The 57,671-nt window shown below is 63.5% G+C and carries 49 protein-coding genes and 1 tRNA gene (2 of these 50 only partly in view); 21 read left to right on the plus strand and 29 right to left on the minus strand.

The window, feature by feature from the left end:
* Window positions 1-267, minus strand: partial view of a response regulator transcription factor gene (locus H7C86_RS04110; RefSeq protein WP_097387524.1) — the 5' portion only. The gene continues 372 nt to the left of window position 1, outside the view; the window shows 267 of its 639 coding nt (coding positions 1-267); the start codon lies at window positions 265-267; its stop codon lies off the left edge, out of view.
* Window positions 264-1,370 (minus strand): sensor histidine kinase, encoded by a 1,107-nt coding sequence (locus H7C86_RS04115; protein ID WP_182261168.1) that lies wholly within the window; start codon window positions 1,368-1,370, stop codon window positions 264-266. The genes H7C86_RS04110 and H7C86_RS04115 overlap by 4 nt, the downstream gene beginning before the upstream one ends.
* Before the next feature lie 142 nt (window positions 1,371-1,512).
* On the opposite strand from H7C86_RS04115, the gene H7C86_RS04120 reads away from it, so the two are divergent.
* From H7C86_RS04120 to H7C86_RS04130, 3 genes are all read left to right on the plus strand, one after another.
* Window positions 1,513-2,961 carry an acyl-CoA dehydrogenase family protein gene (locus tag H7C86_RS04120; protein WP_029255064.1) on the plus strand — a complete coding sequence of 483 codons (1,449 nt, stop codon included), beginning with the start codon at window positions 1,513-1,515 and terminating at the stop codon, window positions 2,959-2,961.
* Window positions 2,962-2,988: 27 nt separating this feature from the next.
* Window positions 2,989-4,194, plus strand: coding sequence for an acyl-CoA dehydrogenase family protein (locus H7C86_RS04125; RefSeq protein WP_003942363.1), 1,206 nt, complete (start codon window positions 2,989-2,991; stop codon window positions 4,192-4,194).
* A gap of 173 nt (window positions 4,195-4,367) precedes the next feature.
* On the plus strand, window positions 4,368-6,002 hold the full coding sequence (locus H7C86_RS04130; RefSeq protein ID WP_003942348.1) for an acyl-CoA synthetase: 1,635 nt from the start codon (window positions 4,368-4,370) through the stop codon (window positions 6,000-6,002).
* Window positions 6,003-6,008: 6 nt separating this feature from the next.
* Here H7C86_RS04130 and H7C86_RS04135 read toward each other — a convergent pair whose 3' ends face one another.
* The 3 genes from H7C86_RS04135 to H7C86_RS04145 are packed head-to-tail and all read right to left on the minus strand — an operon-like array spanning window position 6,009 to window position 9,561.
* The gene (locus H7C86_RS04135; RefSeq protein WP_182261134.1) at window positions 6,009-7,337 is read right to left on the minus strand and encodes an amidohydrolase family protein; all 1,329 of its coding nucleotides are present in this window, start codon (window positions 7,335-7,337) and stop codon (window positions 6,009-6,011) included.
* Window positions 7,338-7,377: 40 nt separating this feature from the next.
* Complete coding sequence (locus tag H7C86_RS04140; RefSeq protein ID WP_020907141.1) at window positions 7,378-8,355, minus strand: isopenicillin N synthase family oxygenase; 978 nt, start codon at window positions 8,353-8,355, stop codon at window positions 7,378-7,380.
* 15 nt (window positions 8,356-8,370) lie between these two features.
* Window positions 8,371-9,561, minus strand: a complete 1,191-nt coding sequence (locus H7C86_RS04145) for a nitrate ABC transporter substrate-binding protein (protein ID WP_235867780.1) — start codon at window positions 9,559-9,561, stop codon at window positions 8,371-8,373.
* Window positions 9,562-9,812: 251 nt separating this feature from the next.
* Here H7C86_RS04145 and H7C86_RS04150 point away from each other — a divergent pair, with 251 nt between their 5' ends.
* Genes H7C86_RS04150 through H7C86_RS04165 form a run of 4 tightly spaced genes read left to right on the plus strand, consistent with a single transcriptional unit; the run spans window position 9,813 to window position 13,256 of the window.
* Window positions 9,813-10,595, plus strand: coding sequence for an ABC transporter ATP-binding protein (locus H7C86_RS04150; RefSeq protein WP_019747838.1), 783 nt, complete (start codon window positions 9,813-9,815; stop codon window positions 10,593-10,595).
* Window positions 10,592-11,497 carry an ABC transporter permease gene (locus tag H7C86_RS04155; RefSeq protein ID WP_020969249.1) on the plus strand — a complete coding sequence of 302 codons (906 nt, stop codon included), beginning with the start codon at window positions 10,592-10,594 and terminating at the stop codon, window positions 11,495-11,497. Before H7C86_RS04150 ends, H7C86_RS04155 begins: the two co-directional genes overlap by 4 nt.
* Window positions 11,494-12,564 (plus strand): isopenicillin N synthase family oxygenase, encoded by a 1,071-nt coding sequence (locus tag H7C86_RS04160; protein ID WP_182261135.1) that lies wholly within the window; start codon window positions 11,494-11,496, stop codon window positions 12,562-12,564. Before H7C86_RS04155 ends, H7C86_RS04160 begins: the two co-directional genes overlap by 4 nt.
* 47 nt (window positions 12,565-12,611) lie before the next feature.
* Complete coding sequence (locus tag H7C86_RS04165; protein WP_020907137.1) at window positions 12,612-13,256, plus strand: GntR family transcriptional regulator; 645 nt, start codon at window positions 12,612-12,614, stop codon at window positions 13,254-13,256.
* 4 nt (window positions 13,257-13,260) lie between these two features.
* Here the strand turns inward: H7C86_RS04165 and H7C86_RS04170 are convergent, their stop codons facing one another.
* Window positions 13,261-14,037 carry a triacylglycerol lipase gene (locus H7C86_RS04170; protein WP_182261136.1) on the minus strand — a complete coding sequence of 259 codons (777 nt, stop codon included), beginning with the start codon at window positions 14,035-14,037 and terminating at the stop codon, window positions 13,261-13,263.
* A 73-nt stretch (window positions 14,038-14,110) separates the two neighbouring features.
* Window positions 14,111-14,184: transfer RNA gene (locus tag H7C86_RS04175), tRNA-Met, on the minus strand.
* Between the two features lie 450 nt (window positions 14,185-14,634).
* On the opposite strand from H7C86_RS04175, the gene H7C86_RS04180 reads away from it, so the two are divergent.
* A complete protein-coding gene (locus tag H7C86_RS04180) occupies window positions 14,635-15,189 on the plus strand; it encodes a transglycosylase family protein (protein WP_019747833.1) in 555 nt (184 codons plus the stop codon).
* An 88-nt stretch (window positions 15,190-15,277) separates the two neighbouring features.
* Here H7C86_RS04180 and H7C86_RS04185 read toward each other — a convergent pair whose 3' ends face one another.
* A complete protein-coding gene (locus H7C86_RS04185) occupies window positions 15,278-18,193 on the minus strand; it encodes a UPF0182 family protein (RefSeq protein ID WP_259349037.1) in 2,916 nt (971 codons plus the stop codon).
* A gap of 174 nt (window positions 18,194-18,367) precedes the next feature.
* Between H7C86_RS04185 and H7C86_RS04190 the strand changes: the two genes are divergently transcribed.
* Window positions 18,368-18,970, plus strand: a complete 603-nt coding sequence (locus tag H7C86_RS04190) for a PPA1309 family protein (protein ID WP_019747831.1) — start codon at window positions 18,368-18,370, stop codon at window positions 18,968-18,970.
* Window positions 18,971-19,011: 41 nt separating this feature from the next.
* On the opposite strand, the gene H7C86_RS04195 is transcribed toward H7C86_RS04190, so the two are convergent.
* A complete protein-coding gene (locus H7C86_RS04195; RefSeq protein WP_182261138.1) occupies window positions 19,012-20,034 on the minus strand; it encodes a PDZ domain-containing protein in 1,023 nt (340 codons plus the stop codon).
* Window positions 20,035-20,157: 123 nt separating this feature from the next.
* Here H7C86_RS04195 and H7C86_RS04200 point away from each other — a divergent pair, with 123 nt between their 5' ends.
* From H7C86_RS04200 to H7C86_RS04210, 3 genes are all read left to right on the plus strand, one after another.
* On the plus strand, window positions 20,158-21,558 hold the full coding sequence (locus H7C86_RS04200; protein WP_024487215.1) for a zinc-dependent metalloprotease: 1,401 nt from the start codon (window positions 20,158-20,160) through the stop codon (window positions 21,556-21,558).
* A gap of 101 nt (window positions 21,559-21,659) precedes the next feature.
* Window positions 21,660-22,571 (plus strand): hypothetical protein, encoded by a 912-nt coding sequence (locus H7C86_RS04205; protein ID WP_182261139.1) that lies wholly within the window; start codon window positions 21,660-21,662, stop codon window positions 22,569-22,571.
* A 4-nt stretch (window positions 22,572-22,575) separates the two neighbouring features.
* On the plus strand, window positions 22,576-23,919 hold the full coding sequence (locus tag H7C86_RS04210; protein ID WP_020969242.1) for an AarF/ABC1/UbiB kinase family protein: 1,344 nt from the start codon (window positions 22,576-22,578) through the stop codon (window positions 23,917-23,919).
* 47 nt (window positions 23,920-23,966) lie between these two features.
* Here H7C86_RS04210 and H7C86_RS04215 read toward each other — a convergent pair whose 3' ends face one another.
* The gene (locus H7C86_RS04215) at window positions 23,967-24,290 is read right to left on the minus strand and encodes a WhiB family transcriptional regulator (protein ID WP_003942321.1); all 324 of its coding nucleotides are present in this window, start codon (window positions 24,288-24,290) and stop codon (window positions 23,967-23,969) included.
* A 512-nt stretch (window positions 24,291-24,802) separates the two neighbouring features.
* Entirely contained in the window at window positions 24,803-26,941 is a 2,139-nt protein-coding gene (locus tag H7C86_RS04220) for an ATP-dependent DNA helicase UvrD2 (protein ID WP_029537946.1), read from the minus strand.
* 103 nt (window positions 26,942-27,044) lie between these two features.
* Between H7C86_RS04220 and H7C86_RS04225 the strand changes: the two genes are divergently transcribed.
* A complete protein-coding gene (locus tag H7C86_RS04225) occupies window positions 27,045-27,302 on the plus strand; it encodes a mycoredoxin (protein ID WP_003942350.1) in 258 nt (85 codons plus the stop codon).
* A gap of 30 nt (window positions 27,303-27,332) precedes the next feature.
* On the opposite strand, the gene nudC is transcribed toward H7C86_RS04225, so the two are convergent.
* Together nudC and H7C86_RS04235 are read right to left on the minus strand one after the other, a co-directional pair.
* On the minus strand, window positions 27,333-28,232 hold the full coding sequence (gene nudC / locus H7C86_RS04230) for an NAD(+) diphosphatase (RefSeq protein WP_007731249.1): 900 nt from the start codon (window positions 28,230-28,232) through the stop codon (window positions 27,333-27,335).
* A gap of 38 nt (window positions 28,233-28,270) precedes the next feature.
* A complete protein-coding gene (locus tag H7C86_RS04235) occupies window positions 28,271-29,338 on the minus strand; it encodes a TrkA family potassium uptake protein (RefSeq protein ID WP_003942296.1) in 1,068 nt (355 codons plus the stop codon).
* A 156-nt stretch (window positions 29,339-29,494) separates the two neighbouring features.
* Between H7C86_RS04235 and H7C86_RS04240 the strand changes: the two genes are divergently transcribed.
* Window positions 29,495-29,896 carry a membrane protein gene (locus H7C86_RS04240; RefSeq protein ID WP_019747824.1) on the plus strand — a complete coding sequence of 134 codons (402 nt, stop codon included), beginning with the start codon at window positions 29,495-29,497 and terminating at the stop codon, window positions 29,894-29,896.
* Here the strand turns inward: H7C86_RS04240 and H7C86_RS04245 are convergent.
* Together H7C86_RS04245 and H7C86_RS04250 are read right to left on the minus strand one after the other, a co-directional pair.
* Window positions 29,893-33,285 carry an ATP-dependent DNA helicase gene (locus H7C86_RS04245; RefSeq protein WP_182261140.1) on the minus strand — a complete coding sequence of 1,131 codons (3,393 nt, stop codon included), beginning with the start codon at window positions 33,283-33,285 and terminating at the stop codon, window positions 29,893-29,895. The two genes, H7C86_RS04240 and H7C86_RS04245, sit on opposite strands and share 4 nt — an antisense overlap.
* Entirely contained in the window at window positions 33,286-36,648 is a 3,363-nt protein-coding gene (locus tag H7C86_RS04250; RefSeq protein ID WP_182261141.1) for an ATP-dependent DNA helicase, read from the minus strand.
* A 52-nt stretch (window positions 36,649-36,700) separates the two neighbouring features.
* Between H7C86_RS04250 and H7C86_RS04255 the strand changes: the two genes are divergently transcribed.
* Genes H7C86_RS04255 through H7C86_RS04265 form a run of 3 tightly spaced genes read left to right on the plus strand, consistent with a single transcriptional unit; the run spans window position 36,701 to window position 39,597 of the window.
* Entirely contained in the window at window positions 36,701-37,489 is a 789-nt protein-coding gene (locus H7C86_RS04255) for an alpha/beta hydrolase (protein ID WP_019747821.1), read from the plus strand.
* A gap of 10 nt (window positions 37,490-37,499) precedes the next feature.
* Window positions 37,500-37,796 carry an MGMT family protein gene (locus H7C86_RS04260; RefSeq protein WP_019747820.1) on the plus strand — a complete coding sequence of 99 codons (297 nt, stop codon included), beginning with the start codon at window positions 37,500-37,502 and terminating at the stop codon, window positions 37,794-37,796.
* 49 nt (window positions 37,797-37,845) lie between these two features.
* The gene (locus H7C86_RS04265; protein ID WP_024487218.1) at window positions 37,846-39,597 is read left to right on the plus strand and encodes an NTP transferase domain-containing protein; all 1,752 of its coding nucleotides are present in this window, start codon (window positions 37,846-37,848) and stop codon (window positions 39,595-39,597) included.
* A gap of 5 nt (window positions 39,598-39,602) precedes the next feature.
* Here H7C86_RS04265 and H7C86_RS04270 read toward each other — a convergent pair whose 3' ends face one another.
* Entirely contained in the window at window positions 39,603-39,956 is a 354-nt protein-coding gene (locus H7C86_RS04270; protein WP_020907125.1) for a hypothetical protein, read from the minus strand.
* Window positions 39,953-40,531 (minus strand): hypothetical protein, encoded by a 579-nt coding sequence (locus H7C86_RS04275; RefSeq protein WP_020969236.1) that lies wholly within the window; start codon window positions 40,529-40,531, stop codon window positions 39,953-39,955. Before H7C86_RS04275 ends, H7C86_RS04270 begins: the two co-directional genes overlap by 4 nt.
* Before the next feature lie 89 nt (window positions 40,532-40,620).
* Between H7C86_RS04275 and H7C86_RS04280 the strand changes: the two genes are divergently transcribed.
* Window positions 40,621-41,388: a hypothetical protein gene (locus H7C86_RS04280; protein WP_003942311.1), complete on the plus strand. Its 768-nt coding sequence runs from the start codon at window positions 40,621-40,623 to the stop codon at window positions 41,386-41,388.
* 35 nt (window positions 41,389-41,423) lie between these two features.
* Here the strand turns inward: H7C86_RS04280 and H7C86_RS04285 are convergent, their stop codons facing one another.
* The 7 genes from H7C86_RS04285 to H7C86_RS04315 all read right to left on the minus strand — a co-directional run bounded on the left by H7C86_RS04285 (window position 41,424) and on the right by H7C86_RS04315 (window position 49,740).
* The gene (locus H7C86_RS04285; RefSeq protein ID WP_069145901.1) at window positions 41,424-42,071 is read right to left on the minus strand and encodes a maleylpyruvate isomerase family mycothiol-dependent enzyme; all 648 of its coding nucleotides are present in this window, start codon (window positions 42,069-42,071) and stop codon (window positions 41,424-41,426) included.
* Window positions 42,016-42,765, minus strand: a complete 750-nt coding sequence (locus tag H7C86_RS04290; protein WP_019747815.1) for a sirohydrochlorin chelatase — start codon at window positions 42,763-42,765, stop codon at window positions 42,016-42,018. Before H7C86_RS04290 ends, H7C86_RS04285 begins: the two co-directional genes overlap by 56 nt.
* Window positions 42,752-43,912 (minus strand): uroporphyrinogen-III synthase, encoded by a 1,161-nt coding sequence (locus H7C86_RS04295; protein WP_019747814.1) that lies wholly within the window; start codon window positions 43,910-43,912, stop codon window positions 42,752-42,754. The genes H7C86_RS04290 and H7C86_RS04295 overlap by 14 nt, the downstream gene beginning before the upstream one ends.
* On the minus strand, window positions 43,909-44,322 hold the full coding sequence (gene nirD / locus H7C86_RS04300) for a nitrite reductase small subunit NirD (protein ID WP_019747813.1): 414 nt from the start codon (window positions 44,320-44,322) through the stop codon (window positions 43,909-43,911). The genes H7C86_RS04295 and nirD overlap by 4 nt, the downstream gene beginning before the upstream one ends.
* Window positions 44,323-44,412: 90 nt before the next feature.
* Complete coding sequence (gene nirB / locus H7C86_RS04305) at window positions 44,413-46,914, minus strand: nitrite reductase large subunit NirB (protein ID WP_070386895.1); 2,502 nt, start codon at window positions 46,912-46,914, stop codon at window positions 44,413-44,415.
* A 49-nt stretch (window positions 46,915-46,963) separates the two neighbouring features.
* The gene (locus tag H7C86_RS04310; RefSeq protein WP_085989607.1) at window positions 46,964-48,364 is read right to left on the minus strand and encodes a nitrate/nitrite transporter; all 1,401 of its coding nucleotides are present in this window, start codon (window positions 48,362-48,364) and stop codon (window positions 46,964-46,966) included.
* Between the two features lie 113 nt (window positions 48,365-48,477).
* On the minus strand, window positions 48,478-49,740 hold the full coding sequence (locus tag H7C86_RS04315; RefSeq protein WP_019747810.1) for an MFS transporter: 1,263 nt from the start codon (window positions 49,738-49,740) through the stop codon (window positions 48,478-48,480).
* A gap of 93 nt (window positions 49,741-49,833) precedes the next feature.
* On the opposite strand from H7C86_RS04315, the gene H7C86_RS04320 reads away from it, so the two are divergent.
* The gene (locus tag H7C86_RS04320; RefSeq protein ID WP_020907120.1) at window positions 49,834-50,514 is read left to right on the plus strand and encodes a FadR/GntR family transcriptional regulator; all 681 of its coding nucleotides are present in this window, start codon (window positions 49,834-49,836) and stop codon (window positions 50,512-50,514) included.
* Here the strand turns inward: H7C86_RS04320 and H7C86_RS04325 are convergent.
* From H7C86_RS04325 to H7C86_RS04335, 3 genes are read right to left on the minus strand one after another with little or no spacing between them, the layout of a single operon-like run.
* A complete protein-coding gene (locus H7C86_RS04325) occupies window positions 50,511-51,365 on the minus strand; it encodes a TIGR02569 family protein (RefSeq protein WP_007731227.1) in 855 nt (284 codons plus the stop codon). The two genes, H7C86_RS04320 and H7C86_RS04325, sit on opposite strands and share 4 nt — an antisense overlap.
* A gap of 45 nt (window positions 51,366-51,410) precedes the next feature.
* Entirely contained in the window at window positions 51,411-52,598 is a 1,188-nt protein-coding gene (gene moeZ / locus H7C86_RS04330) for an adenylyltransferase/sulfurtransferase MoeZ (RefSeq protein ID WP_019747808.1), read from the minus strand.
* A gap of 47 nt (window positions 52,599-52,645) precedes the next feature.
* A complete protein-coding gene (locus H7C86_RS04335) occupies window positions 52,646-53,692 on the minus strand; it encodes a DUF3152 domain-containing protein (RefSeq protein ID WP_153212496.1) in 1,047 nt (348 codons plus the stop codon).
* 329 nt (window positions 53,693-54,021) lie between these two features.
* Here H7C86_RS04335 and H7C86_RS04340 point away from each other — a divergent pair, with 329 nt between their 5' ends.
* A complete protein-coding gene (locus H7C86_RS04340; protein WP_003942309.1) occupies window positions 54,022-54,693 on the plus strand; it encodes a TetR/AcrR family transcriptional regulator in 672 nt (223 codons plus the stop codon).
* A gap of 69 nt (window positions 54,694-54,762) precedes the next feature.
* On the opposite strand, the gene H7C86_RS04345 is transcribed toward H7C86_RS04340, so the two are convergent.
* Window positions 54,763-54,993, minus strand: coding sequence for a DUF3107 domain-containing protein (locus tag H7C86_RS04345; protein ID WP_003942312.1), 231 nt, complete (start codon window positions 54,991-54,993; stop codon window positions 54,763-54,765).
* Window positions 54,994-55,100: 107 nt separating this feature from the next.
* On the minus strand, window positions 55,101-55,796 hold the full coding sequence (locus tag H7C86_RS04350; RefSeq protein ID WP_029255047.1) for a ferritin-like fold-containing protein: 696 nt from the start codon (window positions 55,794-55,796) through the stop codon (window positions 55,101-55,103).
* A 400-nt stretch (window positions 55,797-56,196) separates the two neighbouring features.
* On the opposite strand from H7C86_RS04350, the gene H7C86_RS04355 reads away from it, so the two are divergent.
* Window positions 56,197-57,671 carry the 5' portion of a DEAD/DEAH box helicase gene (locus tag H7C86_RS04355; RefSeq protein WP_029537929.1) on the plus strand. The gene runs 130 nt beyond the window's last position, so 1,475 of the gene's 1,605 nt are visible here — the first part of the coding sequence; its start codon is at window positions 56,197-56,199; its stop codon lies off the right edge, out of view.

Here is a 57,671-nt window from a genome sequence, read left to right on the forward strand (position 1 = left end):
ATGATCGTCGTCGTCGAAGGTGGTCAACACGAGAATGCGCGCTCGACGACCGGCCTTGACGATCTGCTGCGTGGCACCGATCCCGTCCAGCCCGGGCATTCTCAAGTCCATCAGAATCACGTCGGGATCCAATTCGGCAGCGAGTGCTACCGCCTCGACGCCGTTCGACGCCTCACCGGCCACGGCCATGTCCTCGGCTGCAGCGCACAGCATCCGCAAACCGGCGCGCACCAGTCGCTGGTCGTCGACGATCAGCACGCTGATCACGAGACACCGCCCGAGACAACCAGTGGAATACTCACGTGCACTTCCCATTTCCCGTCACTGTTCGTGCCGGCGGTCATCTCGCCGCCGACCAACTCCGCGCGCTCCTTCATTCCCACCAGGCCATGACCTGCATTCCGGGGCGATCCCTCGACGTCGTTGACAACCCTGACATGCACCCGGTTGTCATCGCGACCGACCGAGACCGATACCAGCCCCTTCTTGTCGCCATGCTTCATGACGTTGGTCAGTGATTCTTGAATCACCCGCAACAACGTCAGCCTCCCGATTGCATCGAGATCGGCTGCGCCTGACTCGACATTCTCCTGGGTATCGAAGACCGACTGCACCTCGAAACCCGCCGCACGCACACGATCTATCGCCGCCCCGATTTCCGCGTCTACGGCATCCGGCTCGACCAGAGCGACCTCACCGAGCGAAGGATCACGAAGTGCGACCAGAAGCCGACGGATATCGGCCAACGCGTCCGACGCCGTCGCACGCACATCCGCGAGGACCTCACGCACGGCCTCGTCCTGGGGCGCCAAGACATGTTGAGCCACGCCGATTCTCAGGACGATCGAGGCCATGTGGTGTGCAACCAGGTCGTGCAGTTCGCGGGCGAGCGCACTGCGCTCCGCAGCGCGGGTCTGCGCAAGATTGTTCGCGGCCAATTCACGCTGCGAGCGCAGATACAGTCCGAGCAGCAGTGGCAACCCCACGTACGCAAGCACTTTCACAGCCGTGGTGACCGAGAAGAATGCTTCGTGAGATTCGAACCAGATCCCCGCGAGCACCGAACCGCACCATCCTGCTGCCGATACGGCAACCATTTCTCTGCGCTCGGCCCGCATCGTGACGTCGACGACGGCGACAGCCCCGAGATACGGAACAAGTTCGGACAGCCCCCAGGCGTCGGCGACGAACATCGGAACGGCGAGCGCCGAGATGGCCAGGGACGCGAAGACCGGACATCGACGGCCGGCGACGAAGGCGAGCGCCGACAGCATCGACAGTATCCAGTAGGTGACGGGAACTCGATACTCCCCCGGATACGTGCTGGCGATCAACAGGCACGGGACCACCACCAACGGCGCGTAGCGCATATATCGCTGTATCCGATCTGGCACCTCTGTCCGGCTCACCCCTCGAGCCTATGACGCGCATCATTTCGCGGTTTCTCGACAACAGACCTTACTGATGAGTAAGATAAAAATCGTCCAACGCCCCAACACCGAGAAACAGCTGGTGATCATGACCAAGCAAGACAGTGTTGCCCCCGACAAGAGCGCTCAGCGCAGCGAATCGGGCGCGCAGCGCGGCGGCGCCAAGGGTGCGCCCCGCGACACGTCCGCCGTCGGCCTGAACCCGATCAAACGCGACGCCATGGGCGCAGCCATGCGTGTGCTTACCAAGATCACCGGTTCGGAACTGGCCGAGAAGTTCAATCTGCGTCAGACCATCGATCGCGTGACCTACGAGGGCACCAAGACGGGCTTCAAAACCCTGGGTGCCGCCACTCGAGGGTTCCAGAAGGTCTCGGGCAACGGTGCACCCAAGCGCCTGCCCGACAACCCGAGCAAGAACGCCGACTACTTCGATCTCACCCCGGACGACGACCAGAAGATGATCGTCGAGACGGTGCGTGAGTTCGCGGCCGAGATCCTGCGTCCCGCGGCCTACGACGCCGACGGCGCAGCTCAGGCCCCCGCCGATCTCTCCAAGCGCGCGGCCGAGCTCGGTATCACGCTGATCAACGTTCCCGAAGAACTCGACGGAGCGGCCGCCGATCGCGGCGCAGTCACCAATTCTCTTGTTGCCGAGGCACTTGCGCACGGAGACATGGGACTTGCACTTCCGATCCTCGCACCGAGCGGTGTTGCAGTTGCACTGACGCAGTGGGGCACCGACGCGCAGCAGAAGACCTACCTTCCGGCCTTCACCGGCGAGCAGGTCCCCGGCGCAGCAGTGGTGGTCAACGAACCACGCGCACTGTTCGATCCGTTTGCCCTGCAGACCAAGGCAGTGCGCTCCCCCAGCGGCTACAAGCTCAACGGCGTCAAGAGCTTGGTGCCCGCTGCGGCTACGTCCGAACTCTTCGTCATCGCCGCGGAACTCGACGGCAAGCCGTCCTTCTTCATCGTCGAATCCGACACCAAGGGACTCGTCGTCGAAGCAGATCCCAGCATGGGTCTGCGCGCCGCCGGCCTGGGTCGCCTGATCCTCACCGACGTCGCTGTGTCGGAGTCCGCGCTGCTCGGCGACGGTGACGCCGAGCAGCGCAAGGCCGAATACGCCGACGCGATTCGCCTGGCTCGCCTCGGTTGGGCGTCCATGGCCGTCGGCACCAGCCAGGCAGTTCTCGACTACGTGATTCCGTACGTCAACGAGCGCGAAGCGTTCGGCGAGCCGATCAGCCACCGCCAGGCGGTTGCCTTCATGGTCGCCAACATCGGCATCGAACTCGACGGACTGCGTCTGGTCACGCTTCGCGGCGCTTCACGCGCCGAGCAGGGCTTGTCCTTCGCTCGCGAATCCGCTCTGGCCCGGAAGCTGGCTTCCGAGAAGGGCATGCAGATCGGCCTCGACGGTGTGCAACTCCTCGGTGGACACGGGTTCACCAAGGAACACCCGGTCGAGCGCTGGTACCGCGACCTCCGTGCCATCGGCGTTGCCGAGGGCATCGTCCTCATCTGACGCCGCTGAACTTCCAGGAGAACCACGATGATCAACCTCGAACTTCCCAAGAAGCTCAAAGCATCAGCGAACCAGGCACATCAGGTCGCGGCGCAGATCTTCCGACCCATTTCACGTAAGTACGATCTCGCTGAGCACGAGTATCCCGTCGAGCTCGACACCATGGCCGCCATGGTCGAAGGCCTCTCCGATTCCGGTGGAGACATCGGCGGTGCCAGCGGCGGACGGTCCGACGCGAGCGCCAAGGGTGGCAACGCCAACGGCGGCAACATGTCTGCGCTCCTCAACTCGCTCGAAACATCTTGGGGCGACGTCGGACTCATGCTCTCGATCCCCTACCAGGGGCTCGGCAACGCCGCGATCGCCGCAGTGTCCACCGACGAACAGCTCGAACGTTTCGGCAAGGTGTGGGCCTCGATGGCCATCACCGAACCGAGCTTCGGTTCCGACTCCGCCGCAGTGACCACCACCGCCGTTCTCGACGGCGACGAGTGGGTTCTCAACGGCGAGAAGATCTTCGTCACCGCCGGTGAGCGTTCGACGCACATCGTCGTGTGGGCGTCGGTCGACAAGTCGAAGGGCCGAGCGGCCATCAAGTCGTTCGTCGTTCCGCGTGACGCACCGGGCCTGAGCGTTGCTCGCCTCGAGCACAAGCTGGGCATCAAGGCCTCCGACACCGCAGTACTCCTGCTCCAGGATTGCCGCATTCCCGCGGACAACATCCTCGGCAGCCCGGAGGTCAACGTCGAGCAGGGCTTTGCCGGCGTCATGCAGACGTTCGACAACACCCGGCCCCTCGTTGCAGCCATGGCCGTCGGCGTCGGACGCGCGGCTCTCGAAGAACTGCGCGGCATCCTGACCGAAGCCGGTGTCGAGATCTCCTACGACACACCGGTCTACAACCAGCATGCAGCTGCAGCCGAGTTCATCCGTTTGGAAGCCGACTGGGAGGCCGCGTACCTGCTGTCTCTGCGCGCGGCGTGGATGGCGGACAACAAGAAGCCGAACTCGCTCGAAGCGTCCATGTCCAAGGCGAAGGCCGGCCGCACCGGCACCGACGTGACGCTCAAGGCAGTCGAGTTGGCCGGAACTTACGGCTACTCGCAGCGCCCGTTGCTCGAGAAGTGGGGCCGCGACTCGAAGATTCTCGACATCTTCGAGGGCACCCAGCAGATCCAGCAGCTGATCGTCGCACGCCGCCTGCTCGGAAAGTCGTCCGCCGAACTGAAGTGACGGTCGAACTGAAGTGACGGTCGCACAGACCCGATCCCGAAACACTCCGCCCCGCCACCTTTCGAGGTGGCGGGGCGGACTGCTCGGTCGCCATCGTGAAACTTCACCACCGAAACCTGATTGCCCATTAGTGTGTAATCAGTCCTACAACGACGCTCGGAAGAGGTTCACGTATGCCCGGATTGGTCACCAAGGTCACTGACACCATCGGCGCGGCGGGGGTCATGTTCCGAGCCGGACTCGTCCCGTTCCCTCGCCTCGATCGCGGGCTCAAATCCATTGCAGCCGTGGACAAGTACGGACCCTTTGCCGGGCCGGTCCATGCACACGCCGAGAACGGCTACGACGCGGTGGCGATCATCGACGAGCGCGGACCCATCACCTATGCCGAGCTCGAGCGTCAGAGCAACGCGTTGGTCCGGGCGTGGCAGGCCGACGGCATCACGTCCGACTCCGTCATGGGTGCGATGTGCCGTAACCATCGAGGCTTGGTCCTGACCATGCTGGCGGCAGCGAAGAACGGAACGAAGCTCGTTCTCATGAACACGGGCTTCGCACGGCCCCAACTCGTGGACGTCGCCGCGCGTGAGAAGGTGGTCGCCTTCGTCTACGACGACGAGTTCGCTGACATCGCCGATGCCTTGCCGGACGACGTCGTCGTCTATCGTTCCTGGCCAGAGGGCACGGCCGCGGACGGTTCCACGGCAGCTACTCTCGACGAGGCCATCGCCGGACGCACCACGTCGTCGGTGCCGGCACCCGAGAAGAACGGTGGCTTCGTCCTCCTCACCAGCGGCACAACGGGAACTCCCAAAGGCGCGCCGCGTGGCCACACCTCCCCTCTCGCGTCGGCACAGTTCCTCGACCGCGTGCCGTTGCGCCGCGGACAGACCATGATGATGGCGGCCCCCGCCTTCCACGGAACCGGCGTCTCGCAGTTCGCTCTCGCGTTGGCGCTCGGCCAGACCGTCGTCATGCATCGAAAGTTCGACCCGGAGAACACGATCAAACTTGTCGCACAATACAAGTGCGACAGTCTGGTAGTGGTCCCGACGATGCTCACTCGGATCATCGACCTCGGTCCCGACGTGCTGTCCAAGTACGACACGTCGAACCTGAAGATCATCTTCTCGGCAGGTTCGTCACTCTCACCCGATCTGTGCAAGCGAGTCACGGCCTCGTTCGGCTACGTCCTCTACAACCTGTACGGATCCACCGAGGTCGCGGTGGCGACAGTCGCGACTCCCGAGGATCTGACCATTGCGCCGGGAACCGCGGGCCGCGCGCCGGTGACCTGTCACGTCGAACTGTTCGACGAGAACAACAAGAAGATCACCACCCCACACACGATCGGCAGAATCTTCGTCGCCAGCGGGCTGAGCTTCGAGGGATACACCGACGGGCGTGACAAGGAACGTATCGACGGACTTCTCTCGACCGGCGACGTCGGACACTTCGACGCCAACGGCCTCCTCTTCGTCGACGGCCGCGACGACGACATGATCGTCTCCGGTGGCGAGAACGTCTACCCGCTCGAAGTCGAGAACCTGCTCGCCGATCGAGAGGACGTCTTGGAAGCGGCAGTCATCGGAGTCGAGGACGCCGACTTCGGGCACCGCCTGCGAGCGTTTGTCGTCGTCGCCCACGGCGCCGACCAGAACTCCGACGAGCTGAAGGATCACGTCCGGTCGAATCTCGCGCGCTACAAGGTTCCCCGCGAGATCGTCTTCATCGACGAACTTCCCCGCAACGCCACCGGAAAGCTGTTGCGCCGCGTCCTGATCGAGATGGAGATCAGCGAAGACTGAGCACAGTCACAAAGCGCTGAGCGTCCGGATCAATTCCGCCTCGTCGACGCGAGTAGAGTGCCCGTCGCGGAGCACGACCTCGCCCGCAACCAACACCGTGTCCACGATCTGACGACTGCCCGTCGTGAGAATGGACGCGCCCGGATCTCGCACCGGGAGGCAACCGAAGTCGCGTTCGAACCGAATCATGGTGAGGTCGGCGGGATCACCCACGGAGATCCCGCCAGACCTGGCCGGCAGACCGAGTGCTGCGTTTGCACCGCCGGATGCGATGTCGATCATGGCTTCGAAGCCGAACAGGTCGGCGCGGCCGCGCGCGGCTCGCTGCACGTAGGCGCCGGTGCGCAGCGTCTCGAGCATGTCCTGAGTGTCGTTGCTGGCTGCGCCGTCCACACCCAACCCCACCGCGATCCCCGCGTCGAGGAAACTCGGGACGGGCGCGATTCCGCTACCGAGGCGCATGTTGCTGACGGGGTTGTACGACACTCCGACGCCGCGCTCCGCCAGCACCTTCTGACCACGGTCGTCGAGTTCGACGCAGTGGACCGCCAGCACCCGGTCCCACAAGAACCCATGGGAATCCAGGTAGTCGACCGCGTTCATGCCCGCGTGTTCGGTACACATCGTGTTGTCGGTCTGCGTCTCGAGCAGGTGAATCGAGACCGTCAGATCGCGAGCCTGCGCGAACTCACGCACTTCCGACATCCCGTCCGGGGTCAGCGAACGTGGGTTGGGTACCGCGACTGCCAGGTCAATGCGGGAACCGACGACGTCGCGCATCATCTGATCCGTATGTGCGAGAACATCTCCGAGTGGTTGCATGAGCCGCGGATCGAAGCCCCACTTCCTCGTCTTGTCCGCCCGGTCTGCGGTTCCGCGTCCCAGCACCGCACGAATCCCGGTGTCGTGCAACGCCCGGATCACGGCATCGTGAACCTCGCTGGACGGGTGCGGCCACATGTGTTCGACCAGGGTCGTCGTACCGCTGCGCAATGCCTCCAGCGAGGCTGCGACAGTGGCCGTGTATGCGCGCTCGGGAGTGATCTGAACCGACTCTTCTGCGACCGCGAGTAGCCATTCGAGAAGCGGTGTCCCTTCGGCGATCCCACGCATCAGTGACTGCTGAAGGTGCGTATGGGTGTTGACGAACCCAGGGATCAGATACGCCGCCGATCCGTCCACACTTCCAGGTGTGGCGGTGCCGGTCGACTTCTCGATCGATTCGACCACCCCATTCGAGACGACGACGTCGCGGCCGGTCAGCCATTGCCCGCCGCTGTACAACGTCACGTCCCGGATGATCGCGTCGGTCATGTTCTTGGTCGCGGTAGTCATCGCCAGTTCTCCTGAAAGTGTGTGACGGAACGGATACGGATCAACGCGCGAAGTTCGCGCGTACTCGCTGGTCGATGTAGTCCTCGGCAGTGATCGGCGGGTATTTGCCCGCCGGCCCCTCGATGGTCACGTCGCGGTTCGCCTGAGCGAAGAACGCGAGGCTGTAGCGGGCTCCCCGATAGTCGGTGACTCCGGGACTCTTGACCCGGTGGAAGTTCGACGGCAGGACATCATCACTCCATCTCATCAGCATGTCGCCGATGTTGCAGGTGATCGCTTCCTCGGCCGGCACCACCGACGTCCATTCCTGGGTGTCCATCTCCTTGCCCGGGCACAGTTGCAACCCGCCCTGACCGTCACGCTGGAAAAGCAATGTCAGGCAATCGAAATCGGTGTGCGCTCCGGCACGCCACATCCCTTCGACATCTGCGTCGGCGGCAAGGGGGAAGTAGTGGAGTAGTCGCAGTGTGCTCTGGTAGGTGGCCACCGACGGGTCATGTGCCCTGGTGAAGAAGTCTCGTTCGAATCCCAGCTTCTCGGCGAAGCACGACAACAGGTCCATCGCAATGCCCCAGCACTTGGCTTCGAAGTCCAGGATCGTTTCGCGGAATCCACCCAATTCGTCTGCAGTGGGCCACAGATCACCCATATGCGGGCGGGTCACCTGGTAGGACTCTTTCTGATCAGGTGTTCCGATGGACGGACGCACCTGCGTCATGCTCTCCCAGCCGGAGTTGAAACCCTTCTTGAGCGGGTACTGCGCTTTCACCTCAGTGGGCAGTGCAAAGAATCGCTCGGCCGCCGCGAAAGCCTCGCGGACCTGGTCCAGATCGATTCCGTGATTGACGATTTGGAAGAATCCGATGTCGGTCGCTGCCGACCACAACTCCTCGGCGATCTCGCTGCGCCGGTTCTCGAAATCCGAGAGATCGATTCTTCGGACCTCGCGGTCGGTGGTCTCCGTGCCCAGGCCACCCATGCGGGTCTCGCGGTTGAGTTCTGTCATGTCGTACGTCATTTGCTGTGAGCTCCTTCAGCGGATTCCGATGGACCGATCGGTGAATTTGTCGGTGTAGATCTCTTCAGCAGTCAATGACTGCGGTATCGCCGCACCCCCGGCGTTGAGAATGGGCTTCAGTTCTTCGACGGTGTGAGCGACTCGCGTCATGTCGAACGTGCCGACGGATCCGTCTGCCTCGTTCGCGATCAGGCCTTTCTCTTTCAGGAGCTGGGCACTGAACGCTGCTTCACCCTCGGTGTAGGGAGAGAACGACACGTCCTGCGAGACGACGTCGACAATGGCAGCATTCGCCGCATCCGGCGCAGTGATGTAGTCCGCGGTGGCCTGCTGAATGATCGGAACCAGCTTGCTCAAACACGGCGAGAGTGTCTCGACCTTGTCGGCACGAACGGAAACATTGGACGCGTAGATGTCGAAACCCGAATCTTTCAGCAGGTCATAGGAAACCGGCTTGTCCCACGCCGGCGTCTCCTTCTCGTACGTGTACGGTTCCGAATTCGCGAATCCTTGCTGAGCGATGGTCGGGTCACCGACAAATCGCGAGGGAGCTCCGTCGTAGCTCGTGTCGAGCTGAGACTGCTTCAGTAGTCCTTTCGCCACGAGCCACTGCGGAAAGAGTTGCTCCTTGGAAACGACGACACTCGCGTCGGACTTGCCGATATCGGCAACACTCGTCCAGTCCGGATGAGACTCTTTGTCCCACATGAGGATTGCCGGGCTGTATTTGAGCAATGGCGTGACGGCCACAACGGGCTGACTTGCCGCTGCCGCGATCACCTGATCCCCGTGCACCAAGCCGAGAGTGATGGAATCGTCGACGTACATCTGGGAGCTGACGGATTGGAACCCGATTGCCGGTCCCCCGGCCCGCAAGGTCAGGTCGACTCCGGTGTCCTTCCCTCCGGCGACAAGAGTCCCACTGACGGACTTGTCGTCGGTGTCGACCGAATAGCCGGGACCGAGCATCTCGAAGAGCGCTCCCATATCCGACTGTGGCTGCCATTGGAGTTGAACCACAACGTTTTCCGGACAGAGACCCGCAAGGTTCTGCGCCTCGGCAGCTGGTTCGAGAGATTCGGCTTTCGCCGTCTCAGCCTCACTGGAGCTGCACGCAGTCAATCCGATGGCTGCACACATGGCCAGTGCCGCGCCCGCCGCTCCCACACTTCTGCGATTGGAATGCACCTTGCGATTTGAATACACAGCGTCTCCTTCGTGAAAACAATTGGGATGTGGGCGAACCAAGAAGGGTGATCCGATGAGCACACTCTGCAGCACGTGGATTACATGCAATCGCCTCGTTGTTTCCATCAGGTAACGCGCGCCAGGATTCTCGCTTCACCTGCAATGTCACCTCACATTTACATTCAGCAATCTAAGCGACATACATGCAATTCAAGATAGTTCCTACATCTTGAAGAACTTTTGCATGCATTACCGAACCGGAGGCTCAGATGGAACTCGCGAACACGATGCAGGATGCCGACGCTCGCAAGCTCACCGCGCCGATGCAGATGGTCTTTTCCGATGTCGTCAAGAAGTTCGATACCGGCACTGTCGCGCTGGACGGCATCGATCTGGACGTGGAGCGAGGAGACTTCGTCGCCGTGGTCGGACCCTCAGGCTGTGGCAAGTCGACTTTGTTGCGCATGGCGGCCGGCCTCGAGCGACCGACCAGTGGTGCGGTTGCCCTCGACACCGAATCAGTTGGCTTCATCTTCCAGGAGCCGACTCTCCTCCCCTGGCGAACCGTGCAGGCCAACGTCGAATTATCGGCTGAACTCGGTGGCGGCGACAAAGCAGCGCGAAAGTTGCGCGCCGACGAGGCAATCCGCGCAGTCGGCCTTGCGGACTTTGCGAAACAACTGCCCAATGCGTTGTCAGGCGGAATGAAGATGCGTGTCTCGTTGGCGCGTGCGCTCACCCTCGCACCCGCTGTGATGCTGCTCGACGAACCTTTTGGTGCGCTCGACGAGATGACACGACTGGAGATGCAGGTAGAGCTCCAAAGGCTCTACACCGACAAAGGGTTCACCTCGATGTTCATCACGCACTCGGTATCCGAGGCCGTGTACCTCGCGAACAAGGTGGTCGTCATGACCGCCAGGCCTGGACGAATACATTCGGTCGTGGACATCGATTTCCCGTACCCGCGTAGCCCGGAACTGCGCTACGACGCCCGATACACCGAACACGTCGCCGAGATCTCGGCCAGCCTCCATGGGAGCTCACGATGACCGAAGTCCTTGCAGTACAACAGGGCACCACCGTACGCAATACCGCCGTTCGTACTGATTCTGCGACCACGGCGCAAGCACAGGCACAGTCCGGACGGCCCTCTCGAATGAGAGCGCTCGGCACCTTCCTGCTCTATCCGCTGCTCTCACTTGCCGGCGCGGTCGCAGCGTGGTCGATCGTCAGCTACCTCGTTCTCTCCCCGGAACGTCGATTTCTCCTTCCGCCGCCGAGTCAAGTACTGACGAAGTCGCTACTCGACTGGAAACACCTCTCTCCCATGCTCGAAGCCCTCGCAGTGACGGCACAGGTTGCGCTGGTCGGCTTCGTCGTCGCGGTGGCAGTCGGCGTCGGAACCGGCGTGCTGATGAGCCAGGCCAAGTGGATCGAGCGGATCGTCTATCCATATGCCGTTGTGCTGCAGGTCATTCCCATCCTCGCCATCGTCCCCCTCATCGGGCTCTGGTTCGGCTACGGCATGACCGCGCGCACCCTGGTTTGCGTTCTCATCGCAGCCTTCCCGATCATCACCAACACACACTTCGGGTTGCAATCGGTCGATCGCGGACTGCACGAACTCTTCACCCTCGGCCGCGCCTCGCGTTGGGATCGACTGGTGAAACTCGAACTGCGAGCGGCAATGCCGGCCATTCTCACCGGTATCCGCACCGCCTCCGGCCTTGTTGTCGTCGGTGCCATCATCGGCGACATGTTCTTCGCCAAAGGACAACCCGGGATCGGGACCCTGCTCGACGTCTACCGAAGCCGCCTTCAGTCCGAGGATCTGATCGCCGCGATCGTGATCGCGTCGGTGTTCGGCGTCCTCGTCTTCTCTGCCTTTGGATTCCTCTCACGTGTGCTCGTCGGTAAGTGGCACACGTCCGGCCGCAAGGACTTTAAATGACCCACGAAATTCCCGCCTTCGAAATCCCTACGATCGATATCAGCCCGTACCTCACCGGCGAGGCATCGGCTGCAAACGCCACCAACAGCACTGCCTGTGCGGAAGTGGCAGCTCAACTCGATCGCGCGTGCCGGGAGGTCGGATTCATACAGATTGTCGGACACAGCATTCCACGATCGGCGACCGACGGACTGGCCGACGCTCTCGACGAGTTCTTTGCTCTCCCACTGACGGTGAAGAACAACTATCGCCGTCCCTCGTCCGAGAACCGTGGCTACTCGCCACCGAAGTCGGAATCACTCAGCATGAGCCTGGGCGTCGCCGCTGCGAACCAGATGAACGATTTCTACGAAGCAATAGTCGTGGGCACAGAGGTGAGCGACTATCCGGGCGTCGACCTACCCGAGTCCAGCTACGCTGCCAACGCTTGGCCTGAGGCCGCGCCCGGATTCCGACCGGCAATCGAAGAGTATTTCCGTCATGCCCAGGGCTTGGCACGAATCCTGATGTGCGCCTTTACCGACGCCCTCGGATTGCCGCCCGAGTACTTCGATTCGATGCTCGACCATTCGATCGACGCGATGAAGATGAACAACTACGCACTGCCTGAGGGCGAGATCCGCATCTCCGGCGACATGACGGGAATGGGCTCTCACACCGACTTCGGAATCTTGACCATCCTGTGGGCAGATCAAGTTCCGGGCCTTCAAGTTCTGAGTGCCGATGGCGTATGGCACGACGTCCAACCTGCCGACGGCGCACTCTTGATCAACCTCGGCGACGCAATGGCACGCTGGACGAACGACCGATGGCGCTCGACAGTGCACCGAGTCGACCCACCTATCGTCGATGGTCAGATCATCCGACGTCGCTCTGCCGCATTCTTTTTCGACGGAAACTACGACGCCGTCATCGAAGCACTGCCAGGAACTCTCGAACCGGGCGAGGTGGGATACCCGCCGATCACGATCGCCGAGAACATCGCGGCCAAAGTGGCCGGACTGAAAGGCGCGACGGCGCCCGAGGTCGACAGTCGCAGCGCTGACCGGGTGCGCGCCGCCGGATAGCGCTCCCGGGTACCGTCGATATCGTGCAGGATCGAAGTGAGGACAAGATGACCACCACCGAACGAGCTTTGCTCACCGAGTCCGTGCACGAGACGCTTCGAGAACTGATCTTTTCGGGAGAGCTGGCGCCGGGGACACCACTGAGTGTTCCCGCGCTGGCGAGCAAGCTCAATGTCAGTCGAACGCCGGTCCGCGAGGCCGTGCAGCAGTTGATCTACGAGGGCATCGCGGTCCACACCCGAAATGCCGGTGCAAAAGTCGATTCGCTGGACGCAGAGTCTCTGCGCGCGGTCTTCGAGGTGCGTGAGGTACTCGACGGTCTCGCGGCGTTCAACGCGACGGCCAATGCCACGCATGAAACCGTGTCACAGCTGAACAAGATGGTGCAGGTGCAACGCGAACTTCTCGAGAGCCCGCCGGATCAGCGTCGCGATTCGACGCTGGACCTCGAGTTCCACACCTTGATTCGTGAGACTGCATGCAATCACCCGCTCAGTGAAGCCCTACATCGTCTCGACGGACAGTCACATCTCTACCGTTCGGACATGTGGAGCCTCGAGCTCAATCGGCGGATCGCCGTCACCGAGCATGCTCGTATAGTCGCGGCCATCGAATCGGGTGACGCCTTGGGGGCCAGAACTGCGGCGAGCGCACACGTAGCCGGGCTACTCGTCCGAACAACCCGGACCTGAAGCTTTACCGAAATGACGGGAACAACGTGTCAGGCCAGGTGATGTCGCCGTCGTTCTCGTCCACGAACGTACCGACACAGTCGCGCCCCAAAGCGCTGATCGCTCCCGAGATGACCTCTGAATGCTCGAGCTCGGTGAGATGGTCTGCTCCGGTTCCGGCCCCGGGAACGCCATCGACGTACACCCGGCACTGGCCCCCGTCCAACCGACCGTCCGCCCACTCGCCTGAGCTCTGCACCACCGAATAGTAGGCAGATCCAGGAGTGTCCTCACCGGCATTGAGCTTGGTGAGAACTTCGGAGAACATGCAGGTGTCGTAACCGTCGGCAGGGCCTTGTACGCAGCCACCGGGGCTACCGTACTGCGGAGCACCGATGGCGACGAATGAATCCACTACTTCGGAGCCACCGAGGAACTTCGCGTAGTACCGGGAGCTCAGTCCACCCGCACTGTGCGCGATCACCCCGACGGAGTCAGCGCCGGCAGCGTAGGAGCGAATCGAATCGGCAATCAGCTCGGCGTCGGCCGCAATCATCTTGCCGGGTGCGTCGACGAAGTGTGTCTCGTAGCCCGCAGCGCTCAGTGCCTCGGCGAGGGCGCGGTAGGTCGCCTGGTGCGTTTCTCCCGAGTTGTAGAGCTGCTGCCCTGGAACGATGAAGACCACGCGCTTCGCATCGGTGATCCGCCCACCGGCGGCAGCGCTTCCTGCCGAGAACGCCAGAGCGGTGGCCACCAGCGAAGTAGTCACCGCCATCGCCAAAAGAATCTTCGAGAGTCGCACGTCGCCACCCTACGACGGCTGCGCACAAAAAAGGACCGCCGCACTGGAATCCAGTGCGGCGGTCCTTTTCTAGTAGCGGGGACAGGATTTGAACCTGCGACCTCTGGGTTATGAGCCCAGCGAGCTACCGAGCTGCTCCACCCCGCGATGCATTGACAAAGTTACACGAGCAGATGAACGGAACGCAAATCGCCTGCGCTGGAGCGAAATACACGCCTGAAAGTCGAAGAATCGGGTGACTGGGTTCACAAAATGCCCGTGAGCATCAACACATAACAAGCATGTAACGAACGTACCTCGAAACGGCATCGGAAAGGCTCTACCAGCACAAACGCCGAAAATCCTGGATGGGAGAAGACCAGGTGGTCCGGAAAATCGCGAATCGACCCTCGTTCAGCGCTCCCGTACGGTCGGTCCCGGCCCGAATCAACCGGGCGAACGCCGACCCGCCGCTGCTCCACTCTGCCCCGCGGGATCGGAACCCCCGAAACCTTCGAGGGGCAGAGACACGGAGAGACAAGCGCCCGGGAAAGTCAGCATCATCGCCGACCCGCAGGCCCGCCGATGTCAGCAAGCGCGGAGAGGATTTACCCCGACATGACGTACACCAGCATCAGCAAGCGTGCATTCGGCACATTGGCAGTAGCCGGCGCACTTGTCGCAGTGCCCCTCACCATGAGCACCGGCACCGCTTCCGCAGCCACCCACAACTGGGACGGCGTCGCACAGTGCGAGAGCGGTGGCGACTGGAACATCAACACCGGAAACGGCTACTACGGCGGCCTGCAGTTCTCGCAGAGCACCTGGACCGCCAACGGTGGCACCGGCTCGCCCGCCAACGCTTCCAAGGAAGAGCAGATCCGCGTCGCCGAGAACACCCTGCAGAGCCAGGGCCCCGGCGCATGGCCCGTCTGCGGCCAGCGTCTGACCGTCGCAAGCGAGCCGGCAGTCGAAGAGGCTCCCGCCGCAGCACCGGCTCCCGTCGCCGAGGCACCCGCAGTTGCTCCCGCCGTCGAAATCCCGGCCGAGCTCAAGCCCGCCGCACAGCAGGCTTACGACACCGCTCGTGACCTCGCCGGCCAGTACGGATTCGCCGCACAGTTCCAGCAGCTCTCCGATGCCAACGCACCGATCGTTGCAGCACTGCGCTGATTCAGCTCATACAGCTTCACTGAGCACACAAGAAGGCCCACCATCCGATCGGATGGTGGGCCTTCTGCTGTTCATGAACTGACGCCGCTTACCTCGGCAGCGCCTGGTACGCGTCAACAGCCTTCTGCAGGCGGTCGAGCGCAGCACCGTAGCTGGTGAAGTCACCGCTCTGTTGCGCCGACTTCAATGCCGCCATTGCCGAATTGACCTCGGCCAGCGCCTTCGTGACGTCATCCGAAGAAGCCGGCGGGGCCGGTGCCGTCGGAGTAGTCGGCGTTTCCGGTTGCGCTCCGGTATTCGGATCGGGTGCCGGCTGGGTGACAGTCGCTGCCGAACCTGCGCCCGGCCAAATCTGACTGATCGCCTCGGAGACGGTCGGTGCATAACCGATCCGAATGCCGTTGGTGTCGCTGAAGCTCACCAGCACACGCGCCAACTGAGGGAACGCGTTCTGCGAGTTTCGCTGCGAGTACAAAGGTTCGACGTAGAGGATTCCGCCCTCGGCAATCGGCAGAGTCAGCAGGTTTCCGTACTGAATCTTGTTCGACTGCTTGAGCAGTGACACTTCCGAAGCAACACGCGAATCCGACGTCATCGCAGACTGAGCCTGCTGTGGACCCTGAGTCTGCGTATCGGTCGGCAGCTGCAGCACCGTGAACTTGCCGTAGTTCTCCTTGTCGTTCGCCACCGAGATGTAGGCCGACAGCAACTCACGACTGAACCCGACCATCGGACTGGTCAGACGGAAATCCGCCTTCGCGGTGTCCTTGTCGCCCACCAGCACGTAGTACGGCGGCTGGTTGGCCGACGTGTCGATCGTCGGATCACTCGGAACCGACCAGAACGCGTTGTTGGTGAAGAACTCACTCGGATCGTCGACGTGGTACTTCGCCAGCATCTCTCGCTGAACCTTGAACATGTCTTCCGGGTAGCGGAAGTGCGCCTGCAGGTCGTCCGAGATTTCGCTCTTCGGCTTCACCGTGTTCGGGAAGACTCCCATCCACGCCTTCAGAACCGGATCCTGCTCGTCGACCTGGTAGAGCGTGACCGTGCCGTCGTACGCGTCGACCGTGGCCTTCACGGAGTTACGGATGTAGGAGAACTCCTGACGCGGAATGAGGCGCCCGGTCGTCTGGTCGATACTGTCCTCGACCAACCCGTCGAGCGAACTGCGCTGCGCGTACGGGTAGTCCTGGGCGGTGGTGTAGCCGTCGATGATCCACTGCATCTTGCCGTCGACCACTGCGGGGTAGGCAGCGCCGTCGGTCGTCAGCCAAGGCGCGACCTCCTCGACCCTTTCCTTCGGATCACGCTTGAAGATGATCTTGGAGTTCGAGCCGATTGCACTCGAGAACAAGATGTTGCGCTCGGTGTACTTCGCCGCGAATGCAAGACGGTTGAACCAGTTGCCGATCGAGACACCACCCGAACCGGTGTAGGTGTACTTAGAGGTGTCGGTGTCGTACTCACGAGGTCCCTCGCCGTCGACGGAACCGACGATCGAGTAATCGGCGTCCGACTGGCTGATCACCTCGCCGTAGTACGACCGAGGATTGTCCACCTTGAGGTTCTCGTTCTCGGGCGTGGTCGTCAGGTCGCTGACCGAGTAGATCGGGTAACCACCGGTGTTGTTCTGACTGTCGCCCTGCACGGCCGTTACTTCGTTTGCCTGGGCCGCGACGAAACCGTTGCCGTGCGTGTAGACCGTGTGCTTGTTGATCCAGTCCGTCTGGTTCCCGGAAAGGTTGTTCGGCGACAGCTCACGCGCGGCGACAACGAAGTCGCGCAACTGGCCGTCCTGTTCGTAGCGGTCGACGTTGAGCGTCTGCGGGAACCCGTAGAAGTTCTTGAGCTGACGCTGAGCGGTGAACGTCGGCGACAGAATGGTCGGATCCAACAGGCGTGTGTTCGCGATCGTGGTCCGGTCGGCCGGAACGTCCTGGGGCTGCTTGGTGCCAACTCCCGGATAGTCGACGTAGTCGACGTTTTCTTCCGTGATCCCGTACGCCTGACGGGTCGCTTCGATGTTTCGTTCGATGTACGTGCTCTCCTTCTGCGCCGCATTGGGCTTGACGGAGAACTGCTCGACGATCATCGGGTAGACCGCACCGACGAGCACCGACGAAAGAACCAAGAGAGCGACTGCCATGGCCGGTATCCGAAGATCCCGCGTGAAGATCGAGGCGAAGAACGCCAACGCGCAGATGACCGCAATCGACAACAGAATCAGCTTCGCCGGCAGAACCGCATTGATGTCGGTGAAGCCCGGACCGGTGAACGTCGGTTCCTTACGACTACTCGACATCAACGAGTACCGATCGAACCAGTACGCCACCGCCTTGAGGAGCACGAAGGTGCCGGCGATGACAGCCAGTTGAATACGTGCGGCAGTCGTGAATGTCCCAGCGCGCCCGGCCAACTTGATCCCACCGAAAACGTAGTGGGTGACCAGGTTTGCCACGAAGGCAAGCAGAATCGAGACGAACAACCAATTCAGAACGAAGCGGTAGAACGGCAGATCGAACGTGTAGAAGCCGACGTCCAAGTTGAACTGAGGATCGGTGATGCCGAACGGCTGACCGTTGAGGAACAACTGGATCGTGACCCAGTTGGCCTGCGCGATGAGACCGGAGAGAATGCCGATCGCGACCGGAATGATCACGCCGAACAGACGAAGCCTCGACATGACGGTCGTGCGGTAGCGCGCGATCGGATCGTTGGGTCCGGAGACCGGAACGAACACCGGACGTGCGCGGTACGCGAGAAGCATCGCGAGCCACACGATGGCTCCGACGACAATTCCGACCACGAGGAAGAGCACGAATCGCGTCAGCAGAACCTTGGTGAAGACACCGCGGTAGCCGACTTCTCCGAACCACAACCAGTCCGTGTACATGCCGATCAGTCGCGGCCCCACGAGCAGCAAGGCCGCCACTACGACAGCCACCACCAACAAGATTCGACTGCGTCTGGACAGAGAGGGTAAACCTGCGGGGGGCCGCATGCCCACGTGCCACGCTCCAAGATTTGGCGACGCCGTGGCGTCGCAACCGATTGCATCGATCACTGCGGCCACGCCCGAGTGGACTTGGCCGTTTCCGACCACTCTACGTAACAACGGTCACGGGTTGACAACACGGAGAGCAGGGAGCCGGACAGAAGGTGGGAGGATGAACGTGTGAGTGAAGAGAATATGAGCAGATCACCGAGTGCCCTCGCCCGGTGCGTTCATGAAGTTGTCGACCACATCGACGCCGAAGGCTGGGATCAACCGCCGAAGCTGTACGCGTTGGTGCCTACCGAAATGCTCGCCGCGGCCGAACCAGGACTGCTCGACCAACTCGCCGAGGGCGCCGAATACACACCGATCGAACAGGAATCGCTTCCCGAGGACATCATCGGCGGTTCACGGGCACTCGACGAGTTCCTGGCAACGACGCATTGGCCCGAGTCGGTGCAGGGTTGCATCCTGGTTCAGGAGATCGTCGTCCTGCCGCCCGAGGCGGAATCGGATCTCGATCACGCCACGGCGCCGGTATTGACCGATCAGCATGCTGCGGACGAGGTCGCGCGACTGACGGCCAACGCGCATCCCGATCGACGCGAGGCTCGACTGTTCGTCGGCGTGCTCCGTGACGGTCCTTCGCTGTCGCTTCTGCAGATGCGTCCCGACGAGGATGCGGATCCGTACGGCGACCTGGAACTGCTCACCTACGACGGTCTTGCACCTCACCTGGTTCACGCGTTGTACGCGACGCTCGACGAGGTCGAAGAAGACTGAAAAAAGAAGACTGACCGAGCCTGTCTTCGGCAAGGCAGGTTTCAGCAGCGGGGTGCGTCGCCGCCCGTGTTGAGGCTTTCGAGTGAGTCCACTGCGCCGGGCAGGTTGTCGACCTTGACGAGTCGAAGCCCGTCCGGCGCATTCTGTTTCGCCTCGTCACAGTTCTGGGCCGGCACGAGGAAGGTCTCAGCACCGGCTTCGGAGGCGGCGATCAACTTGTACCTGATACCGCCGATCGGACCGACCTCGCCGTCGGAGTCGATGGTGCCCGTTCCGGCCACGAACTTTCCGCCGTTGAGCTCCCCTGGAGTCAGCTTGTCCACCAACGCCAGTGTGAACATCAGTCCGGCAGAAGGACCGCCGATGTCGGCAAGGTTGAACTGCACGGTGAAGGGAACGTCCGGGACCTCGTTGGGCGTGACGCCGAGGTAACCCGATTCGGGCTTGTTGGGCCGCGCCCCGACGGTGACCGGCACAACGGTCTCCACACCCTCGCGAAGGACGGTGACGTCGATCGCGGTGCCGGGCGCGATCGCACCGACCGTGTCCTGAACGCCGGTGATGGTGGTTACCGAAGTGTCGCCGATCTTGACCAGGACATCGCCCTCTTGCAGGGCACCCGCGGCGGGGCCGTCCGGGGTCACCTTCGAGACAGTGAGTGCCACCGGCTTACCGAGAAAGTGCAGTGCAGCCAACTCGGCACTGTCCTCGGACTGCTGGAAGTCGGCGGTGTTGGCCTGCTGAATCTCTTCCTTCGACTTCTCAGGCGGATAGATCTCCGAGCGAGGGAGGAGTCCGTTGCTGCCACTCGCCCACAGTCCGAACGCTTCGAAGACGTTGAGGCCGTCGCGAACCGACACCGTTGTCATGTTGAGGTTGCCGTCGGTGGGATCGACCTCGGTCCCCTGGATGTCGACGACGGGCTTACCGTCGACGTCGCCGAGGGTGTTGAAGGTGGGGCCAGGACCGAGTGCGACATAAGGAACAGTGACCATTGTTCCGACGACTCCCAACACGACGATGGGTGCGAGTGCGGCCAAGAGCGTCACTATCCGTCGATTCACCTGATCCAGAGTAAAGCGCGAAGGCGCCGGAGCACCGATCGCACCGCCTGAGCGCCGTGCGTGTTCGCCGTCAGCGTGACTCGGAGGGCGACTCCGACCGCTCGAGCCTTGTACCGTTGAGGTATGAGCAATATGCCGTTCGGCTTCTCCAACTCCGACGACGATCCCGATCGCGACAAGAACGCGGCGGGTGGCAATCCGTTCGGGGGTGGTGACACGCCGTTCGGGTTCGGCGCGGGCGGTGAGGGATTCGATCCGGCTCAGCTCGGCCAGATGCTCACCCAGTTCGGTCAGATGCTGAGCGGGATGGGCTCGTCGATGGGCCAGGGCGGTACTTCCGGTCCGGTGAACTACGACATCGCCAAGAAGCTGGCACGCCAACAGATCGGATCGGTTACACCGATCACCGAGGGCAATGTCAAGGCGATCGCCGACGCCGCACATCTGGCCGAGATGTGGCTGGACGCCGCAACGACGCTTCCTGCCGGAGCGAGCCGCACTCTCGCCTGGACTCCGAACGACTGGCTCGACAACACGATCGACACGTGGAAGCGGCTCTGTGATCCGGTGGCCGAGAAGGTGGCGGGCATGTGGGTCCAGGGACTTCCCGCCGAAGCACAGCAGATGGCGGGCCCGATGCTGGGCATGCTCGGCCAGATGGGTGGACTCGCGTTCGGCTCGCAATTGGGCCAGGCACTCGGCCAACTGTCCACCGAGGTGCTCTCCTCCACCGACATCGGCTTGCCCCTCGGACCAGAGGGCACCGCGGCCCTTCTCCCCGCTGCGGTTCAGGCGTTCAGTGAGGGTCTCGAACAGCCGCATCAGGAAGTTCTGGTGTTCCTCGCCGCGCGGGAAGCAGCTCATCAGCGCCTTTACAGTCACGTTCCGTGGCTGCGACAGCGCGTTCTCGCCACAGTCGAGGAATACGCCCGCGGGATCACGATGGACTTCTCGGCGATGGAAGAATTTGCCAAGGACCTCGACCCGTCCGCTCTCACCGATCCGAGCAAGCTCGAAGCACTGATGCAGCAGGGCACGTTCGAGCCGCAGAACACCCCGGAGCAGAAAGCCGCTCTCGAACGGCTCGAGACTCTGCTCGCGCTGGTCGAGGGTTGGGTGGAGACGGTCGTCACCGCCGCACTCGGCGAGCGACTGCCTGGTGTTGCCGCGATGAGCGAGACGTTGCGGCGTCGCCGTGCCACCGGCGGCCCCGCCGAACAGACCTTTGCGACGCTGGTCGGACTCGAACTTCGTCCTCGCAAGGTCCGTGAAGCGGCCGGGTTGTGGCAGAAGCTCACCGCGGAAGCCGGTATGGACACTCGTGACGGCGTCTGGTCACATCCCGACCTCATGCCCGATTCGAGCGATCTCGACGCACCGGACGGATTTGTCGCCCGGGTCCTCGGCGGCGGCGAAGCCGGCAATTTCGACGACCCGATCGCCCAGCTCGAAGCCGTCGAGGCAAAAGAGCGTGCGGCCGAGGCAGCGATGGACAAGACCCGCGAGGACGACGAAGAGAAATAATTCCTTCTCGACACATTTTCGCAGTTCAGCCATGCTGACGTCCTGTGGATAACTGTCACTGACGCGGACTCGCCGACGGCCCGCCGTGCCAGCATCGAACGATGACCGGTGACACGCAAGACGACACCACACAGAACAGCACGTCACAGCGATCCGCGGGACCCCGATGGGACCCGCGGATCGCTGTTCTGTCGCGCCCGGACGGTCGGCTGCAGCTGGGATGGACACCCGGACGTGCCGTCCTGCTGACGCTGCCTGTCGGGGTCGATGCGCGCGCGGTGAAGTCGATCCTCCGCAAAATGGACGGCTCCAGATCCCGCGCGACCATCCTGTGGGAAGCATCGACGCGCGGGATTTCGACGTCGGTGACGGAGAAGTTGCTCGAGCAACTCACCGATTCCGGATTCGTCCACACTGCCGCCAGGAGGACCGTGTCCGTCCGGATCCACGGTGTCGGTCCACTCTCGGACGCCGTCGAGCGCGCCCTGGTCACCGGCGGGGTAAGCACGCGTCGCTCGCGCGGGTATCGCAACACCGACGTCGTGCGCACGTGGAACGAACAACTGGTGGTGCTGGCCGACGACGTGGTCACTGATCCTCGCCTGGTCAGCGATCTCGTTCGCTGCGGACTCCCCCACCTTTCCGTCCGCATCCGCGACGGCAACGGTGTGATCGGTCCTCTTGTCTTGCCTGGCCAGTCGAGTTGCCTGCGATGCGCCGACATCATCCGATCCGAACTCGACCCTCATTGGCTTCATCTGTCCGCGCAGCTACTCGGCAGCGCCGGCCACGCGGAATCGGCGATGATCCATGCAAGTGTCGCGCTGGCCCTGGCCGAGATCGACTCCGCATTATCCGAGACAACGGCGACGCATGCGGCGAGTCTGTCGTCGACGCTCGAGATCGCGCTCCGTCCGTATCGGATCACAACCAGGCGCTGGCCTCGGCAAATATCTTGCAGTTGCCAATACCTGGCACCTGTTTCGGGCAAAGGACGCCCCAGTCAGACATGATGGTGTGGTGTCCGAGATCCCACGCAAGAGTTCTGCCCGTACTGCCAAACTCGCGAGCATCCCCCTGGGGATGGCCGGTCGCGCCGCCATGGGCTTCGGACGCAAGCTCGCCGGCGGCGACAAAGGCGAGATCGACGCGCAGTTGAGCGCGAAGGCCGCCGAGCAACTGTTCGCGGTGCTGGGCGAACTCAAGGGCGGCGCGATGAAGCTGGGCCAAGCGCTCAGCGTCATGGAGGCGGCGATTCCGGAGGAATTCGCGGAGCCGTACCGCGAGTCGCTGAACAAGCTCCAAGCCGCCGCCCCACCGCTGCCGACCAAGCAAGTACACAAGATGCTCGATCAGCAACTCGGAACCAAATGGCGCGACCGATTCCAGTCGTTCGACGACGAACCGACCGCGTCGGCAAGCATCGGGCAGGTTCACCGTGCGGTCTGGGCGGACGGCCGCGACGTGGCCGTGAAAGTTCAGTACCCCGGCGCCGACGAAGCTCTACGCGCCGACCTCAAGACCTTGGGCAGATTTGCCGGTCTCTTCGGTTCGGTCATGCCCGGTGTCGATGTGCGCCCCGTGATCGAGGAGTTCACCGCGCGCACCGAAGAAGAACTCGACTATCGGATCGAGGCGAACAATCAGCGAGCTTTTGCAAAAGAATTCGACGGAGATCCCCAATTCGTGATCCCGCACGTCGTGGCGAGCGCGCCGAAAGTGGTCGTGACCGAATGGATGACGGCAACCCCGTTGACCAGAATCATCGAAAGTGGAACGCCGGAGCAGCGCAATGCTGCCGGTGCACTACTCGCCGAATTCCACTTCGCGTCTCCGGCCCGTGTCGGCTTGCTCCACTGCGACCCGCACCCCGGCAATTTCATGCTTCTCGCGGACGGCCGACTCGGCGTCATCGACTTCGGTGCGGCTGCGCCGTTCCCGAACGGACTGCCACGGGTTCTCGGCACGATGGTGCGCTTGGCTGTCGAGGAACAATTCGACGAATTGACGGAGTTGTTGCGCGCCAACGGTTTCGTGATTCCCGGACGCACGGTGACCGACAAGGAGATCGCGGATTACCTGCGACCCTTCACCGACCCGATCCAGACCGAGTCATTTCACTTCACTCGGTCGTGGCTGCAAAAGGCCGCCGGAACCGCCACTGACTTCAACAGTGCGCAGTTCCGAACGGCCCGTGCACTCAACCTTCCGGCCGAGTATTTGATGATCTTCCGAGTTCTTCTCGGTTCGGTCGGCATATGCGCCCAGTTGGACGCATATGCCCCGTACATGGAAATCCTGACTCGTTGGTTGCCAGGGTTCGCGGAGCCGGTTCTGGATGACACCGGCTCCGCCGAATAAGACGCCGGCTCCGCCGACTAAGACACCGGCTCCGCCGAATAGGGCTCTCACGCGCACACGAGTTGCTTGCGTGGGCGCCCCCTCGGTCTCTTGCGCGCTATGACGGCCCCCTGATCGAGGATCTCGCCTCCCCACACCCCCCACGGCTCGGCGCGGTCGAGAGCCGCACTGAGACAACGGGAACGGATGGGGCACTGCGCGCACAGTGCCTTCGCCTGCTCGAGTTCGGCCGGAGCTTCGGCGAACCAGAGATCGGGGTTGGATGCCCGGCACGGCAGGTCGCGGCGGGTGGACGCGACCTCGATGAACGTGACTGCAGCCGAAGTGACGTCGGTGGAAGTTACTGCAGTGGTGGAGTTTTCGGATTCCACGCGGATTGTCTGGGCAGACAACTCGGTCTCCTAGTGCTCGGATGCGAAACTGTGTCGCACGATATGGGTTCGATGGGTGCGAACCTGAGCCGAGTCGGAAACCGGATAAAGAGGGGTATCCAACACAAAGGCCACGGTCCGCAGGGGCTGCGGGTCCGTGGCCGTAAGTGAACGGATGTGTCCTACCGAGAAATACCTCGATGGCTTAAGAACACGGACTCGACAGCTGCTTTCTTTGCTGCTGCTTGAGGGCGCAGGCGGAACGCATGCTGCGCCCATCCCGCTGCACGCGGCAGCATGGGGGCGGCAACAGCGAACTTTGCGCTTGCGCACGCTTCATACGAGATCAAGTTCGTCATTTATTTGCCACCTCCATTTCGTGTCGGTCCGGATAGTTTCTGCGCACAGGTTGCCCCGTAACACTGAAAACCAGAGTAGAGAATCCGTCGAATCTGCACAACCTATTTTTGACCTGCGGTTATGTAACTCACCGTTGTCGATTCGGATGCATTTCAGATATCGAGTGTTGCCGCACGCAGTTCGCCGCGAATGACAGCTAGTACGTCTTCCCCGAAGTTGTCGAGCTTCTTCGGCCCGATTCCAGGGATCGAAACCAGTCCACGATTGTCTTGTGGTCGTTGTTCGGCAATAGCCATCAGTGTGTTGTCGCTGAAGACGACATAGGCCGGAACTTTGAGTTCTCGGGACTTGTCCAGCCGCCAGGCCTTGAGGTGCTCGAGCAATTCCAGGTCGACATTGGACGGGCATTTTTCGCAGCGCCCGAGCATTGTCGCCGACGTCCCGATCAACGGCTTGCCGCAGACGCGGCAGCGCGGACGCTTCTTGTTCCCCGACGACGGCGCGGCAACGCGCGAAGCCGGTGAGTCCTCGGGGATGAGCCCGTTGAGGAACCTCGACCGGCGACGGGACTTGCGTCCCCCCTCATTGCGAGCCAATGCCCAAGACAGCTGCAGATGCTCGCGGGCGCGGGTAACCCCCACGTACAGAAGCCGACGCTCCTCCTCCACCGCGACGTCGTCGGCGCCCGAATTGGCGTCGCCGAGAACGTGTTGGATCGGCAGGGTGCCGTCGTTGAGGCCGACCAGGAACACCGCATCCCATTCGAGCCCCTTGGCCGCGTGAAGCGAAGCCAACGTCACGCCCTGCACGGTCGGTGGGTGCCGCGCCTCGGCTCGGGCTGTGAGCTCCTGTAGCAGCCCGGTGAGCGACAGTTCGGGTTCGTGGACGAGTTGTTCTTCGGTCAGCGCCACGAGAGCCGAGAGCGACGCCCAGCGCTCGCGGGCCTGCGTGCCCGAAGGTTCTTCGTTGGTCAGACCGAGTGGCGCGAGTACAGCGCGAACCAGTGAAACCAGCGCTTCGCCGTTGTCTGCGCCTTCGGGAAGGTCGTCTCGTCCGGCGGCCTGACGCAGCGCCGCCACTGCCTGACGGACCTCGGTGCGGGTGAAGAAGCCCTCTCCACCACGCACCTGGAACGGAATGCCGAGCTTGGTGAGTGCCTGCTCGTGCGCCTCCGACTGAGCATTGATCCGATACAGAACAGCGATCTCGGCCGCTGGAGTGCCTGCCGCGATCAGCCGTTTGATCGCCCGCGCAACGCCGAGCGCTTCGGCAGGCTCGTCGTCGAACTCCATGAACTCCGGCTCAGGCCCCGGAGCGCGTTGCCCGATCAACTGAAGACGCGTCCCGGCGATCCGTCCGCGCGCTGCACCGATCACGCGGTTCGCCAGCGACACGACCTCAGGGGTGGAGCGGTAGTCCCGTTCGAGCCGGACGACGGTCGCTTCGGGGAATTTCCGCGAGAAGTCCAACAGATAGTTCGGGGTGGCGCCGGTGAAGGAGTAGATGGTCTGATTCGCATCGCCCACCACGGTCAGGTCGTCGCGGTCGCCGAGCCAGGCGTCGAGCACCCGCTGTTGCAGCGGGGTGACGTCCTGATACTCGTCGACCACGAAGCAGCGGTACCGCTCGCGGAACTCGTCGGCAACCGTCGAATGCTCTTCGAGCGCAGCCGCGGTGTGAAGTAGGAGATCGTCGAAATCGAGGAGCATTCCGTCCTGTCCACGTGCCTTCAGCTCTTCGTATGCCGCGTAGACCTGCGCAACCTTGGTGGCATCGACCGGCGCCTCGCGACGAATCTTGGCTATCGCGCGTGGGTAGTCCTCGGGCGCGATCAGTGAGGCCTTGGACCACTCGATTTCGCTGGCGAGGTCGCGCACGCTTTCCGTACTGGTGGACAACCCGACACGAGCGGCGGCACTGCTGACAACCGCGAACTTCCGATCGAGCAGACGCCACGGGGTGTCACCGATCACTTGCGGCCAGAAGTACTTGAGTTGACGAAGAGCGGCGGCGTGGAAGGTGCGAGCCTGTACCTGCGGCCCACTTCCACCAACCCCCAGCTCACGAAGCCGTCCACGCATTTCGCCGGCCGCTCGAGCGGTGAATGTCACGGCAAGCACCTGCCCGGCCGAGACATGACCGTCGGCAACCAGATGCGCGATCCGGCGGGTAATGGTGCGGGTTTTGCCTGTTCCAGCGCCCGCGAGGACACACACCGGGCCGCGTGGCGCGAGCACGGCGGCCGATTGTTCTGGATCCAGTCCGGTGTCCGCAGGCATGGGGACCATCATGGCAGGACGTTCCGACACTCCATTCGCCGCGCCCGACGGTATGTGGGCAAGAGAACACGGGCCGATACGGAACAACGCTCTCGGTCGTGGTGTTATATCGGCCGTGACTTCTACCGAAAATGCGCCTGCCCTGACCATCTACTCGACCACGTGGTGTGGCTACTGCCGCCGCCTCAAGACGCAGCTCAACGCGTCGGGGATCGAGTACACCGAGATCGACATCGAGAACGATCCGGCAGCAGCCGATTTCGTCGGCAGCGTCAACGGTGGAAATCACGTCGTTCCGACCGTGAAGTACGGCGACGGCAGCGTCGCGACCAACCCGTCGCTCAACCAGGTCAAGCAGGCCCTGGGTCTGTAGAGCCTTTCAGGCTGTTGTCTGACCCAGCTCCTATTTGACCCAGCTCTCGAGCATTCCGCGAGCGATGGAGATCGAGCCGGGCAGCAGCAGTGGCGCGTCCGCTTCCGAACCCCAGTCGCCGAGTTCGAGAGCGGCACGCACCTCGTCCTTCGTGAACCAGGTGCCCTCGGCGATCTCGCCGTCCGCGAACAGAAGCGGAGCGGCGGGGTCGCCGATTGCGGCGAAGCCCAACATCACCGAGCGCGGGAACGGCCAAGGCTGGCTCCCGAGGTATCGAACGCTGTGCACGTCGATGCCGACTTCTTCCTTGATCTCGCGGACAACGCACGTTTCAAGTGACTCCCCGGCCTCGACGAATCCCGCGAGAATCGAGAAACGTCGCTGCGGCCAGGTCGGCTGACGAGCGAGTAGAACTCGATCGCCGCCGTCGTGCACCAGGCAGATGACCGCCGGATCCGTTCGGGGAAACTCCTCGTGGCCGGTGGACGTGGAAATGCGTGACCAGCCGGACATGGTGGGTTCACTCGGTGCGCCGTCGATAGCGCTGAATCCGGCACTGTCGTGCCAGTTGAGAATCGCGACGGCACCGGTCAACAAACCGGCGTCCGCGTCGTCGAGTGTTCCGCCGAGCATGCGCAATTCGGACAACGTGCCCGCCAGCAGCGACACCCGCACCGCCCAGACGTGGCGATTCTCCCGAATTCCCAGGAACACTGCACCGCGCACCGGTTCCGGACCCAGTTCGGTTGCCTCGGCGAAGACCAACTGACCTTCCGGTGAGACCTTGACCTGACCCCGTGAATTCACACGGAGGAGCAGCGCGTCCGCCCAACCCGTGGTCAGTGCGGCGGCATCCGACCGCAATTCCTCGGCGCGGCCGACGCTCGAGCGTGAGAGCAGCGGTGTTTCGGTCAGCTGGAAGTCGTTCACGCTCACGACATTACTGCGCGCACGAAGCTCGGCAGCACTCAGTTCGTGACGCGGCGAATGTAGAGCAGGCGATCGTTCTCCTCGACGGCGTCCACCTCGGGCGAACCGACGCGAACCAGACGGCCGTCGCGAACTACCCCGAGCACGATGTCGGAGAGATGACGCGGAGAGCCGCCGACCTCGTCACGTTCGACTGCGCGCTCGGCGATCGCGAATCCGGCTTCCGGGGTCAGAAGGTCTTCGATCATCTCCACGACAGTCGGCGTTGTGGTCGCGATGCCGAGGAGTCGACCTGCCGTCTCCGAGGACACGACCACCGAGTCTGCGCCGGACTGACGCAGAAGATGCGCGTTGTCGGCTTCACGGATGGCTGCGGCGATCTTGGCTTTCGGCGCGATTTCGCGGGCTGTCAGTGTCACGAGCACTGCGGTGTCGTCACGATTCGTGGCCACGATGATCGACGACGCATTCTGCGCACCTGCCAACCGAAGTACGTCCGATTTCGTCGCCGAACCGAACACCGTCACCAGGCCCTTGCTCGCCGCGGAGTCGAGGACTGTCTGATCGGTATCGACGACCACGATCTCCGACGCCGGTACACCGTCACCGAGCATTGCTTCGATTGCCGTCCGCCCCTTGGTCCCGTATCCGACGACGACGGTGTGATTACGCACGTGCTGCCTCCAACGCTGAATTTTGAACGCCTGACGCGAACTCTCGGTCAGAGCTGAAAGTGTGGTTCCGACCAACACGATCAAGAAGAAGATTCGAAGTGGCGTGATCAACAGGACGTTGACCAGGCGCGCCGACGGAGTGAACGGAGTGATATCGCCGTAGCCGGTGGTCGAGAGCGAAACCGTCGCATAGTAGATGCAGTCGAGCAGCGACAGCTCGTTGTCCTGTGCGTCTCGGTATCCGGCGCGATCGATGTAGACGATCAACACGGCGGCGCCGAGAGCACCCAATGCGATGAGAACTCGCTTGTAGATGGCCCGCGCCGGACTGGTCTGTAGCTGGGGAATGCGCAGCACCCCGACAAGGGCGAAGTCAGGCTGATCGGTCAATGCTTCCGACCTGGTCAAACGCGCCCGGAGCTTACCGGCCATACATCGACTCTCTCACTCGAACTTACGAAATACCTACACGGACATCGGCAGGCAGCGTAACCCTCGAAGATCGACTTCGGAACTCGGGCGCCGAATAGCGCGCGGGTCGTGGCACCGGTAGTGGCAAGAAGGTCCACCGTGAGGCAGGCTGGGCAAATGCCTTTCACCGGTTCGACGTCCACTCCCAGCCAAGCGGCCGCTCTTCGTTTGTCGGCCCTCCTTCTCGGCGCCGGCACCATGCATTTTGCAGCGCCCTCGTTCTTCGACAGCACCGTTCCCCGCCAGCTTCCCGGACAGGCACGCACCTACACCCAGGTGTCCGGCGTCGCGGAACTGGCGATCGGCGCTGCCTTGGCCGTGCCGAAGACCCGCAAGCTCGGCGCGGGCCTTGCCGCCGCGCTCTTTGTTGCCGTGTTCCCCGCCAACATCCAGATGGCGATCGACTGGTGCCGAAGCCCGAAGACGTCCACACCGCAGAAGATCGGTTCGATCGCACGTCTCCCCCTGCAGGTCCCGCTGGTGACCGAAGCACTCAAGGCTCGTCGAAACGCAAGCTAATTTTGCGCGCCTGCCGTTCGGATGAGGCGAGCGAGAGCCTCACCGTCCGGCAGGTTCTCGGGTGCGATGGTGCGACCCGATCGAACGTAGTGAAACGCCGCCCTCACCTTGTCGGCCGGAAACTGTTCGTTGCGCCCCGCCGAACGAGCTCTGGCTGACATCAATTCGGCCCAGGCCACCCGATACGCGGCCAACTGCATCACAACAGCGTCCTCGTTGGCGGCCGACGGTTCGGCACCGGTCTTCCAGTCGATCACCGTCCATCCGCCGTCGGGATCGGCGAACACAGCGTCGATCCGACCGCGCAAAACCGTTCCGGCAATGGATGTTTCGAAAGGAACTTCCACTTCGATCGGGCTGCGATTGGCCCACGGGGACCGCAAGAACGCATCCTGAAGTTTCACCAGGTCGGTCTCGGGACCCGCGCCGGTATCCGCGGCGCCGGGTAGCTCGTCGAGATCCAACAGCCGAGTCGCACCGAACCTTCGCTCGATCCAGGCGTGAAAAGCGGTTCCGCGACGAGCCAACGGGTTGGGCGGATACGGCAGCGGACGACGTAGGCGAGCCGCCAGTTCGTCCGGATCTGCCTTGAGGTCGACGAGCTGAGTCACCGAAAGCTGCGCCGGGAGAATCACTTCGGCACGCGCGTTTGCGCGGGCCTCGCGCTCGGCCAGGAGAACGTCGACGTCCGAGGCCCAGTTCTCCGGATCGTCCTCCGGTTCTTCCGCCTCTTCGCTGTCTTGCGGCAGCGATGCGAGTGCCGACAGGACGCTCGCGGCTCCGGCCTCGACGGCGCCGCGCCGCGCACCCAGCGGATCCGGCGGCCACTGCGCCGTACGGGGAGTGGCGGCCAACGGGTTTTCGGTATCGGGTTCCGGGGCCGGCGCCCATTCCTCCACGACGCCGATCGCACCGCGTGAGTCTTCCTCATCGGCATCGTTTTCGGCCGTGACCATCTGATGCAGCTCGTCCAGGAACTCCGAAGGCCCCTTCGGTTCCGCACCGGATTCCGCCCAGTGATGCGCCGAGATGAACAGCGCCCGTTCGGTTCTGGTCAGCGCGACGTAGAACAACCGCCGGTCCTCGTCCAGTCGACGGTTGGACAAGGCCTTCTTGTGCGCCGTTATCGCGTTCTCGAGGTCCTTGCGGTTGTAGAGCTCCTCGAGGTCGAGCACCGGAACTCCGTCGGCCGAATCCGCGTCGACCGCCCGGTCACCACGCAACGACGGTGGCAGTTCGGCGAGCGCCCCGAGCCACGATCCGGACGCGGTGGACGAGGGGAACACCCCGTCGCTGACATGCGGGATCGCCACTACTTCCCATTCGAGCCCCTTCGCCGAGTGCACGGTCAGGATCTGGACCCGATCCGGCGCCACCTCCACTTCGCCTGGCGTGAGGCCCTTTTCGATCTGTTCGGCTGCCGCGAAGAAAGCCAGCATCCCGGTCAGATTGGCAGTTGGACGCGTCGCGTAGTTGGCGACAACGTCGGCGAATGCGTCGAGATGCTCGCGGCCCGCGGTCCCGACGACGCCGACTCGGGTCCGCGCGCCCGCCTCGATTCCGATCCCGAGCACCCGCTCGACCTCCGCCACCAATTCGGTGAGCGGCTGGCCGATACGTTCGCGCAACGACGCCAACTCTGCCGCTATCGCGTTGATGCGTGTGTACCCGAGAGCCGAATAGCGTTCTGCCGGGCCTGGATCGGAGATCGAGTCGACCAATCCTGCTTGCTCGGCGTTCTCCCCGGGCAGAGCATCGTGGACCGCCGAGGTGAGCGCCTCGGCGTCGGTGACCGCACCCGCCGTTCCGTATCCCGCGGAGATGGCAAGTTCGCGGGAGCGTTGAGAGAGTGCGGCCAGGTCCTTCGCGCCGATCTGCCATCGCGCGCCGGTGAGCAGCCGAACGGCTGCGCTTCCTGCAAGCGGATCGGCGACCACCCGGAGCATGGCGATCACGTCAGCGACCTCGGGTGTGTGCAGGAGCCCACCGAGTCCGACCACTTCGACCGGCAGACCTTTGGACCGCAAGGCCTCGGCCAGCGGAGCGGCATCGGCGTTCCTGCGGATCAACACCGCTGCCGTGGGCGTCGGGCGGTCTTCGGCACGTGCCGCCTCGTATTCTTCGGCGATCTTCTCCGCCACCCACTGACGTTCCTGTTCGACGTCTCCCAGAAGCGCCAGTCGAACGTCTCCGGCGACGGCTCCCGGCCGTGCACGCAGGGTACTGACGGCCACACCGCGTCGACGCAACGGCGCCGACGACAGGTTTGCCAGTTCGAGAGCCTCCGGCGGGTTACGCCAACTGGTGAGCAGTTCGAGCGTCGGAGCCGGCTTTCCGTTGGCAAGCGGGAAATCGGTTGCGAACCGTGGCAGGTTGGCCGCCGACGCGCCGCGCCAACCGTAGATCGACTGCATCGGATCGCCGACGGCCGTCAGTGCCAAGCGGCCGTCGGCTCCCCCACCGAACAACGAGGACAACAACACTCGCTGAGCGTGACCGGTGTCCTGGTACTCGTCGAGAAGAACTACCCGAAAGCGCTCACGCTCGGTCTGCCCGACCTCGGGATGCTCGGCGGCGACCCGGGCAGACAGCGACATCTGGCTGCCGAAATCCAATGCGCCTTCACGCCGCAGCGTCTCACCCAGCCGGGCGACGAGAGGCAACAGTTCGATGCGCTTATGTTGCACATCAAGGTAATTCAACAAATCCTTGCTCGGTCCACCCCGCTGTTTCGGGCCGGCGGGCAGAGTGTGAATCAGCTTGTCCAGCTCGGTGTGTGCCTCGAGCAACTGCTCGGGATCGACCAGGTGTTCCGCCAACTGACCGGCAAGAGCCAGAACGGTCTCGGTGATCGAACCCGGATTCTTGTCGGTGTCCAGATCACTGTCCCAGCCGCTCACGACGCGGTGCGCAACCTGCCACAGTTCGGTCTCGGACAACAACGTCGCCGAGGGTTCGATGGGCAACAGCAGTCCGTGTTCGGAGAGCAACCGTCCCGCGTAAGCATGGTAGGTACTGACTTCGGGTTCGCCGGCCAGAATCCGGGAACGCACTCCGCCGGTCGGGTCGAGTGCCCGCAGAACGTCCGAACCCGCCAGCCGCGCCAACCGCTTGCGGATTCGCGACGTCAGCTGTTGCGCCGCTTTGCGCGTGAAGGTCAGGCCGAGAACCGCCTCGGGGTCGACGAAGCCGTTGGCAACCAGCCACACGACGCGAGCAGCCATCGTCTCGGTCTTTCCGGCACCGGCGCCGGCGACCACCAATGTCGGACCGAGCGGTGCGGCGATCACTGCTGCCTGCTCGGGCGTCGGAGGGTGCTGACCGAGCGCGACCGCCAGGTCGACAGGGTCGATCTTCGGTCGGCGTGCCTTCTGCGTCGCGGCAGCCACTTAGTTACTCACCTGTCGTCCCTCGTCGTGTGCCGGGCAACTCGAACGCACCGGGCAATGTCTACATCCGTCGTTGACCCTGGCCAGGTACTGCGGTCCTTGGGTCGCTGCGGCAGCGTTGTGAATGACGTCTCGCCACATCTCGACGGCTTCGGCCGTCAGCGGCGGCTGAACTCGCTGCGCCGCACCGTCCTTCTTGTTGGACTTGGCCACGAATACCAGGCGTGCACCGCCGGGTTGTGTGGCCGGTTCGCCGGCAATCGCACCTTCGGCCGCTGCGACCTGGTACGCCGCCAACTGCGCATGAGATTGCGCGGCCTCGTTGCTGACGGGGTTTCGCGCAGTCTTGACGTCGACAACCACTGGGCGACCTTCGGTATCGCGCTCGAGCCGGTCGATCCGGCCACGTAGCTTGACCGCAGGCGCTCCTTCTTCGCGCGGTTCGAGGACCCCCTCGACCGCGACCTCGACGCCGACTTCGGTCAGCTCACCGCGAGTTGCGTTCATCCAGGCCGTGAACGTCGCCAGCATCTCCCGAGTTCGATTGAGTTCACGGCGCGAGTACCACTGCGATCCCAGATCGATGGATTCCCAGGCATTTTCGAGCGCCTTCTCGACCTGATCCGGTGGAATCCGGCCGGCCAGTGCCTGCACCAAGGTATGGACCAGCGTACCGGCGATCGCATGAGTGTTGTCTCCGTCGCTGCCACCGTGACGCTCGAACACCCATCGGAGAGGACATGTTTCGAGAAGCTCGATGGTGGACGGGGACAGTGAAACCGGTCCGTCCTCGGGTTGCCACATGGGAGCAGCGGTACTCGGCTCGGCTGTGCCGTACCACTGATCCGGATGCGCGCCTCGTACTCCGGCCGCAGCCAGACGCGCCAACTGGCGAGCAGCCCGAGAATGCTTCTCGGGGTCGAAATGCGCGATGTCGGGATCACACACCACGCTGCGAAGCTGTGCGACCAGTGCAGGCAGCGACAGAACCCGGGTATCCCCGGTCTCGGGTGCAACGACGTCGAGATCGGAGGACGGGTCGTCCGAGTACGCGTCACCACGGATCAATTCGTCCACGAACCGCGAAGGCACCAAGTCGGTGTCCCCCGAAGCCGATTCGACTGCGGTGATCAGCAGACGGCGACGAGCACGGCTACAGGCGACCAGGAACAACCTGCGTTCTTCGGCCAGAAGTGGCGCGGTTCGCGAGAGTCGTTCGGCAGCCGAGTCACTGCCGTCGGAGACTCCGTTGACCAGGTCGATAAGTGCTTCGGTACGCAGTAGCGAGCCGCGTGCCCGCAAACTCGGCCAGAGCCCCTCCTGCACACCCGCCACCGCCACAACCGCCCATTCGCGCCCCGCCGCGGCGTGAGCGCTGACCACGGTGACGGCGTCGGGAGCGATGACCGATCGGCTCCGCGAGTCGGTCGGTATCTCCTGGCTGGTCAAGTAGTCAACAAAACCGGAGAGTTGCGAACGCGGCAGCCGGTCGACGTAGTTGGCAGCCGCGTCGAAGAGTGCGACTACGGCATCGAGGTCTCGATCGGCTTGTGAGCCGATCGGTCCGCCGCGCGCCGACGCGGCCGCCCACCGCCGTTCCAGCCCCGTCGCCTGCCAGGCCGCCCACAGAACTTCTTCGACCCCGAGACCACGCTCGAGAGGCACTCGGGCCTTGCGAAGGACCGACAGCACGCGATTGAGGGCCGCAGCTTCGACGTCTGTCAGCTTGCCCATCAGGCGCTTGGACTGCGCACGATCCTCGTCGATCAGAATGAGCCGCAACAACTCCGAGGAGTCCCGATCACTTCCCGATGCCAACTCGACCCGGCGCAGGCCACGACGCAACCGGCGCAGGGTGACCGGTTCGGCGCCGCCGATGGGACCGGCCATCAGGGCAAGCGCGTCGTCGCCCGTGAACTGATCGCCGCCGAGCGCCCGAAGGACCAGCAGCAGGCCGGACACTCCGTGTTGCCGCGCGAGCGGCAATTCGGTGGCTGCGGTCGTGACGGGCACCCCCGCCGCGAGCAGGGCTCGCCGGAGAGGGGCGAGAGTGCGCGGGACCGACCGCACGATGACGGCCATGTCGGACCACGCAATCCCGTCCAGCAGATGCGCCCGCCGCAAGGTATCTGCGACGACTGCCGCTTCTTTGGCCGTCGTACCGAGAACCCGCACCGACGCCCGTCCCGGATTCTCATCGGTGAGATCGGATGGAACCGCGATGCGATGAGCAAGGTTGCCGGGCAGCCGCGCAGCGATCTTGGCCGCGATCGACGCGACGTCGGCGTTGTTGCGATACGTGACGGGCAGAACGATCTGGCGCTCGTCTCCGCGCTCCGCCAGTCCGAGCAGGAACGCCGAATCCGCACCGCGGAATCCGAAGACGGACTGATCGGGATCACCGGCGATGACCGTGCCCGCAGTTCCGGTTCCGATCAACCGAACCAGTTGCGCCGCCTGCGGATCCAGATGTTGTGCGTCGTCGACAAGGAGGTGCCGGATCCGAGCGCGCTCGGAGCGAAGCAATTCGGGATCGGTGGCGAACGCGGTCAAGGCCGCACCGATCAACTCGGCCGCGTCGAGTGCCGGCGCCGTCGCCTCCGGAGCCTCGACACCGACACTGCCGCGCAGCAGCACGCCTTGCTCGTAGGCCTCGGCGAACCGCCCGGCCGCCACCCACTCCGGATGGCCACGCTTCTTGCCGAGCTTGACCAGATCTTCGGGGCCGAGCCCGCGCTCGTTGGCTCGCAGCATCAGATCTCGAAGTTCGACGGCAAAGCCGTTCAAACCCAATGCGGGTCGCAGGCGCTCCGGCCACCGGAGCGCACCGTCTTCGATGTCGCCGCGCAACATCTCGCGGAGCACCGAGTCCTGCTCGGCGCCGGTGATCAGGCGTGGCGGCGCGTTGCCGTGTGCTGCGGCTTGAAGCCGGAGAACGGCAAAGGCGTAAGAGTGAACGGTGCGTACCAGCGGCTCACGGGTTGCCTGCGGTCCGCGTTCCTGTTGGTACCCGAGCAACCCAGCGGTGATCTGCTCGCGGACCTGCGTCGCGGCTCGGCGTGACTGGGTGAGCACCAGGACCGATTCAGGATCTTCGCCACCCGAGATCTTCTGCACTGCCAGATCCACGAGAAGGGACGTCTTGCCGGTTCCGGGACTGCCGAGTACCTGCCAGGGATTCCAAGCCGCTGCCGAACCGAAAGAAACAGGGCCGAACGCGAGCTGGAACGGATCCTCGGACGGCGGCGCGAAGAGCCGCGTCGTCCCTTCATCCCACGTTCGGGGTATCGGAGACGGCGCAGTTCGGTGCACCAACCGCGCCCGCGGAATGGTGACCTTGCTGCGTGTTGCCGTCTCACTCACCCAGGCATTCCACCAGAGCGCACCGACAACTCACACATCGCCTGCATCCGGCATGATTGACCTCGTGTCTGCACTCCATACGTATCTCTACGGACCCGTCGGGGCGCCGGAGATCCTTTCGCTGCACGGTCTGACCGGTCACGGCCGCCGTTGGCAGTCGATGGCAGAGAACCAACTGCCCCAAGCGCGCTGGATCTCGCCCGATCTGCGCGGTCACGGGCGCTCGACCTGGGCTCCCCCGTGGAACATCGAATCCCACGTGGAGAGCCTGCTCGAGACACTGGACGAACATGCAAACGGACCGGTGGTGATCGTCGCGCATTCGTTCGGCGGAATGCTGGCGCTTCACCTCGCGGCCACCGCGCCGGAACGCGTTCGTGGGCTCGTTCTGCTCGATCCAGCGATCGGCTTGGATCCGACTTTCATGCAGGAAGTGGCCGAACTCACAATCGGCTCACCGGATTACACCGATGCGGCCGAGGCGTACTCCGAGAAGATTCACGGCTCGTGGGGTGAGGTTCCCACCCAGGACCTCGACGTCGAGATGGCCGAGCACCTGATTCAACTGGGCAACGGGCGCGTCAACTGGCGCCTGTCCACGCCCGCGATCGTGACCGGGTGGGGCGAACTCGCTCGCCCGATCGTGCTGCCACCGCCTTCCATGCCGACCGTGCTGGTTCAAGCGATGAAAGTCCAGCCTCCGTACGTCACCGACGAGTTCCGGGCAGCGCTCACCGAGCACCTCGGTGAAAATCTGACCAGCGTCGAATTCGACTGTGACCACATGGTCCCGCACGTGCGGGCCGACGAAGTTGCCGCCCTCGTTCGCAGCGTGCTCTGAAGGAACCGACATGGCAGCCACCACCGAAGAGCAGATCGAAGAGGTACGGCGACTCATCGCGTCGATTCCGGCCGGTTTCGTGGCGACGTACGGCGATATCGCTGATGCTGCAGGACTTTCCAGTGCTCGCACGGTCGGTTGGATCATGCGGACGGACTCTGCCGACCTGCCGTGGCATCGGGTTCTCGGCGCCTCCGGCAAACCGTCGGCGCACCTGGCTCATCGTCAGATCGCCAAGCTCGAACTCGAAGGGGTACCGATCAAGGAGGGTCGGATCGACCTGAAGAAGGCACGGTTTCACTTCTGATCCCGTGTCACCGGTCGTCCTCATCCCGGCGATGGGGCAGCATGGAGGCATGACCACCACGCCGCCGACCGCCGCCGTCATTCTGGCGGGTGGTCGCGGGACCAGAATGGGTGGTGTCGACAAACCTGGCCTTCTCGTACACGGTCGCAGGCTCCTCGACATCGCGCTTTCAGCAACGTCGCATCTCGACGCCGTCGTCGTGGTCGGCCCGCATCGACCTGAACTTGATCCTGGAATCACCCAAACTCAGGAATCTCCGGCCGGAGCCGGCCCTGTCGAGGCGATCTGGGCCGGGTTGTCTGCGACCCGGTTACCCGATAACGCCGTGGTGGTGGTGCTGGCGTCCGACCTGCCGCACATCGAGGCCGAATCAGTCGACGCCTTGATCGCTGCCACGTCGACGGACAATCCGGTGACGTGTGCCGTGGACGAGAACAACCGAACCCAATTCCTGTTCTCCGCATGGACATTTCGCGAACTCCGGCAACGCCTGTCCACATTGCGGGAGAGTTCGGGGCTGGAGAACCAACCTATGAAAGCGATTGTCACCGAGCCGTTCTCGACGCTGAGTGTCGCTGGTACGACCGACTGCGACACACCGGAAGACATCGATCGCGCGCGAAGCCATCCGCGGCTGACGGTCGATCAAGCCCGCGCCGCCGTCAGGAACTCGCTGACAGCATTGCCGCCACACCGTGCCGATCTCGCCGACAGCCTCGGAGCAACGCTCGCGCAGCCTCTGGTCGCCCTGGGTGATCTTCCCAGGTCAGACGTTTCGGCGATGGACGGGTACGCGGTCTCCAGCGAGGGCCCCTGGCGAATCCGCACCGAGATCCGCATCGCGGGCGCCGACGGGCAACTCGAACTCGGCGAAGGTGAAGCGATTCGCATTGCCACGGGAGCACACCTGCCCCTCGGCGCCACCTCGGTAATTCGTGACGAGTATCTGTCCGTCGACGAGCCATCTCGGATGGTACGGAGACTGCCGGATGCGCCGCACCGCAACGACGCTCGACCACGAGGGGAAGATTGGACCACCGGATTCACGATCGCCCCGACAGGTACCGCGGTGACTCCGGCGGTGATCTCCGCAGCTGCCAGCGGTGAAGTGTTCGACGCCCTCGTCCGTGGTCCGGTACGGGCACGCCTGATAGTCACCGGCGACGAGATCCGGCGGACCGGTCCACTGCGTGAAGGTCAGACTCGCGACTCCGTCGGCGGGATTCTCCCCTACCTACTGGAAAGCAACGGCGTACGGTGCGTGGCGAATTCGCACCTGCGAGACACTGCGGACAGTTTCGAGCGGGTGCTCGCAGACGGAGTCGACCAGGAAGCCGATCTACTCGTCGTCATCGGTGCGACGGGAGGCGGCGCTGCCGACGAAATGCGCAGTGCGCTCGATCGACTCGGCGCTCGCACGATTGTCGGGCGAGTCGCCTCGCGCCCCGGCGGATCTCAGATAACGGCCGTCCTGCCCAGTGGTCTGGTGGTTCTCGGCCTCCCCGGCAATCCGTACGCCGCCGTGACCACCCTGTTGACGATGCTGCCCACCGTCGTGGCCGCCTTGACCGGAAGCGACACGCCGCCGCCACTACTCGGCATCATCGAGAACGCCGCTGCGGTGAGTTCCGATGCGGTACGCCTGTTGCCGGTGACACAATCCGAAGACGGTCGCTGGCGCGCCGATCCGTCTGTACGTACCGCGCACCTTGCGGGGTTGATCGAACGCTCGGCGTTTGCACTCGTACCGGCACACTCCGACAACGGCGCCGTCGCCGAATTGGTCGTCCTCCCACGCTGACGGGGTCAGCGGTTTCTGCGCCCGCGCCGGCCGACGTCCGCCAGCACGATCACGCCGACCACGATCGCGAGCACCAGCGAATACACGCCCCACAGCACCAAGAACGGCAGCAGCCAGCCGGCATCAACGGTCTGACCGCGCGGTCCGACGCAGTACAGCGTGAAATTGGTGGACGTACCGTCGCCGTCGGTAAAGGAATCCGAGACGACCATCGCGCTCGATGTCGGTTCTTCACAGAAGATCGGCGCCAAGTGCGCGACCTGGCCGGGCCAGATCACCGAAGACAGCAGTGCGGCAAAGATTCCCACGACCACGATCACCGCTACCGAGATCAGTAACGGAGCGATTCGGCGGCTCACAGCGGCTGCACCAGAAAGGGAGTTCCGTCAGGCTCGAAGACCACAAGTACTCGCGAGCGTGGGGATTCCACCATCACGGAGGCGTGTATCGACTCGGTTCGACTGACCGAGATCCCGGTGACTTCGCCGTCGTCGACTCCGCTGCTAGCCAGCGCGTCGTCGACCAACTTCTCGACATTCGCCAATGCCGGCACTTGATCCAGCGTGAACGATCGCGCATCGAGATCGTCGGTGACACTGACTTGCACGGGGATGGGCTCGCCGAGAATGACGCCGTCGAAAGAGAATCTGTCGAGCTGTGACGGCTTCCCGGGGTCACGAACGGTGACCCCGAGCGTCTCGATCGGGCTGATGTCGATGCTGGTCACCGATATCGCGTCGACGCCGTATCTATGTGCGAGGCTGTCGAACCCGCCTCGCACCAACTCCGACGTCATCCCACCGCCACGTTCGCGCATCTGGTTGTCGAAATCCATCCGATCGACGGCACCGATGCATCCGCTCAGACCCGTGGCCGTCAAGGCGATGGCTACCGTCCACAGCGCCGGCCGCACCTGCGAGGACGCCAATTTCATGAGCGGAGCGTACCGCGAGTGTCCGGTTCCATCTCGGTGACCTGCGCGTCGGACGAATTCCTGTCGGCGACTCGTGGGATCATCGCGCCATGAATCGTGTCGACGAAGGATTCGAACCGCCGGACGCATTGGTCGAGTGGTGCCGCTCCCGCACCTTTCCACTGCACGTCCTCGACGACGAAGCGACCGTCGACCTGGATTGGTGGAATGCGCACCTGAAGGACGCCGGCCACACCATCAGCCTGCGCGGGCGTGATCTCGACGGCAAAGTGATCACCGAAGGCCGAGCCATCGTTCAACGCAACGACCTTCGCCCGTCGAGCGACCTCGTTGTCGCCCAGCACGACGGCCTCGGACTGCTGTTTCTCTGCGCGGCCTGGCAAGGCTCGCACGAAAGCAGACGGTTCACGCGGCGGTTCCCCAACGTCTTCAATCCGCATCACCGCGAAGACGAGGATCCGCTGACCCAGATCACAGCCATTCTCGATCACTGTTCGAAAAACAAGTCGATGCCGGTCGTGCGGCGCGACACCTGGTCCGGGTGGCCACTCACGCCCGGCGTGGGGGTATCACTCATGGCCGCTTTCATGTGGGCGGTGGGCGTACAGGACGAAGGCCGACGCGCTCAGATGATCGATCAGTACGGCGTCTCGACACTCATCCACGAGGGCTGGCTCGAGGATCCTTCCGTCACGGGCTTCACGACGCGTCGCTACCGCCGGTACTGCGAACTGCTCGACAGTTGGGCCTATGCCGCCGGCACCCAACCCGAGATCGTCGAGATGTGGTTGGTGAAACGGTGGAGTGCGCGGTTGGCCCAAGCACGCAACGACGTCAGCGCCCCCACCCTGTTCTAACTCTCAGAAAGGCCGTGTCTCAGAAAGGCCGTGTCTCAGAAAGGCCAGGCAGGGAGGGTAGGCAGCCCCACCCTCGTCGGCCTCCCGACCAACCAGGCCAAGGTCTCCGCATCCGACAGCGAAGGAACACGTACACCCGGGACCGCTGTCTCGAGTGCGCCCAACTGACGGGCGAGAGTGAATTCCACGAACTCGGCAGGCCAGTCGTGGCAGGTGTAGCCGATGTCGAGGTCCATCAGGTGAATCTCGATCTCGTTCCAGCGCAGAATCGGCAGATCGAATGCCGTCACAGGTTTGCGCCACGGCACCGGCGTGTCCAGTCGATCTGCCTGGATCTCGCACAACGCGTCGACCAGTCTCGTTCCCGAGAAGCGGTAGTCGAGAGCCAACAACTCAGCCGGGCGATCTGCACCTTCCTCGATTGCAGCATTGCGCGCGTCCGGTCCCCCGGGATACATCTCCCCCGATTCGCCGCCCTGCACTCCGGCGACAAATCTGCCCAGCGCGTCGGCGTTGCGCGACATGTGCGTCACGACGTGTCCCCGGCTCCACCCGGGGAGCCCGGAGGGCTCACGCGCCTGCTCTTCGGTCAGTGCACCGATGAGAGCCTGTGCCTTGACGTCGGATTCACGAACTGCGGCGACCAGGTCGGCATACGTCGGCGTTACGGAGTGAGACGTCATGCAGCGATACTAGTTCCCTTCGCGCACTCTCATACCGATTCACGACAAGGTCCACCACTCCCGGATCGACGCCGAGCGGTTCGGTCACACCATCGGCTCCTGCAGCGTGCAATCTTTCGTGAAACAGTCCGTGTGCGAGGAGGTACGAGGCAACGAACACTCGCTTCGCGCCGCGAACGCGTGCTGCTGCAACGACATCGGCTACCTTCGGTTCCCCGGTCGCGATGTATCCGATGTCCACCCGGATCCCCGCCGCTTCGGCGAGCATCAGCGCAGCACGCTCGACGTCTCGCAGCGCCCGCGCATCGGAGGACCCGGCGGCAGCAAGCACTATCGCGTCGCCTGGACTCCACCCCGCTTCGGTCAAGCGTCGGAGCAGCACGCGCGCAAGCGCCGGATCGGGTCCGAGTGCGGGCGTCACAGTCACAGCCGAGTGCTCACTGATCGCCACTTCGCGTCGAACATCGGTGTGAACGTGGTAGCCGGACGCCAGGAAGGCCGGTACGAGAATCGCTCGCCCCGGAGTGTCCCGGAGGACTTCAGAAGGTGACGGACCGAGCACGTCGACAAAGGCAACGCGCGTGCGCCCGACGCGCGTGCCGACGGCTTCGGCCAGGGCGGCAACCATTTCCACGCCGCGTGGGCTACGCGTGCCGTGAGCTACCAGTACGAGTACATCGTCATCGCGTTGCATAGTCACCTGGATTCTGTACGTAGTCGCCGGGGTCGAGGGCAAGTCGATAGCCCCGCTTGACCACGGTCTGAACGGCTTTGGGCGCACCGAGGCACGCGCGCAATCGGGCGACGGCGGTCTCGACGGCATGGGTGTCGCCGCCGCCTCCGGGAAGAGATGCCAGAAGTTCGTCGCGGGAGACGACTCGGCCGGGGCTGGCACCGAGAGTACGGATCAACGACATCGCAGCCGGCGGCAATTGCTTCACTTCACCGTCCACGACGACGCAACCGCCGCGGATGCTGATTTCGTGTTCACCGGCTTGAATCTTGTTGGCTCGCTGCGGGAGTTCGTCGACGATGTGTCGCGCGAGCGCCCCGAGACGCGCCCGCGCCGGGGCTGTGGTCGGTACATTCAAGGCTTCGAGCGGCGCCGAGGTGACCGGGCCGACGCACATTGCCGCCACCGGACCCCGCATCGCGTCGAGAATGTCGCCGAGATCCCCGGTCTTGTCGGCGCGCATCAACATCGACGCAACGGCCGGTGCACTGGTGAAGCTGACGGCGTCGATTCCAGCTGAAGCGATGGCGTCGATCATCCGGTCGAGCAGCGTCGGATCCTCCGGCGGTTCCCATCGATAGACAGGGACCGCGATGACCTCGGCGCCCGCGTCGCGCAGCACCTGACAGAAATCGGGAATCGGCTCCCATTCGGTAGTGGCGCCGTGCAGTTGAACGGCGATTCGTTTTCCCGAGACACCTTCTGCAAGAAGATGTTCGAGCACTTCGGCGGAAGACTCGGATGCCGGAGACCATTCTTCACGAAGGTCGGCCGCGCGGATTGCCCCTTTCGCCTTGGGTCCGCGCGCGAGCAGACGAGCCGAGCCCAACGCGGATCCGAGATTTTCCGCCTCACCCCACCCGTCGGCTGCTTCCAGCCAACCCCGGAATCCGATCCCGGTGGTGGCGACAACCACCTCGGGAGGATCCGAGATGATCTGCTGTGTCACCCTTTCGAGCTCGCGGTCGTCGGCGAGAGGGATGATCCGAATCGCCGGAGCGTGAACGACGTCCGCTCCCCGACGAGTCAGCAACGTCGCGAATTCCTCGGCGCGGCGCGAAGCGGTGATACCTACCGTGAATCCAGCCAACGGCATGTCGTCACTCACGAGACTGCATCGGCGACAGTCGAGCGAACGCCCTGCATCTGAAGGCTGTGTACCTGAACGACGCCGGCCCACACGCGAACTCCGTATACCGGCAGCGCGACCGCGGAGTCGTCCAGCGCTCGGCCGTCGACCAGCGAGAACGCCTGCTTGAGCAGCGGCGAGACCACGATCGGTTCACCGTCCCGGTCGCCGACGAGTCCGCGTGACATCACCGCGGCGCGGCCGTACGGATCGAAGTTGCTGACAGCCCGCAGTGTGCCGTCCTCTAGCAGGAACAGCGCCACCTGCTCGCCGCCGCGAAGAAGCACGGCGACCCCGCGCCCAGGGATCAGATGGCTCAGCGGGCAGGCCGACGTCCATTCGAGTCGATCCGAATCCAGCTTGGCGATCTGCGCATCGATGACACTCATCGAAGTCCTCCTGTCGATCCGGCGACAACGTCGCGCGGGTTCTTGTCTACGTTTCTACGGACCCCGTGTTTCCCACGGGTTACGCGACTATTACCGGCGCGTAGGGATGCTCGGCATACCCATCAGGACTGGAACCTTGCGCACTCCGGTCTCGTCGAACACAACCGTCGGGTCGGCTTCTTCCGGTGCGTTGACGAACGAGACAAACCTCGACAACTTCTCCGGATCACCCAGCACACCAGCCCATTCGTCCTGGTAGCCCTCGACGTGCTTGGCCATCAGAGCCTCGAGTTCTTCGCCGATTCCCAGGCTGTCTTCACAAATAACGGCCTTGAGGTGATCGAGTCCGCCTTCGAGTGATTCGACCCACGGCGCCGTGCGCTGGAGGCGATCGGCGGTGCGGATGTAGAACATGAGGTAGCGGTCGATGTACTTGACCAAGGTTGCGTCGTCGAGGCCTCCGGCAAGCAGCTGAGCGTGTTTGGGCGACTGTCCGCCGTTGCCGCCCACATACAGATTCCAACCGTTCTCCGTCGCGATGACGCCGACGTCCTTGCCACGCGCTTCGGCGCATTCACGAGCACATCCCGAGACGCCGAACTTGATCTTGTGCGGCGAACGCAGGCCGCGGTAGCGGTTCTCGAGGTCGACGGCCATTCCCACCGAGTCCTGAACACCGTAGCGGCACCAGCTCGAACCGACGCAGCTCTTGACCGTCCGCAGGGACTTGCCGTACGCCTGACCCGATTCCATCCCGGCGTCGACGAGACGCTTCCAGATCGCGGGCAACTGTTCGACACGAGCCCCGAACAAGTCGATGCGCTGACCGCCGGTCACCTTCGTGTACAAGCCGAAGTCACGCGCCACCTCACCGATGACGATGAGCTGCTCACCCGTGACCTCGCCGCCAGGCATACGAGGTACCACGGAGTACGTACCGTTCTTCTGGATGTTCGCGAGGAAGTGATCGTTGGTGTCCTGCAACGACGCCTGCTGGCGGTGCAGGATGTGATCGGAGTCCGTCGATGCCAGAATCGAAGCGACTACGGGCTTGCAGATGTCGCAACCGGCGCCCTTGCCGTACTTGGCGATCAGCGCCGAGAAGGTTCTGGTCTGCGTCGACTGGACGATCTGGAACAACTCGGCCCGCGATTGCGCAAAATGCTCGCACAGTGCCTTCGACATCACGACGCCGGAATCGGCCAGCAGCTGCTTCACAGTGGGAAGGCAACCGCCACAGGTGGTTCCGGCGCTGGTGCACGCCTTCACCGAAGCAATGTCGCATGCGCCGGCCGCGATTGCGCCGCAGATGGCTCCCTTGGTCACCGCGTTGCACGAGCACACCTCGGCATCGTCGGGCAGCGAGCCTGCACCCGGCTTCTCCCCCGCAGGCGAGATCAATGTCGCCGGGTCACCGGGTAGTTCGCGACCGACCAGCGGGCGCAGTGACGCGTAGGCCGATGCGTCACCGACAAGAATGCCGCCGAGCAGGATCTTCGCATCATCGGAGACCACGAGCTTCGCGTACGTCCCCTTGGACGCGTCGCTGAGGACAACTTCGAGAGCTCCCGGTGAGGTCGCCATCGCGTCACCGAAACTGGCGACGTCGACGCCCATGAGCTTGAGCTTGGTGGACATGTCGGCGCCCGGGAAATCCGCGGCGCCGCCGAGCAGACGATCGGCCACGATCTCGGCCGTCGTGTAGCCGGGAGCAACCAGACCGTAGCAACGGCCTTCCACCGCAGCACATTCTCCGACGGCATAGATGTTCTCGTCCGAAGTCACGCAGCCGAGGTCGGTCAGGATGCCGCCGCGCTCCCCCACTGCGATGCCGGCGTCGCGGGCCAGCTGATCACGCGGACGAACTCCGGCGGAGAAGACGAGCAGCGACGCGTCGATGGTGGAGCCGTCGGAGAGTTCGACCACAATTCCGTTGTCGGCCTGCGAGATTCCCGCCGTCCCGACTCCGGTGTGAACGGTGAGACCGAGTTCGGTGACGAGGCGAGCGAGCAGTGCGCCGCCGCCCTCGTCGACCTGCATCGGCATCAATCGCGCATTGTGTTCGACGACATGTGCCGTCATTCCCATGAGCGAGAGAGCATTTGCCGCCTCGAGTCCGAGAAGACCGCCGCCCACCACGACGCCGACAGCGCCAGGACCCGCCTTCTCGGCGGCGGCCCGGATACCGTCGAGGTCGTCGAGGGTGCGGTAGACAAAACATCCGTCGCCGTCGTGCCCCGGTACGGGAGGCACGAACGGATACGAACCGGTCGCCATCACCAGAGCGTCGTAGGAGATCGTCTCGCCGGTTGTCGTCGTGACCGTGCGTGCATCTTTGTCGATCGAGAGCGCGCCTTCCCCCACTCGGAGATCGACCAGGCCGTCACCGACGTAATCGTTGCCGGCCAGTGCCAATTCCTTGGGGTCCCACGCTCCGACGTACGAGGACAGCCCGACTCGGTCGTACGCTGCGTACTGCTCGTCGCAGAGTACGGTCACCGACCAGTTGTTCGCTTCGTCGCGCGAACGCAGTGCCTCGACGAATCGGTGTCCGACCATTCCGTGTCCGATGACAACAACCGACTTGCTCATGACGCCTACTTCCTGAGGTACGAGATAGTTCTGAGATTCCGCGGACCGCTCACGCCGTGACTGCGACCTTCGCCTCGTCGACGTCTGTGGTCAGCGTCGACGGCTTGCGCAGGAAGACGAACCAGGTGACTGCGATGCAGGCGATGTAGAAGGCCAGGAAAACCCAGAAGGCCATGGTCGCCGACTTCGCGGGGCTGCTGTACGACGCGCGCAGCACCAGGTTGATGCCGACGCCGCCCAAACCGCCTACCGCACCGGCAAATCCGATGAGAGCACCGGAGATACTGCGCGACCACGTTGCCTTCTCGCTTCGATCCATGTGATCGAAGCTCTGAGCCTTCGCCTCGAAGATCGCCGGGATCATCTTGTAAACGGATCCGTTTCCGATGCCGGAGAGCAGGAACAGGGCGATGAATCCGAGAACGAAGGTCACCATGATTCCGGCGCTGGCGACGCCCGCGGTGTTGTCGTCCATCGTTCCGGCCGTCACGAGAATCGATGCAGCGAATGCCATGGCGACAAACGTCCACATGGTGATCTTGCCGCCGCCGATCCGGTCGGCCAGTTTGCCGCCGAGGGGCCGGGCGATCGAACCGAGGAGAGGACCGATGAAGGCGATCTGTGCTGCATGCAGCGCGGCCGCGGCCGGAGTGGCACCGCCGGCGAGGAAGTTGATCTGCAGAACCTGACCGAAGGCGAAGCTGAATCCGATGAAGGAACCGAACGTACCGATGTACAGGAAGCTGATCACCCACGACTCGGAGAACTTGAGTGCCTTGGCCATCGAGCGCAGGTCCGACTTCTGGTTGCCCAGGTTGTCCATGAACAGCGCGGCACCGACGGCAGCGGCCGCAATGAACACGAGATAGACAGCGCACACGATCCACGGAGCACGGTTACCGACGGTGGCGATCACCAGCAGACCGATCAGCTGGATCATCGGCACACCGATGTTGCCGCCGCCGGCATTGAGACCGAGCGCCCACCCCTTGAGGCGTTGCGGGTAGAAGGCATTGATGTTGGTCATCGACGACGCGAAGTTGCCGCCGCCGATACCTGCAGTGGCCGCTACCAACATGAACGTGGTGTACGACGCACCCGGGTTCATCATCAGGTAGAGCGTGAGAAGTGTTGGTACGAAGAGGAACAGCGCACTCATGACGGTCCAGTTGCGACCACCGAACCGTGCGGTGGCAACCGTGTATGGAATGCGGAGGACCGACCCGACAAGTGTGGGCACTGCGACGAGGAAGAACTTTCCGGCCGCGTCGATGCCGTAGATATCCGTCGGCATGAACAACACCATCACGGACCAGATCGACCAGATCGAGAAGCCGACGTGTTCGGCTACCACTGACCAGATCAGGTTCCGCTTCGCGATGTCCTTGCCGCCGGATTCCCAGGCGTCGACGTCCTCTGCATCCCAATGCTCGATGTAATGACTCACCAGGGCCTCCTGAATATGTTGGAGACCCAAAGGTAGAAAACGGTTATTGCGCCGGTGCTGCGTGCGATGACCGCGAAGTCAATTGATCCTCACCCGGTAACAAGACCGGGTGTGAGCTAGTTTTTCGCAGGTGCGTGCCAGGAATCCTCGAGCATCCGAGGCTTGCATGCCTGGTAGGCGCCCAGGAGCACCACGATCACCGCGACGACGAGCAGGCCGAACGGCGCAGCGTATCCACCGGACACGTCGTGGAAAACGCCGAACAGGAGCGGACCGAGGCAGGCAACGGAGTAGCCGATGCCCTGGGTGAAGCCGGACAGTGCCGAGGAACCGATGTGCGAACGAGTACGCAGGTTGATCAGCGTGAGCGACATCGGGAACGTGCTCGGACCGAGGCCCAGGACGACAACCCACACGACCGGCGCCGCCATCGGGGCAAAGTACAGCCCGCCCATGCCGACCAGGTAGCAGACGGCACACGCGATCACGACAGGGAAGGGATTGGCCATGCGGGCGCACAGGGTCGGCGCACCGAACGCCGCGACGAGCCCGATCACCGAGAACATTCCGACCATCGTTCCGCCGAACGCATCACTGGCTCCGGCGTCGCGAAGGATCGAGGGAATCCACGTGAACATCGAATACGTGATCAGTGAGGTCATGCCGAACATGCCGGCCATCCCCCAGGCCACGGGAGAACGCCAGACCTGACCGCGTGGCTGTTCTGCCACTGCCGCAACCGAATCCGATGCATTCTCGACGGACCCGGCTTCGTTCGCGCGAGCTTTGCGCGAGCGAGCGAGGGTGATCAACCACGGCACTGCTGCGGCGAAGCCGAAGGCGGACCACCAGCCGATCGAGAACCGCCACCCGAAGGCGTCGGCAACCGGGACTGCGACGAACGCCGGAACGATGGTGCCGATCTGCACGGCCACGATGTAGACCGAACTCATGGTGGCGAGGCGATCCGAGAAGTACCGCTTGACCAACGGCGGGATCACGACATTGCCGATTCCCATGCCTGCCAGTGCCAGAGCTGAGAGGGCCAGCAACGACCATGTCTGAGACATCATGGCGCGCAACAGCATTCCGACGCCGGCCATGAGCATCGCGACGAGGGCCGTTCGCTCGAGCCCGATACGTTTCGCGATGGCGGGAGTGATGAGACCGAAGATGGCGAACATTGCGGTCGGAACCATGCCGAAGACACCGACGATCGAGGCGGAGAAGCCGATCTCGTCGCGAATCTCGGCCGCCAAGGGCGAGAACGAGGTCACCGCAAGTCGAAGTACGAGCGCAGACATCGCAATCGCTGCGAAGACGAGCACACGGCCTTGTATCAACGAGCGGGTTTCGGTTCTCTCCAGTTGAGCAGTCACCGGCAAATCATAGGATGACCGGACGAACTCGCACAAGCGCGGTAATCTAACGTCACATTCACACCACTTACCCGGATCCGAGGAAACAACCACGTGCAACCCGTTCGACGCGCAAGTCTCATCTCGCAGGTCACCGAACAACTCCGCAACGAGATCCGGAGCGGAACCTGGCCGATCGGTTCCAAAATCCCCACCGAACCGGAACTGTCGGAGCTGACCGGGACCGGTCGCAATACCGTGCGCGAGGCGGTCCAGGCGCTCGTTCACGCCGGAATGCTGGAACGTCGTCAGGGATCGGGCACCTACGTCGTTGCTGTCTCCGACCTCGGTGGCACTCTCGGCAACTACTTTGCCGGCGCCCACCAACGGGATGTACTCGAACTTCGGCGCGCACTCGACATCACCGCGGCCACCCTCGCCGCCGCACGGCGAACCGAAGACGACATCGCCGAACTGACGCGACTACTCGAGCTTCGAACCGCGTCATGGGAGGGTCAGGACATCGACGCTGCCACCACCGCGGACGTCGCCCTGCACCGAGCAATCGTCGCGGCCAGCCACAACGAGGTCTACCTGGAGTTCTACGACTCCCTGCTCCCGGTCATCGAGACCACGATCCAACAGCACATCGATGCAACCGGCGAAGGATTCCACTCGCAGCACGCGAACCTCGTCAACGCTGTCGTCGACGGAAACACCGTGGCCGCCTCGAACGCCGCACGCGAGCTGTTCGAGGGCCTGGTCTCGGACTTCGGTACCGGCGCCCCGATCTAGAGCAGCAAGCGCACGATGTCGGAAGTACGGGCCAACCCCGGGAACGCGTCCGCCGTCGAGCGGGGATGCAGAACATGAACTGCCAAGCGGAACATCACCGCACGTAGAAGCATCTGCGGCCACTCGGGAAGGTCTTCCCACCGGCCGACCAGTGCCTCGTCGGCACCGCCCCACGAGATCGCGTCGACCACAGCGACGGCAGCGGCCCACGCAGCCGGTCGCCAATACGGCGTGATGTCGGTGATTCCGGGGGCCATACTGCCCGAGAACAGCACCGTCCCGAACAGATCGCCGTGCACGAGCTGGTCCGGGCTCTGCACCGGCTTCCGCAAAGTAGCGAGCCCGGCAATCAGTTCCAGACTTTTGCGACCGTCAGGAGTGGGCGTCTCGAGTTGCTCGACGCCCTTCGCGATCCTCAGCGGAACCGTTTCCCATGCCGCGCGATCAGCGGCGACGAATACGTCGACCTCGGCCCACGGCGGCACCGGCGGTTGTGCAAGGAAGCGCGGGCGCTCGAGCGAGGCCGTCGCCGCATGCAGTCGGCAGGACATCGAGACCACTTCGTCGTGACGTGGTTCCGGCGATCCGACGATGAATGTGTCAGCGCGCCAGCCCGAGACGACGTAACGACCGTCAGTCGAACGCACCGGTCGAGCCAGCCGAACGCCGTCGACTTCGAGGTTCTCTCGCACCTTCGCCGACCACGCTGCGCGGGCATGATCCGCGACTGCTGAAAGGACGACGTCTCCACACAGCCACCCGCCGTCCCAATCCGCACCGAGTGGGATGGGATCGACTTCACGGAGGCCGAAGGTGGAGCACACGTGCTGGGGAGGTTGGCCTGTGCTCACACCCCAACGCTACCGGTGCGCGGCGCCGCCTCCCGCGAGGCGCGCCTAGTAGACCGGCAGACTCGCATCCACCTGGTTCGCCCAGGCGATCGCGCCGCCTTGAACATGAACTGCGTCGGAGAAACCGGCGTTCTTGAGAAAGGCCAGTGCCTCGGCCGAACGAATGCCGGTTTTGCAGTACAGAACTATCTGCTTGTTCTGCGGCAACGTCGCCAGAGCTTCACCGGAAAGGATGCGGTCCTTCGGGATCAGCACCGCCCCCGGCAGATGCATGATGTCCCATTCAACCGGTTCTCGTACGTCTACCAGCTCGATCGATCGTCCCTCGCCGATCATGGCCTCCAGCTCCGGCGCCGTGATCGTCGAGCCGACAGCAGCAGCGCTCGCCTCTTCGGACACGACACCGCAGAACGCGTCGTAGTCGATCAAGGCGGTGACCGGCACGCGGGTCGGATCACGCTGAAGGCGGATCGTCCGGAACGTCATCGCAAGAGCGTCGTAGATCATCAGGCGCCCGAGAAGCGGTTCGCCGATCCCTGTGATGAGCTTGACCGCCTCGGTCGCCATGATCGAACCGACGGTCGCAGGCAGGACTCCGAGCACACCACCCTCGGCGCACGAGGGGACCATGCCGGGCGGCGGCGCCTCCGGGTAAAGATCGCGATAATTCAGTCCCGCGCCGTCCGGGGCGTCTTCCCAGAAGACCGAGACCTGCCCTTCGAAGCGGTAGATCGAGCCCCACACGTACGGCTTTCCGGCGATGACGGCGGCATCGTTGACGAGGTACCGCGTCGCGAAGTTGTCCGTACCGTCCAGGATCAGGTCGTACTCCGAGAACAGTTCGACGGCGTTGGAGTTGTCCAGGCGGAATTCGTGCAACCGGACGTCGACGTGCTCGTTTATCTCGAGAATCGACTCCTTCGCGCTGACCGCCTTCGGGCGTCCGACGTCGGAGCGTCCGTGAATCACCTGACGCTGCAGGTTCGACATGTCGACCTCGTCGAACTCGACGATCCCGATGGTGCCCACTCCTGCGGCCGCGAGATAGAGCAGTGCAGGCGAACCCAATCCACCGGCGCCGATGAACAGGACTCGCGCATTCTTGAGCCGCTTCTGGCCGGTCATGCCCACGTTCGGGATGATCAGGTGCCGGCTGTATCTGGCAACTTCCTCCCGGCTCAACTCGGCTGCCGGCTCCACCAGTGGTGGCAATACGACGGGTGTTGCAGACACCGCAAAACACTCCTAGTTCAAGACGAGATCAGGGATTCTCGATCCGGTCACGCTCGGGGGTACGGCCACGGATTGAAGCGGCACGTGAGTCCGTTCATCGGAACGACGCCCTCGGGATCAAGCCTAGCGATGTCGTTGTTCGCGGTTCCGAAGGTCTGCTGCATCATGATCGGTGCGAGTCCGCCTTCGGTCTCGCACGGCTGATGAGCGGCGTATCCGATGGCATGGCCGACCTCGTGATTGATCTGATACTGCCGATACGAACCAATGTCACCCTGGAACGAAATGGCGCCTCGCACCCATCGCGGTTCGTTGAGCAGGACTCGGTCCATGCTCGGGTTGTAGCAGGATCCTTCGAGTTCGATCTCGTATCCGCAGCCTTCACGGATAGTCATCTGCGAGGTCAAGGAGATCCGGAAGTCCGGCTCGCCCGCGTCGACGCGCCGGAACGCGACCTTGGGATCATTGGTCCAACTCTTCGGATTTGCCAGCGTCTGATCGACCATGCGTCCGTACGATTCGTCACCGCCGAAACCGGTCGTGTCGACGCCGTCCTCGATCTCGACCGTGTACGTGAACTCGCGTTCGGTTCCCTGTCCGACCTTGCCCGTCGTACCCGGTACGACGTGCCACGTTCCGCCGCCCGCGACGGTGAACGGGCCACCGTCGGGGAGAGCGCCGGACGGTATCGACGACGCAAAGGTTCCGTCTCCGGCCGGCGGCGCACCGATGACGTCGGTTCCGTCGGTGCTGTGTGCGAGGTCGGCAGTGGCCGACGTCTTGCTCGCGGTGTCTGTGGCGTCCGGACGTACTGCATCGACGATCACGAGGATGGTGAGCACCACGAGAACCGGAATCGCGTAGGCCCGCCAACCGTATGTCGAGACGAAGCGCCCGAGCTTGCTCTGCTTTCGCGCTGCCCGGTCCGGCCGCGGATTACGCGGGGTTCGGCCCACTTCTCGTTTGGTCGGATCCCACTGGGCACGCAAGGGCTGATGGGAGGAAATGCCGCGATAGTCGCGTTCGCCGTAGGCACGATCATCCGGCACCTCTGGCCGACGTTCGTCGCGGGGCGCTCCAGTTCCGCTACGCATTCGACGTTCCTCACGTTCAGGGTTCTGCGTAGTTCGTCCACGCATGCGCGGTCCCCCTGGGTCAGTCACGTCGTCCAGAATCTCACACACGGCAAGTCGCTCGCCCGGGCTGACCGAAACATGCTGGTCCTGGCGTGTCATGGCAACCCGTCCTGTAACGAGAAAGACCGCTGGTCTCGCTCACCGAGGCACGCGCGACTCGCCCGGGCGACACACGGTATCGTTCATTCGGCTACGACCGGTGTGACGGAGGATACTGGCGGGTACGCACACGCGACTCGCGGATCCGCGCGCCGACCGAATTTACTTTTGCTCAGATTGGAAGCGACATGACAGAACTCGCGGATCGGACAGACTCCGATCGCGGTACAACGGCTGGCAAGCCTGCCGGAACACGTCGCAGCACCCGACTCCCCCGCGATGCGCGCCGCCTCCAGCTCCTCGCGGCTGCAAGTGAGGTATTCGTCGCGAACGGGTACCACTCGGCCGGCATGGACGAGATCGCCGAGTGTGCCGGTGTCAGCAAGCCAGTCCTGTACCAACACTTTCCAGGCAAGCTCGAACTGTATGTCGCAGTCCTGCAGAGTTATGTCGACAGCCTCATCTCGGGCGTACGCCAGGCCCTGCGATCGACGACGGACAACAAACAGCGTGTCCGCGCCGCAGTCCAGGCGTTCTTCGACTTCGTCGACAACGACTCGCAGGGCTTCCGCCTGGTGTTCGAGTCCGACATCATGGGCGAACCTCAGGTCCAGACACGCGTCGAACAAGCCACCGAAGCCTGCGTCGACGCCGTGTTCGACCTGGTCAGTCAGGATTCCGGACTCGATCCGTACCGCGCGCGCATTCTTGCCGTCGGTCTGGTCGGTGCCAGCCAGTTCACGGCGCGGTACTGGCTCGAAGCCGCGCGGCCGATCCCCAAGGAAGAGGCCGTGGAAATCACCGTGACACTGGCGTGGGGCGGTCTCTCACACGTGCCGCTGCAGGCCGAAACCAAGTAACCGGAACCCGAACGAGAATGGGCGGGCAGTCTCACGACTGCCCGCCCATTCTGCTGTTACAGCTACGCGTCAGACGGTAGGCGCGAATCCGACCTTGCGGATATCGGACGGACCGATCTCCACGTACGCCACACGAGAAGCCTGCACCAGGAACTTGCGGCCCTTGTCGTCGACGAGAGCCAGAACCGGCTCGCGGCCACCGAGGACAGCCGCGACCAGTGTCTCGACCTCGTCAGGGGTCTGTTCGCTGTTGACGATGAGCTCACGCGGGCTGTCGATTACACCGATCTTGACCTCCACGGTCAACCTCCGAACTGTTCGTGAATTACATCCGTTGTCGACGCAAGGCTAATGCAGCAGCGACCGCCCACGCTCCTCTGCACGCTGTGCCCAGAGCGAACAGGCACCTAGACGAGTCCGAGAATCGCCATCCGCTCGGCGTGCTTTGCCTGCATACCGTCGAACAACGCGACAACTCCGTTGAGGTCACCCGAGGCCGAGATCACCAGATCCGTGAGGTCCTCACGCTGCGCCAGCACGAACTGCGCCTGCGTGATTGCTTCACCCAGAAGACGGCGTCCCCACAGCATCAGCCGGTCCTTGGCGCGGGTGCTGGCCTCCACTGCTGCCTTCACCTCGAGCACCACGAACTCCGAGTGGCCCGTCTGGGACAGCACGTCCTCGACGATCTCGGCGACATCCGCCGGGAGGGAGTGCCCGATCTCGCGGTAGAAATCGGCAGCGATTCCGTCGCCGACGTACGCCTTCACGAGCGATTCCAGCCACGTCGACGGTGTCGTCGACGCGTGATAGTTGTCGAGAGCACGAACGAACGGGTCCATGACGGCAAAGATCTCGTGGCCACGTTCCGTCAGCGCCGTTTCCAGAGTCTCGAAGTGGTCCATCTCGGCGGCGGCCATGCTGGCGAACGCCACCTTGCCTCGCAGGTCCGGTGCCATTTGTGCGTCCTCCGCCAACCGGTAGAACGCCGAAATCTCGCCATAGGCAAGAACGGCAAACAAATCGATCACGCCGGGGTGATCGGAAGCGACTCGGCCTCCGGTTCCAGCGTCCGTCGAAGCATCAAGATCGTGTGCGCCCATGACTACGAACTGTAGTGCTTCGACGGCCGACGCGACCGCCAAGGACCGCATGTCCGATTCGGTGATCTTCGACATGTCATCGCGAGGGGCGGACAACGTGCAGCTACAATGGTCTTGGGAGTTCGCCAGTTCCCCCGGCTCTTATGGTTAGCCGGGACGGCTGCTTTAGGTCAGCCGACACGACTGTGCTCACGCGGACCCCACCGATAATGTGCGCGCACCTGCATCGACGGTTGTTGCCCGCTTCGCCGAGATCTCCGGACGGTTCGAATTCGTCCGAGTGGAATTCAGTGCTGAGGCGTAGGCATGACCGAAGAAAAAGAGGGCATCGACATCGGCCGATTTACGGCCTGGCCCCTTACCTTGTGCGTGCGTACCGCCACGAGGAAAGGCTAGTCCCCTGAGCAAGATCACTGTCGACCACGAAGACGAAGCAACCGAGAACACCGTTTCCGTCCAGCTCGACGACACCCATGTACCCCCGAGCTTCGCCGAACTCGGTGTCCGCGACGAAATCGTCCGCGCACTGAACGAGATCGGCATCGAGCGCACCTTCGCCATCCAGGAACTCACCCTTCCGTTGGCTCTCGCCGGTGACGACCTCATCGGTCAGGCCCGCACCGGAATGGGCAAGACCTTCGGTTTCGGCGTCCCGCTCCTGCATCGCATCGTCACCGCCGAGAACGGCACGGCTGTCCTCGACGGCACGCCTCGCGCTCTGATCATCGTTCCCACCCGCGAACTGTGCATCCAGGTCGCTCGCGACCTCGAGAACGCCAGCAAGTACCTCCGAGTCGGCGACCGAGGTCTCCAGGTTCTGCCCATCTACGGCGGTCGGCCGTACGAGGCGCAGATCTCGGCACTGCAGAAGGGCGTCGACGTTGTCGTCGGCACCCCGGGTCGCCTGCTCGACCTGGCCAACCAGTCGCACCTGATCCTGGGCAAAGTGGGCGTTCTCGTCCTCGACGAGGCCGACGAAATGCTCGACCTCGGATTCCTCCCCGACATCGAACGCCTCATGGGCATGGTCCCCGACAAGCGTCAGACGATGCTCTTCTCCGCCACGATGCCCGGCCCGATCATCACCCTGGCTCGCACCTTCCTGACGCAGCCGACGCACATCCGCGCCGAGGAAGCCGAATCCTCCGCAGTGCACGACCGCACGAGCCAGCACATCTACCGTGCGCACGCTCTCGACAAGGCCGAGATGGTCGCCCGTGTTCTGCAGGCCGAAGGCCGCGGCGCGACGATGATCTTCACCCGCACCAAGCGCACAGCCCAGAAAGTCGCCGACGATCTCGCCGAGCGCGGTTTCTCCGTCGGTGCCGTCCACGGTGACCTCGGACAGATTGCCCGCGAGAAGGCCCTGAAGGGCTTCCGCAACGGCAAGGTCGACGTGCTGGTCGCCACCGACGTCGCCGCACGCGGCATCGACATCGACGATGTCACCCACGTCATCAACTACCAGTGCCCCGAGGACGAGAAGACCTACGTCCACCGCATCGGTCGTACCGGCCGCGCCGGACGCACCGGCATCGCTGTCACGCTGGTCGACTGGGACGACATTCCTCGCTGGCAGCTCATCGACAAGGCACTGAGCCTCGGAATCCCCGATCCGGTCGAGACGTACTCGAGCTCGCCGCACCTCTACGAAGAGCTGTCGATTCCGGCCGATGCCAAGGGCACTGTTCGCAAGGCCAAGCCCGCCCCTGAGAAGGCTGCAACCGACAAGGCGGCAACGGACAAAGCAGACGCGCCGAAGACGGCTGACGCCGACGGCAACGAAGAGAAGGCCGCGCCTCGTCGCAACCGGACTCGCCGCCGTACCCGCGCCGGTGCTTCGACCGACGCCGCGACGTCCACCACCGCCGGCGC

This window comes from Rhodococcus sp. UFZ-B548, assembly GCF_903819475.1.
Lineage (GTDB): Bacteria > Actinomycetota > Actinomycetes > Mycobacteriales > Mycobacteriaceae > Rhodococcus_F > Rhodococcus_F erythropolis.

Coding starts and splice junctions, on each gene's coding strand:
- H7C86_RS04115 (WP_182261168.1), bottom strand. CDS start 1,370: ATGCGCTACGCGCCGTTGGTGGTGGTCCCGTGCCTGTTGATCGCCAGC.
- H7C86_RS04125 (WP_003942363.1), top strand. CDS start 2,989: ATGATCAACCTCGAACTTCCCAAGAAGCTCAAAGCATCAGCGAACCAG.
- H7C86_RS04130 (WP_003942348.1), top strand. CDS start 4,368: ATGCCCGGATTGGTCACCAAGGTCACTGACACCATCGGCGCGGCGGGG.
- H7C86_RS04135 (WP_182261134.1), bottom strand. CDS start 7,337: ATGACTACCGCGACCAAGAACATGACCGACGCGATCATCCGGGACGTG.
- H7C86_RS04140 (WP_020907141.1), bottom strand. CDS start 8,355: ATGACGTACGACATGACAGAACTCAACCGCGAGACCCGCATGGGTGGC.
- H7C86_RS04150 (WP_019747838.1), top strand. CDS start 9,813: ATGGAACTCGCGAACACGATGCAGGATGCCGACGCTCGCAAGCTCACC.
- H7C86_RS04155 (WP_020969249.1), top strand. CDS start 10,592: ATGACCGAAGTCCTTGCAGTACAACAGGGCACCACCGTACGCAATACC.
- H7C86_RS04160 (WP_182261135.1), top strand. CDS start 11,494: ATGACCCACGAAATTCCCGCCTTCGAAATCCCTACGATCGATATCAGC.
- H7C86_RS04165 (WP_020907137.1), top strand. CDS start 12,612: ATGACCACCACCGAACGAGCTTTGCTCACCGAGTCCGTGCACGAGACG.
- H7C86_RS04180 (WP_019747833.1), top strand. CDS start 14,635: ATGACGTACACCAGCATCAGCAAGCGTGCATTCGGCACATTGGCAGTA.
- H7C86_RS04185 (WP_259349037.1), bottom strand. CDS start 18,193: ATGCGGCCCCCCGCAGGTTTACCCTCTCTGTCCAGACGCAGTCGAATC.
- H7C86_RS04200 (WP_024487215.1), top strand. CDS start 20,158: ATGAGCAATATGCCGTTCGGCTTCTCCAACTCCGACGACGATCCCGAT.
- H7C86_RS04205 (WP_182261139.1), top strand. CDS start 21,660: ATGACCGGTGACACGCAAGACGACACCACACAGAACAGCACGTCACAG.
- H7C86_RS04220 (WP_029537946.1), bottom strand. CDS start 26,941: ATGATGGTCCCCATGCCTGCGGACACCGGACTGGATCCAGAACAATCG.
- H7C86_RS04235 (WP_003942296.1), bottom strand. CDS start 29,338: ATGGCCGGTAAGCTCCGGGCGCGTTTGACCAGGTCGGAAGCATTGACC.
- H7C86_RS04240 (WP_019747824.1), top strand. CDS start 29,495: ATGCCTTTCACCGGTTCGACGTCCACTCCCAGCCAAGCGGCCGCTCTT.
- H7C86_RS04255 (WP_019747821.1), top strand. CDS start 36,701: ATGATTGACCTCGTGTCTGCACTCCATACGTATCTCTACGGACCCGTC.
- H7C86_RS04260 (WP_019747820.1), top strand. CDS start 37,500: ATGGCAGCCACCACCGAAGAGCAGATCGAAGAGGTACGGCGACTCATC.
- H7C86_RS04265 (WP_024487218.1), top strand. CDS start 37,846: ATGACCACCACGCCGCCGACCGCCGCCGTCATTCTGGCGGGTGGTCGC.
- H7C86_RS04275 (WP_020969236.1), bottom strand. CDS start 40,531: ATGAAATTGGCGTCCTCGCAGGTGCGGCCGGCGCTGTGGACGGTAGCC.
- H7C86_RS04280 (WP_003942311.1), top strand. CDS start 40,621: ATGAATCGTGTCGACGAAGGATTCGAACCGCCGGACGCATTGGTCGAG.
- H7C86_RS04285 (WP_069145901.1), bottom strand. CDS start 42,071: ATGACGTCTCACTCCGTAACGCCGACGTATGCCGACCTGGTCGCCGCA.
- H7C86_RS04290 (WP_019747815.1), bottom strand. CDS start 42,765: ATGCAACGCGATGACGATGTACTCGTACTGGTAGCTCACGGCACGCGT.
- nirD (WP_019747813.1), bottom strand. CDS start 44,322: ATGAGTGTCATCGATGCGCAGATCGCCAAGCTGGATTCGGATCGACTC.
- nirB (WP_070386895.1), bottom strand. CDS start 46,914: ATGAGCAAGTCGGTTGTTGTCATCGGACACGGAATGGTCGGACACCGA.
- H7C86_RS04335 (WP_153212496.1), bottom strand. CDS start 53,692: ATGCGTAGCGGAACTGGAGCGCCCCGCGACGAACGTCGGCCAGAGGTG.
- H7C86_RS04340 (WP_003942309.1), top strand. CDS start 54,022: ATGACAGAACTCGCGGATCGGACAGACTCCGATCGCGGTACAACGGCT.
- H7C86_RS04350 (WP_029255047.1), bottom strand. CDS start 55,796: ATGGGCGCACACGATCTTGATGCTTCGACGGACGCTGGAACCGGAGGC.